The sequence below is a fragment of the Bradyrhizobium sp. STM 3843 genome (assembly GCF_000239815.1).
Lineage (GTDB): Bacteria > Pseudomonadota > Alphaproteobacteria > Rhizobiales > Xanthobacteraceae > Bradyrhizobium.
Genome location: NZ_CAFK01000345.1, coordinates 1 through 43,453, shown reverse-complemented (window position 1 = coordinate 43,453; position 43,453 = coordinate 1). Strand labels below are relative to the sequence as shown.

The 43,453-nt window shown below is 61.6% G+C and carries 34 protein-coding genes, 1 tRNA gene and 2 pseudogenes; 21 read left to right on the top strand and 16 right to left on the bottom strand.

Annotation, left to right across the window (positions count from 1 at the left end; translation table 11 throughout):
- Nucleotides 1-43: 43 nt before the first annotated feature.
- Nucleotides 44-538, bottom strand: coding sequence for a DUF892 family protein (locus BRAS3843_RS38100; protein WP_008974647.1), 495 nt, complete (start codon nucleotides 536-538; stop codon nucleotides 44-46).
- Nucleotides 539-749: 211 nt separating this feature from the next.
- On the opposite strand from BRAS3843_RS38100, the gene BRAS3843_RS38095 reads away from it, so the two are divergent.
- On the top strand, nucleotides 750-2,600 hold the full coding sequence (locus BRAS3843_RS38095) for a nucleotide pyrophosphatase/phosphodiesterase family protein (RefSeq protein ID WP_008974646.1): 1,851 nt from the start codon (nucleotides 750-752) through the stop codon (nucleotides 2,598-2,600).
- A gap of 175 nt (nucleotides 2,601-2,775) precedes the next feature.
- Here BRAS3843_RS38095 and BRAS3843_RS38090 read toward each other — a convergent pair whose 3' ends face one another.
- Complete coding sequence (locus tag BRAS3843_RS38090; protein WP_008974645.1) at nucleotides 2,776-3,348, bottom strand: hypothetical protein; 573 nt, start codon at nucleotides 3,346-3,348, stop codon at nucleotides 2,776-2,778.
- Between the two features lie 375 nt (nucleotides 3,349-3,723).
- Here BRAS3843_RS38090 and BRAS3843_RS38085 point away from each other — a divergent pair, with 375 nt between their 5' ends.
- Nucleotides 3,724-4,383 (top strand): peroxiredoxin, encoded by a 660-nt coding sequence (locus BRAS3843_RS38085; protein WP_008974644.1) that lies wholly within the window; start codon nucleotides 3,724-3,726, stop codon nucleotides 4,381-4,383.
- Nucleotides 4,384-4,518: 135 nt separating this feature from the next.
- Here the strand turns inward: BRAS3843_RS38085 and BRAS3843_RS38080 are convergent, their stop codons facing one another.
- The 3 genes from BRAS3843_RS38080 to BRAS3843_RS38070 all read right to left on the bottom strand — a co-directional run bounded on the left by BRAS3843_RS38080 (nucleotide 4,519) and on the right by BRAS3843_RS38070 (nucleotide 6,795).
- A complete protein-coding gene (locus BRAS3843_RS38080; protein WP_008974643.1) occupies nucleotides 4,519-4,920 on the bottom strand; it encodes a DUF2177 family protein in 402 nt (133 codons plus the stop codon).
- A gap of 136 nt (nucleotides 4,921-5,056) precedes the next feature.
- Nucleotides 5,057-5,395, bottom strand: a complete 339-nt coding sequence (locus tag BRAS3843_RS38075) for a hypothetical protein (RefSeq protein ID WP_008974642.1) — start codon at nucleotides 5,393-5,395, stop codon at nucleotides 5,057-5,059.
- Nucleotides 5,396-5,571: 176 nt separating this feature from the next.
- Nucleotides 5,572-6,795, bottom strand: a complete 1,224-nt coding sequence (locus BRAS3843_RS38070; protein ID WP_008974641.1) for an MFS transporter — start codon at nucleotides 6,793-6,795, stop codon at nucleotides 5,572-5,574.
- Between the two features lie 86 nt (nucleotides 6,796-6,881).
- On the opposite strand from BRAS3843_RS38070, the gene BRAS3843_RS38065 reads away from it, so the two are divergent.
- The 3 genes from BRAS3843_RS38065 (at nucleotide 6,882) to BRAS3843_RS38055 (ending at nucleotide 9,026) form a co-directional block, all read left to right on the top strand.
- Nucleotides 6,882-7,481, top strand: coding sequence for a CGNR zinc finger domain-containing protein (locus BRAS3843_RS38065; RefSeq protein WP_008974640.1), 600 nt, complete (start codon nucleotides 6,882-6,884; stop codon nucleotides 7,479-7,481).
- 389 nt (nucleotides 7,482-7,870) lie between these two features.
- Nucleotides 7,871-8,158 carry a DUF308 domain-containing protein gene (locus tag BRAS3843_RS38060; RefSeq protein WP_008974639.1) on the top strand — a complete coding sequence of 96 codons (288 nt, stop codon included), beginning with the start codon at nucleotides 7,871-7,873 and terminating at the stop codon, nucleotides 8,156-8,158.
- A gap of 67 nt (nucleotides 8,159-8,225) precedes the next feature.
- On the top strand, nucleotides 8,226-9,026 hold the full coding sequence (locus tag BRAS3843_RS38055) for a DUF1269 domain-containing protein (protein ID WP_008974638.1): 801 nt from the start codon (nucleotides 8,226-8,228) through the stop codon (nucleotides 9,024-9,026).
- Nucleotides 9,027-9,124: 98 nt separating this feature from the next.
- Here BRAS3843_RS38055 and BRAS3843_RS38050 read toward each other — a convergent pair whose 3' ends face one another.
- Nucleotides 9,125-10,177 carry a Cj0069 family protein gene (locus tag BRAS3843_RS38050; protein WP_008974637.1) on the bottom strand — a complete coding sequence of 351 codons (1,053 nt, stop codon included), beginning with the start codon at nucleotides 10,175-10,177 and terminating at the stop codon, nucleotides 9,125-9,127.
- 1,114 nt (nucleotides 10,178-11,291) lie between these two features.
- Between BRAS3843_RS38050 and BRAS3843_RS38045 the strand changes: the two genes are divergently transcribed.
- Entirely contained in the window at nucleotides 11,292-13,376 is a 2,085-nt protein-coding gene (locus tag BRAS3843_RS38045) for a hydantoinase/oxoprolinase family protein (RefSeq protein WP_008974635.1), read from the top strand.
- Nucleotides 13,377-13,378: 2 nt separating this feature from the next.
- Nucleotides 13,379-15,037 carry a hydantoinase B/oxoprolinase family protein gene (locus BRAS3843_RS38040; RefSeq protein ID WP_035984159.1) on the top strand — a complete coding sequence of 553 codons (1,659 nt, stop codon included), beginning with the start codon at nucleotides 13,379-13,381 and terminating at the stop codon, nucleotides 15,035-15,037.
- Nucleotides 15,038-15,054: 17 nt separating this feature from the next.
- Here BRAS3843_RS38040 and BRAS3843_RS38035 read toward each other — a convergent pair whose 3' ends face one another.
- A complete protein-coding gene (locus BRAS3843_RS38035; RefSeq protein WP_008974633.1) occupies nucleotides 15,055-16,821 on the bottom strand; it encodes a Cache 3/Cache 2 fusion domain-containing protein in 1,767 nt (588 codons plus the stop codon).
- A 67-nt stretch (nucleotides 16,822-16,888) separates the two neighbouring features.
- Here BRAS3843_RS38035 and BRAS3843_RS38030 point away from each other — a divergent pair, with 67 nt between their 5' ends.
- From BRAS3843_RS38030 to BRAS3843_RS38020, 3 genes are all read left to right on the top strand, one after another.
- Nucleotides 16,889-18,331 (top strand): deoxyribodipyrimidine photo-lyase, encoded by a 1,443-nt coding sequence (locus BRAS3843_RS38030; protein WP_008974632.1) that lies wholly within the window; start codon nucleotides 16,889-16,891, stop codon nucleotides 18,329-18,331.
- Nucleotides 18,332-18,405: 74 nt separating this feature from the next.
- Entirely contained in the window at nucleotides 18,406-18,702 is a 297-nt protein-coding gene (locus BRAS3843_RS38025) for a hypothetical protein (protein ID WP_008974631.1), read from the top strand.
- A 237-nt stretch (nucleotides 18,703-18,939) separates the two neighbouring features.
- Complete coding sequence (locus BRAS3843_RS38020) at nucleotides 18,940-21,219, top strand: cation:proton antiporter (RefSeq protein WP_008974630.1); 2,280 nt, start codon at nucleotides 18,940-18,942, stop codon at nucleotides 21,217-21,219.
- 20 nt (nucleotides 21,220-21,239) lie between these two features.
- On the opposite strand, the gene BRAS3843_RS38015 is transcribed toward BRAS3843_RS38020, so the two are convergent.
- Nucleotides 21,240-21,683 carry a hypothetical protein gene (locus BRAS3843_RS38015; protein WP_035984158.1) on the bottom strand — a complete coding sequence of 148 codons (444 nt, stop codon included), beginning with the start codon at nucleotides 21,681-21,683 and terminating at the stop codon, nucleotides 21,240-21,242.
- Between the two features lie 208 nt (nucleotides 21,684-21,891).
- Between BRAS3843_RS38015 and BRAS3843_RS38010 the strand changes: the two genes are divergently transcribed.
- The 3 genes from BRAS3843_RS38010 to BRAS3843_RS38000 all read left to right on the top strand — a co-directional run bounded on the left by BRAS3843_RS38010 (nucleotide 21,892) and on the right by BRAS3843_RS38000 (nucleotide 23,746).
- Complete coding sequence (locus BRAS3843_RS38010; protein ID WP_008974628.1) at nucleotides 21,892-22,167, top strand: hypothetical protein; 276 nt, start codon at nucleotides 21,892-21,894, stop codon at nucleotides 22,165-22,167.
- Between the two features lie 151 nt (nucleotides 22,168-22,318).
- Nucleotides 22,319-22,395: transfer RNA gene (locus BRAS3843_RS38005), tRNA-Arg, on the top strand.
- A gap of 226 nt (nucleotides 22,396-22,621) precedes the next feature.
- A complete protein-coding gene (locus BRAS3843_RS38000) occupies nucleotides 22,622-23,746 on the top strand; it encodes an integrase arm-type DNA-binding domain-containing protein (protein WP_008974626.1) in 1,125 nt (374 codons plus the stop codon).
- A gap of 143 nt (nucleotides 23,747-23,889) precedes the next feature.
- Here BRAS3843_RS38000 and BRAS3843_RS37995 read toward each other — a convergent pair whose 3' ends face one another.
- Complete coding sequence (locus BRAS3843_RS37995) at nucleotides 23,890-24,135, bottom strand: helix-turn-helix domain-containing protein (RefSeq protein ID WP_244425568.1); 246 nt, start codon at nucleotides 24,133-24,135, stop codon at nucleotides 23,890-23,892.
- 1,792 nt (nucleotides 24,136-25,927) lie between these two features.
- Here BRAS3843_RS37995 and BRAS3843_RS37990 point away from each other — a divergent pair.
- Genes BRAS3843_RS37990 through BRAS3843_RS37975 form a run of 4 tightly spaced genes read left to right on the top strand, consistent with a single transcriptional unit; the run spans nucleotide 25,928 to nucleotide 33,405 of the window.
- Nucleotides 25,928-27,334: a radical SAM protein gene (locus BRAS3843_RS37990; RefSeq protein WP_008974620.1), complete on the top strand. Its 1,407-nt coding sequence runs from the start codon at nucleotides 25,928-25,930 to the stop codon at nucleotides 27,332-27,334.
- A gap of 11 nt (nucleotides 27,335-27,345) precedes the next feature.
- On the top strand, nucleotides 27,346-28,479 hold the full coding sequence (locus tag BRAS3843_RS40200) for a S41 family peptidase (protein ID WP_083841525.1): 1,134 nt from the start codon (nucleotides 27,346-27,348) through the stop codon (nucleotides 28,477-28,479).
- 25 nt (nucleotides 28,480-28,504) lie between these two features.
- Nucleotides 28,505-32,869, top strand: coding sequence for a hypothetical protein (locus tag BRAS3843_RS37980; RefSeq protein WP_139025097.1), 4,365 nt, complete (start codon nucleotides 28,505-28,507; stop codon nucleotides 32,867-32,869).
- 8 nt (nucleotides 32,870-32,877) lie between these two features.
- Complete coding sequence (locus BRAS3843_RS37975) at nucleotides 32,878-33,405, top strand: hypothetical protein (protein ID WP_008974615.1); 528 nt, start codon at nucleotides 32,878-32,880, stop codon at nucleotides 33,403-33,405.
- A gap of 482 nt (nucleotides 33,406-33,887) precedes the next feature.
- Here BRAS3843_RS37975 and BRAS3843_RS41175 read toward each other — a convergent pair whose 3' ends face one another.
- The 3 genes and pseudogenes from BRAS3843_RS41175 to BRAS3843_RS37965 all read right to left on the bottom strand — a co-directional run bounded on the left by BRAS3843_RS41175 (nucleotide 33,888) and on the right by BRAS3843_RS37965 (nucleotide 36,126).
- Nucleotides 33,888-34,433 carry a hypothetical protein gene (locus BRAS3843_RS41175; RefSeq protein ID WP_008974614.1) on the bottom strand — a complete coding sequence of 182 codons (546 nt, stop codon included), beginning with the start codon at nucleotides 34,431-34,433 and terminating at the stop codon, nucleotides 33,888-33,890.
- 1,152 nt (nucleotides 34,434-35,585) lie between these two features.
- Nucleotides 35,586-35,804 (bottom strand): conjugal transfer protein TraD, encoded by a 219-nt coding sequence (locus BRAS3843_RS37970; protein ID WP_035984152.1) that lies wholly within the window; start codon nucleotides 35,802-35,804, stop codon nucleotides 35,586-35,588.
- A gap of 1 nt (nucleotide 35,805) precedes the next feature.
- Nucleotides 35,806-36,126 (bottom strand): annotated as a pseudogene (locus BRAS3843_RS37965) (conjugal transfer protein TraD).
- A 170-nt stretch (nucleotides 36,127-36,296) separates the two neighbouring features.
- Between BRAS3843_RS37965 and traA the strand changes: the two are divergent.
- Both traA and BRAS3843_RS37955 read left to right on the top strand, forming a co-directional pair.
- Nucleotides 36,297-39,308: a Ti-type conjugative transfer relaxase TraA gene (traA, locus tag BRAS3843_RS37960; RefSeq protein WP_008974610.1), complete on the top strand. Its 3,012-nt coding sequence runs from the start codon at nucleotides 36,297-36,299 to the stop codon at nucleotides 39,306-39,308.
- 129 nt (nucleotides 39,309-39,437) lie between these two features.
- Nucleotides 39,438-39,653: an AlpA family transcriptional regulator gene (locus tag BRAS3843_RS37955; protein ID WP_008974609.1), complete on the top strand. Its 216-nt coding sequence runs from the start codon at nucleotides 39,438-39,440 to the stop codon at nucleotides 39,651-39,653.
- Nucleotides 39,654-40,043: 390 nt separating this feature from the next.
- On the opposite strand, the gene BRAS3843_RS40195 is transcribed toward BRAS3843_RS37955, so the two are convergent.
- Nucleotides 40,044-40,262: a helix-turn-helix transcriptional regulator gene (locus BRAS3843_RS40195; protein WP_035984151.1), complete on the bottom strand. Its 219-nt coding sequence runs from the start codon at nucleotides 40,260-40,262 to the stop codon at nucleotides 40,044-40,046.
- 121 nt (nucleotides 40,263-40,383) lie between these two features.
- Between BRAS3843_RS40195 and BRAS3843_RS37945 the strand changes: the two genes are divergently transcribed.
- Entirely contained in the window at nucleotides 40,384-40,821 is a 438-nt protein-coding gene (locus BRAS3843_RS37945; protein ID WP_008974608.1) for a hypothetical protein, read from the top strand.
- A 427-nt stretch (nucleotides 40,822-41,248) separates the two neighbouring features.
- Here BRAS3843_RS37945 and BRAS3843_RS37940 read toward each other — a convergent pair whose 3' ends face one another.
- The gene (locus BRAS3843_RS37940) at nucleotides 41,249-42,250 is read right to left on the bottom strand and encodes a DUF4407 domain-containing protein (protein WP_244425567.1); all 1,002 of its coding nucleotides are present in this window, start codon (nucleotides 42,248-42,250) and stop codon (nucleotides 41,249-41,251) included.
- 2 nt (nucleotides 42,251-42,252) lie between these two features.
- Between BRAS3843_RS37940 and BRAS3843_RS41170 the strand changes: the two are divergent.
- A pseudogene (locus BRAS3843_RS41170) lies at nucleotides 42,253-42,396 on the top strand (IS3 family transposase); the annotation flags it as partial.
- A gap of 270 nt (nucleotides 42,397-42,666) precedes the next feature.
- Here the strand turns inward: BRAS3843_RS41170 and BRAS3843_RS37935 are convergent.
- Together BRAS3843_RS37935 and BRAS3843_RS41790 are read right to left on the bottom strand one after the other, a co-directional pair.
- Nucleotides 42,667-42,957: a hypothetical protein gene (locus BRAS3843_RS37935; RefSeq protein ID WP_139025096.1), complete on the bottom strand. Its 291-nt coding sequence runs from the start codon at nucleotides 42,955-42,957 to the stop codon at nucleotides 42,667-42,669.
- Nucleotides 42,935-43,453 (bottom strand): hypothetical protein (locus BRAS3843_RS41790; protein ID WP_175361193.1); only part of this gene is annotated, 519 nt, incomplete at its 5' end. The genes BRAS3843_RS41790 and BRAS3843_RS37935, both read right to left, overlap by 23 nt.

Here is a 43,453-nt window from a genome sequence, read left to right as displayed (position 1 = left end):
AAGTGTTGGTAAAGCTCAAGCAGCTTGAGCAACACAATCCCAGCTAAGCCGCCGCTTCGTAGTTGACCTCGCTCTCGGCGACCTTGGTCAGCAGCTCGTCGGTCTTCTTCTCCTCGGCCAGGGTCTGGTCGAGCAGCTTGATCGCCTGCTTCAGATCCATCTTGGTCGCCCATGATTTCAAGGTGCCGTAGCGGGAGATCTCGTAGTGCTCGACGGCCTGGGCTGCGGCGAGCAGGCCGGCATCCAGCGCGCTGGTGCCCTTGTACTCGTCCATGATCTCCTTGCCCTCGTCGATGATGCCCTCGATCGCGTCGCACTTCTTGCCGCGGGCGGGCTTGCCGAGCAGCTCGAAGATCTGCTCCAGGCGCTCGATCTGGCCTTCGGTCTCGTCGTGGTGTTTCTGGAAGGCCTGCTGCAGCTTCTCCGACTGGGCCGCCTTGGCCATCTTCGGCAGCGTTTTCAAAATCTGCTTCTCGGCGTAGTAAATGTCTTTGAGGGTATCGAGGAAGAGTTCGTTAAGGTCCTTATCAGCAGCCATGGCGTGCTCCTTGTTGTTGTGAGCCGACAACCGCGAATTCAAATCCTGGTTCCTGGTCCGAGCCGCTGCCGAGCTGCAAAATCCGCTGGCGGTTTTCAACCCCTCTCAGGGGCGTACCGACGCCTTGAAACAATTCTGTCATGCAGCAAAACTAAACCCCTCCTGTGCGGCCGAAGGTCGCGATTCCGTTTTCGTCTTTGAGGAGTTTTTGATGCGCCGCTCGCTCGTGCTGCTATGCGCCGGACTGACCCTGCTGTCGGCCGGTGCGGCGTCCGCGGAGAATGCCACCCCGCATAACCTGATCCTGTTCATTCCCGACGGCCTGCGCGCCCTGAAGGTGACGCCGGAGACCGCGCCGACCATGGCCGCGGTCCGCGACAAGGGCGTCAACTTCAAGAACCCGCATTCGATGTTCCCGACCTTCACCATGGCCAACAGCTCGGCGATGGCGACCGGCCATTATCTCGGCGACACCGGCACCTTCTCCAATACCATCTGGACCGGCTACGTCTCCAAGCCGGCAGGCGACACCGTGACCCCCTTCCTCGAAAACGATGCCGTGCTGGGCGACGTCGACGAGCACTTCCAGGACGACTATCTCGACGAGCAGACGTTGCTGAAGCTCGCCCGCAAGGCCGGCTATTCCACCGCCGCTATCGGCAAGGTCGGCCCGACCTATCTGTTCGACCACACCGACTGCGCCTGCAAGGGGGCTGTGCATTCGATCGTCGTCGACGATGCCACCGGCAGCAAGACCGGTGTGTCCCTTTCAGACGAGGTGAAAGACGCGCTGAACAAGGTCAACCTGCCGCTCTCAGCACCCTCGCGCGGCGACAATGGCAAGGCGGGCGATGCCAAGACCCCCGGCACGACCACGGCCAACACCGCCCAGCAGGCCTATTTCGCCGACGTCGCCACCAAGGTGGTGCTGCCGATGTTCAAGGCCCGCAACAAGCCGTTCGTGCTGGTGTTCTGGTCGCGCGACCCGGACGGCAGCCAGCACAATCAGGGCGACAGCCTGAACAAGGTCACCCCCGGCATCAACGGCCCGACCACGATGGCCAGCATCAAGAATGCCGATGACAACCTGGCCCAGCTGCGCAAGGCGCTCGACGATCTCGGCCTTGCCGCCTCAACCAACATCATCGTGTCGGCCGACCACGGCTTCTCGACGATCTCCAAGGAAAGCAAGACCAGCCCCGCGGCTAAGCTGTCCTATGACGACACGCCGAAGGACTTCCTGCCGATGGGCTTTTTGGCGCTCGACCTGGCCAAGGCGCTCGACCTGCCGCTGTTCGACCCCAACGACAAGAACGCGGCCGTGAAGGAAGGCGCCCATCCGAAGGCCGGCAACGGCGTGCTCGGCAAGGATCCGGAAAAGCCGGAGCTGGTGGTCGCCAGCAATGGCGGCTCCGACCTGGTCTACCTGCCGACCAAGGACAAGAAGCTCGCGAGCCGCGTGGTCAAGGCCCTTCTGGCCCAGGACTATGTCTCCGGCCTGTTCGTCGACGACTCGCTCGGCGAGATCCCGGGCACCCTGCCGCTGTCGCAGATCAACCTGAAGGGCAAGGCGGTGACCCCGACGCCGGCGATCGTCGTCAATTTCCGCTCCTATGTGGAGGGCTGCAACGAGCCGACCAACTGCTCGGTCGAGGTCGCCGACACCGTGCTGCGCCAGGGCCAGGGCATGCACGGCTCGTTCGGCCGCGGCGACACCATGAACTTCATGGCCGCCATCGGACCGGACTTCAAGGCGGCCTTCGCAGACCCGCTGCCCGTCAGCAACGCCGATGTCGGCGCCACCGCCGCCAAGCTGATGGATCTGAAAGGGAAGCCGAACGGCAAGCTGCTGGGACGGGTGATGACGGAAGCGATGCCGAACGGTGCGACGCCGAAGGCGGTCTCGGACACCATCCGCTCGGACCGTGCCGAGGGCGGCCTGCGCACCGTGCTGAAGCTGCAGCGCGTCGGCCAGCAGCGCTATTTCGATGTCGCCGGCTTCCCCGGCCGCACCGTCGGCCTCGACGCCGAGAGCGCCAAACAGAAAACGGCGGGGAAATAACCCCGCCGCTCCAGTAGCTGTGACGAATTTCCGGGGCCTTCATGGTTCGAGACGGCGCCTTCAGCGCCTCCTCACCATGAGGGTCTTGGATCCCTTCCTGGCTCTCTCCATGAATGAAGCCCTCATCCTGAGGAGCATCGCGCAGCGATGCGTCTCGAAGGATGGCAGCAAACGCTCACATCCCGATGTCGATCATCGACGGCAGCTTGGCAAGCGGCAGCACGGTGACGCCGACAAAGGTCGCCACCATCGCCATCAGCGCCTTGTTGTCTGGGCGCGCGCCGCGCAGCTGGCGCGCCACCCACTCCAGGACATCGGTCCTCACGCCACGCGCATTGGCCGGCGCCCAGCTCTCGATCTGGGTCTCCGCGGACAGCGCCACATGGCGCGGCGGCACCGGCAGGCCGGATGCGGAGGCGGCGTGATGGGCGATCGCCTTGGCCAGGAGATCCTCGAACCGGCCGTCGTCCTTGCGCTCGGTCGCGGCCTCGTTGATCGCAAACAGCACCTCGGCCTCGGCCCGGCTCACCGGCTGGGCGTCGACAGCGGCTGAGGTCAGGATGCGTGCGCACCAGGCCGCGTCATCGGCATCGAGCACGCGGGAGAAATGCACCCGGCCGCTGGTGGTCGGGCCTTCGCCGGTGATGACGCCGTCGCGCACGATCTCGAGCGCCGAGGCCGCGCTTTGACAACAGGAGGGCTCAAGGGCGTCGGCACTCCCGACGACCTTCATTGCAGAGGCAGACATGTTCGCTTCTCAGTTGCTGGTTTGACCCACCATGTCGGTCTTCATCTGAACGAGTCGTTAACGGTTCGAAACTGCGCGGTGGGTATCTCTACTGGTTGCCGATATGTCGCAGTGACCGCGGTCATGGTTCGCGGCTCGACCGCGGGGCCGGCGTGGTCGTCCCCAGATGTGGCGAAATCGGGGCAACCGGTAGTCCTACGGGCGTTTCGTCGCGGCCGCCGAACTCAAAAGAAGTTGTTGTGCTTTTGGGATCACGGGAGAATGACCTTCTCTTTTCGGTGCAACAGTTCCTTTGCTGCGGACTTTTTCCTATAGTGTTTGGAAGAATTTATCCCGAATTCTTCATTCCAACCTGCAATGACGTGAGGTTATCCAATGGCTCTGCAAATTGGCGCCGTGGCCCCGGATTTCGAGGCCGAAACCACCGAAGGCAAGATCAAGTTCCATGACTGGATCGGCGACAGCTGGGCGCTTCTGTTCTCGCACCCGAAGGACTTCACCCCGGTCTGCACCACCGAGCTCGGCGCGCTGGCCCGGCTCAAACCGGAATTCGACAAGCGCAACGTCAAGCTGATCGGCCTCTCGGTCGACCCCGTCGACAACCATAAGAGATGGTCGGAGGACATCCGCGAGACCCAGGGTGCCGCGCCGAATTATCCGATGATCGGCGACACCGATTACAACGTCTCCAAGCTGTACAACATGCTGCCGGCGGCAGTGTCGGGCGATCCGGCCAAGCGCACGGCGGCTGACAACCAGACCGTCCGCAACGTCTTCATCATCGGCCCGGATAAGAAGATCAAGCTGATCCTGGTCTACCCGATGACCACGGGCCGCAATTTCCAGGAAATTCTCCGCGTCATCGACTCGCTGCAGCTCACCGCCAAGCACCGCGTCGCCACCCCCTCCGACTGGAAGCAGGGCGAGGACGTGATCATCGCCGGCTCGGTGTCGGACGACGAGGCCAAGACGATCTATCCCCAGGGGTGGAAGGCGCCGAAGCCCTATCTGCGGATCGTGCCGCAGCCCAAGTGAGGTTTCGACCGACGGTCGAAACCTCATCCCCGGGCGATGGGCCGCGCAAATGGCAGAGCCATTTTGCGCGGAGCATCGAACCGGGGATCTCAAGATTCCAGGCTCGCCCTCCGCGCGCCCCGGAACGACTTCGAACTATCCCCGCGGCGTCGCCCAATCCGCGATCAGGAGCCCCGCGGTCGCCGCGACCGCGGTCAGCGCCACCCCCCAGGTCATGTCGACCAGCACCACCGGCCAGGTCCAATGCCTGAGCATCGCGAGCGACGTCAGCTCGAAGGTCGCGTAGCAGAACAGCCCGAACAGCCCGCCATACAGCAAGGTCGATCGCCAGCTCGCATCGCCCTGCCCGCTGACGAAGATCACGACGCCCGCGACATAAAGCGCATAGAATAGGATGGCAGGCGCCAGTCTGATCTCGCCCAGCATGTCGCCGACCTGCGACTGGAAGAAGCCCTTGGCCACGAGGCCTAGGAACGGCAGATCGAGCCCGAGCAGCACGGCGAGCGTCGAGACATAGAGGACGGCGTATCGGCTCAAACAAGGCTCCTGCGGCGTGTCACGGCCGCACCGATCGCGGACCTTGCAGCCAGCTACGCATCGCCACCGGAAAGTTTCACCTCGAGGGAAGCTTCAGGCCGACCTGGTGGCCCATCGCGATGCAACCTGCGTGCCCTCAGAGCCCGCGCGAATTGACCCTCTGCCGCATGTGGTGACAGAACTGCTCCATCAATTTGTGGATGGCCTCAACGTTCGCCAGCACCCTGTCCGCCTGCGCGCGATCGGGCGAGCCCTCCTCAAAGGCGTCCCGCAGCTTCCTCAGGCGGTTCACGCGATCACGGCTCTCCGCAGCCCGGCTCTCGGCAAATTCGAGATGCTCCAGATCGCGGCTGAGCTTGTCCTCTTCGCCCAGCAGCAGCTGCGTGATGGTGCTGCGGTTGTCAGCCGTGAGGTCACCGCCGTGCAACAGGCTCAGATAATGGTCGATGTTGGCCTGGGCGACATATCGGTGCATGGCGCTGCTCCCCTGCTAGGTGGACAAGATCAACAATGCAGCCGAGCACTTGAAAAATAGAACAACGCCGCTTTGGAGGCCAGCCCCATCCGCCGTCACGTCCGCGCGAAGCGGTGGTCGGACCCGTCATCGATGTCCGGCCGGCCCGTCGTCCCGCGCTGCGCCTGGAGGTCGCGTTAGCGCCGAACGCAGGCCGCACCGACGATTGCGGCCGCGACCAGGCTCGCCGCGGCGCTGAGCAGAATGGCAAGCACGTAGCTGTGGCTCGCGTCATAGGCGAAGCCGGTCGCCGTCGGCCCGATCAGCGTGCCGAAGGCGACGCTGGTGTAGAGCACGCCGATGATGCCACTGACGTTGCGGCCGCCGAAATAGTCCATCACGACCGACGGCAGCACGGCCACCCACCCGCCATAGAACACGCCATAGATGAAGGCGAAGACGGCAAGCGACCGTGCCGTGGTGGAGACCACCCAGATCAGCGTCGCCAGTGCCATGCCGATCAGCACCATGAGCAAGGCGCGCTCGCGGCCCAGCCGGTCCGCCAGTCCGCCCAGAAAGAACCGGCCCGCGGTGCTGCCGACGCCGATCAGCCCGAGCAGCAGCACCGCCGTTCCGGCCTCAACGCCGTGGTCCTTGGCGTAAGGCACCAGATGCACGAAGGGGACGAAAGCGCCGAACGAGCAGATCAGGCATGAGACGTAGAGCCCGATGAACCGTCTCGACCGGATCGCATCGCCCACGGCCACGCCGCCGCTGATGCGCGACCCGCGGCCTCCGGCAGGCGCATCGCCGTCCGGCGCGAGCCCTCGATCGCCAGGATCATTCTCGATCAGCAGCGCAAGTCCACCGCCGAGCGTCAGCGCGATCGCCGCGAGCACGACATAGGCACTGCGCCAGCCGAATGCGCCGATCAACCACGACGCCAACAGCGGCATGACCAGGTTGCCGAGGCCGATCCCGGCCACCGCGAGACCCGAAGCGAAGCCGCGCTGGCGGACGAACCAGCGCTGCACAGCGCCGATCGCAGGTACATAGGCCGCGCCGACACCGAGACCGATGCCGAGCCCGTAGGCCAGATCAACCTGGACCAGGCTTTGCGCGCGACTGGCAGCCGCAAGCCCGACCGCCGTCAGCAGCATGCCGATCACCGCGAGCGGCCGCGAACCGAAGCGGTCCGCCAATGGGCCGCTGACCACGCCGAGCGCGAAATAGAGAAAACCTGCGAGCGAGAACACCAGCGAGGTCGAACCGCGCGAGGCGCCGAACTCGCGCTGCAGCGGCTCCAGGAAAGCGCTGAACGTGTACGCGCAGCCGAAGCCGACAAATGTCACGGCAAACGCCGCGGCGACAACGAACCAGCCATAGAAGATGCGGGGGTGCAGCATGGTTTGGGTCTGCATGGGAACCTCTCGCGCTGTCAACACCAGTAAAGATATTATACTCGTTTCGCTTGTCGTCAACCGCCAAAACTGATTTACTGGTGTCGATGTCCCGGCAATCACGCAAGTTCAAGGTTCCGGACGAGCTGGCGAACCTTTACGACTTCGCCAATTCGCTCGACCTGCGGCAGTTCACGCGCTTCGGCGTGCAGCATTCGCAAAGCGACGAGTGGGCCGGTCCGAGCGACCTGGCCGGCTGGATGGCGGAGCGCGCGCTGGCGCCCGCTCACGCCAAGATCACGGCGGCCCTGTTTGACGAGGCGCTGCAATTGCGCCGGGCGCTACGGAACTATCTGCAATGCGATCCGGCGGAACGGCGCAGCAACAGGCCTGTCCTCCAGGCGCTGACCGCGGCGCTTGCGGCGTTTCCGTTGCGCGTCGAGCTGCGCGCGGAGCACGGCACGGTGCTGACGGGCACGCGCAAGGATGCGCTGGCCGGCCTGTCCGCGCTCGCGGTCGAGCTTCATGAAGGCAATATCAGTGGCACGCTCGACCGGCTGAAAACCTGCGCCTCGGATGAATGCCTGCGCGTGTTCTACGACCGATCGAAGCCTGCGACGCGCCGCTGGTGCATGTCGGAGCTGTGCGGCAACCGCATCAAGACGCGCGCCTATCGCGAACGCCAGCGGCAAGCGGGCTCCTTATAACGAAGCTCTGCAACCGATTTCACCTATCCGTGCAGATGGTCTGAAGATCATTCCCGAAGGGCGGTTCGCATCGCCCTGCCCCCTACTGACAACCGCGTCCGCAACATCATCAATCGATCAGAATTGCTGGCGCGAGCTGTCATCGCGCGGCTCGTTGATGTTGTTGTTCGAGGCACGTCACGCGAGCTTGAACGGGAACCGGAACCCGTTTGACTTAAATCAAGGGCGGCATCCTCGGCCGTGACGATGATCATCTCCGTAGTCCGGAATTACCCTCAGAGCCAGACGTTCATGAGGTCGCTCCAATTTGGTCCGTCGGCCTCGATGGCATCTGCGATCAAATGGAGGAGGTCGATGAGCTCCTCGAACCCGACGCTTAGCGACACCGAATGGACGATAGAGCACGCGATGCGCAGCTATTGGGCCAAGGCGTGTTTCAGATCGCGGCTGCGGTCAGCTATCGCGATGCATTCCCCGACTCCTGGGGATGGATGGTGATGAGTGGTCTCGCCGACCTGGTTCTTGCCGCCCTCATCATCAGCGGCTGGCCGGGGTCGGCGGTGTGGGCGCTCGGCCTCATCGTCGGCGTCAACCTCATCACGTCTGGCCTCGCAATCACGATGGTCGCGGTCGCAGGCCGCAAGCTCGTCAACGCAATCGAGAACCGATCGCGCTGAACAGGCCGGTCGAGATGCCGCTCGACCGACGCAATCCTCTCAAAATCCAACGACAGGAGAACTGACAATGGACAAGATGCTGGTTGCCGTTTTCGAAACCGAGGCCTCGGCCTTCGAAGGCCTGAGCGCCGTGCGACATCTTCACAAGGAAGGCGACATCACGCTGTATGCGTCGGCCGTCGTCGTCAAGGACAAGGCAGGGAAGATCGCGGTCAAGCAGGCCGCCGATGAGGGCCCGGTCGGCACAGCCGTCGGCCTGCTGACGGGCAGCCTGATCGGGCTTTTGGGCGGACCGGCCGGAGTCGCGGTCGGCGCATCGCTGGGCAGCCTCGGCGGGCTGATCTTCGACCTCGATGCCAGCGGAATCGGCGCGCAATTCCTCGATGAGGTTTCGACCGCCCTGTCCCCCGGCAAATCAGCCGTGCTGGCGGAGATCCAGGAGAACTGGACGACACCTCTCGATACCAGGTTGCACCAGCTCGGCGCGACGGTGTTCCGGCGCCTGCGCTCCGAGGTCATAGAAGATCAGCTGGTGCGGGAATCCGCAGCCTTCGAGGCTGACCTGAAGACGCTGCAAGAGGATCTGAAGCACGCGGACGCCGAGACCCGTGCGGCGATCCAGAAGGACATCCAGCAGGTCAAGATGCAGATCCAGACCTTGCAGGATCAGGCCAAGAAGCGGCTCGATCAGACGAAGGCCGAAACAGACGCCAGGCTGCAGTCCCTGAAGGACCAGACCAAGCAGGCCAGCGATCGCGCAAAGCGTCGCATCGACAAGCGCATGACCGAAGTGAAGGCGGACTTCGAGACGCGCTCGAAGAAACTGAACCAGGCCTGGTCGCTGACCAAGGAGGCACTTGCTGCCTAACGACGCCCCTCTCCGTCTCAAGCAGCGACGCGGCGCTCGGCACAAATCGCCGGGCGCCGCGCTCCCGTTTTGGTGAATTGGACTCCTCCGCGTTACGATTATCGCAGGCGTTCGGCCACCGTCCGCGCGATCGCCGCAGGCGCTTGGTCGGGGATCGCGAAACATGAGCTCGCGTTGATTTCGCAGAGCACGTAGGTGTCGGCGCCGCCGGCGTCGCGCGGGCCGTACAGAAAATCCGCGTCCCAGATCACCGGCATCGACCTTTCCTCGATCTCCAGCATCGCCATCATCTGCGGCGTCCACTCGTCCTCCATCCGCCGCCGCAACGCCTGGAAGGGCGACGCGTCAGGTCCGTGCATGATGCGAGGGCCGGGTTGCGCCTCGGGAGAGTCCGGACCTTCCGGCGGCGGCGGGACCAAGGCCTTGATCAGCTGGTGTCCAAAACCGGCGACCTTGGATCCGCTCATATAGCAGCGGATCATCCCCTCCGGGAGGCGCGGCTGAAAGGCCTGGTCGATGATGCAGCCGCCCCATCCGAAATAGGGTTCGCAGCGGTCGAGGAAGGCTTCGAGCGGCATGTCCTCGAACCTGCTGCCACGCTGCGCGTGCAGAACCCGGACCATCGTTCTCGCACCCGGCAAGCTCTCCACTTTCCAGACGCCCTGCCCGCCATTGCCGCGGTTCTGCTTGAGAACACGTGGACCATCCGCGCGGAGGCGGCGTGGAAATTCAGCACGGAACGTGGCGGCACTGTCGTAGCGGTGCGTATCGCAGCCCCAGCCCAGATGGCGGGTTCGGTACAGCACCTCCTTGACGCCCATTTTCAAAATGATGTCGGGATGTGCGCTCACCCATGGCCCGCGCGCGGCGACCTCGCGAAGCAGCGGGTCGAGCGCCGCCCGCGTCTTGCTCTGATGGATCGGATCGACCCAGACCAGCACGCCCTCGACCGCGAGCAATTGGTCGCGGACCGCATCCGCGAAGGCTTCATCGTAGATCGCTGGCTGCGCCTCGATTCCAGCCGCGGCAAGGGCTTCGAAGACGCGGACGAAGCGGCTGTTTTGCGCGGTCGCGTCCCGCCGTGCGGACGCATCGCCGCGTGAAAGGATAGCTACGGAGTGACGAAAAGGAGGATGCCGTTCGGTGTCCATGCGCAAGCTCCACGACATCGCGTGTTGCGCAGAGCTTGGACGAAGGCGTCTGACGGGGAGTCTGCCTGGTCCCCGTAGCAGGAAGTTTATGCGATGTCGCACATGCGTTTCAAGGCGGCAATTGCTTGGCGTGACCGGAAGCCGTCTCGATGCACCTGACGCCGCCGAGCCTCCATCGTCGCGCCGAAAAGCTCATTTCGCTCGTCATTTCAGGCCGGTCAGGCCGCCCAGCTTCCGCTGCAAATTTTCTATTTCGCTTTTTCAGAAATCATGTATACTCCGCCGCATCCTGCCTCATGCGGAGGGGCGTACGCGTCGTCACGAACGTCGGGGTGGGATGCGGTGGGCATGTCGGTGTTGTCGCGTGAGCTTCACGCGGACGAACAACATTGGTGTGCACGGTCAAGTCGCGCGGTCCTGATCCTCCGACGCTAGGATTACGCTTGCGACGACGCTCACGCGTCGCGCAGGCAACGGTGGCCAACAAGCCCGGCGCACCGGGGAGAACGCGAAGCAGCCGTTAAAGCCATCGCGCAGGGAATGCCGGTTGATCCGGCTGCACCTGTGGTACCTGCCGCCTGCATTTCTTTCGCAGGCGGGCCATGGGTGAGGCCTTCACCCGGCATTCCCTGCACCCTCTCGTTTTCGGAGGGACAATGAGTTCACGCACAACTCGGGCGTAACGAGCCGCGGGATTACGGGGTCATGTCTGGTAGACCGTTCCAACACACGCGATGTCATTCCGGGACGTGCCGCGAAGCGGCGCGGGCCCGGAATCCATAACCACCATCGTGAGTATGGATTCCGGGCTCGCCCTCCGGGCGCCCCGGAATGACGACGGGGAAATATCCGTCGCTCTCGATGTCCGTGATTGCGAGCGAAGCGAAGCAGTGACCCTGGATTGCTTCGGCGCTGAAGCGCCTCCCAATAACGACGCACCGCGCATGTCGCGTCCAGCCAAGTCGCGCAATCCGGTTGCACCTTGCCCGCATCGCGACCTCAGATGCAAGCTACGCTGCTGGCTCATGGACCGTGGCCGAATGCGCGGCTGGCGCGGAGGCACGGAACTTGCTCAAACTTGGGCTTCGATTGCGGTCTGTGTGGAGACATTGGAATGCGAGCAAAGGCCGAGATGCGGCTTGCCGTCGATATCGGAGGCACGTTCACCGACATCGTGTTGGACGTGGGCGAAGAGCGCAGGACACGGAAGGTGCTGACCACGCCGACGCGTCCCGAGCAGGCGGTCCTGGACGGCACGCGGCTGATCCTCGCCGATTCGCACGCCCATATCTCTGACATCGACGTCTTCATCCACGGCACCACGCTGGCGACCAATGCCATCATCGAGCGCCGCGGCGCCAGGACGGCCCTGATCGCGACGCAAGGCTTTCGCGACGTTCTGGATATCGGAACCGAGAGCCGCTACGACCAGTATGATCTTTCGATTGACAAGCCCAAGCCGCTGGTGCCGCGACAGCTTCGCTTCACCGTGCCGGAGCGCATCGATGCGCATGGCGAGGTCAGGCTGCCGCTCGATGAGGCCGCGGTGCGCGCGCTGGTACCTCACTTGCGTGAGCAGAAGGTCGAAAGCGTCGCCTTCGCATTCCTGCATGCCTATGCCAATCCCGCGCATGAGCAGCGGGCAGCGCGCATCCTGCAGGAGGAGATGCCGGGCATCTCGGTGACGCTGTCCTCCGAGGTCTGTCCCGAAATCCGGGAATATGAACGCACCTCGACGGCGGTCGCCAACGCCTATGTGCAGCCGCTGATGGACAGCTATCTCGCGCGGATGGAAGAAGCGCTCAGGATCGAGCAGTTCCGCGGCGCGATCTACCTCGTCACCTCGGGCGGCGGCGTCACCTCGATCGCGACCGCGCGGCGCTTTCCGGTGCGGCTGGTCGAGTCCGGCCCCGCTGGCGGCGCGATCTTCGCGAGCCAGATCGCGGCCCGCATCGGCGAGCGCAAGGTGCTCTCCTTCGACATGGGCGGCACCACCGCCAAGATCTGCCTGATCGAGAACTACGAGCCGGAGACCTCGCGCGTGTTCGAGGTCGACCGCGCCGCGCGTTTCCTCAAAGGCTCCGGCCTTCCCGTGCGCATCCCCGTGATCGAGATGGTCGAGATCGGCGCCGGCGGCGGTTCGATCGCGCGGATCGACGCGCTGAAGCGCGTCACGGTCGGCCCCGAGAGCGCATCCTCCGAGCCGGGTCCGGCCTGCTATGGCCGTGGCGGCCAACGCCCGGCCGTCACGGACGCGGACGTTGCGCTCGGCATGATCGACCCCGACGCTTTCGCCGGCGGCACCATCAGGCTCGCGCCTGATCTGTCAAAGCAGGCCCTGCTCCGCGACATCGGCGAGCCGCTGGGGCTGTCGGCCGAAACCGCGGCCTATGCCGTGCATGAGGTCGTGTGCGAGAACATGGCCAGCGCCGCCCGCGTGCATGCGGTCGAACGCGGCGCTGTCGTCGGCCAGCACACGCTGATCGCGTTCGGCGGCGCGGCGCCCCTGCATGCAGCCCGCGTGGCCGAGAAGATCGGCGTCAGCAAGGTCATCGTGCCCTCGCATGCCGGCGTCGGCTCGGCGGTCGGCTTTCTAGCCGCGCCCATCGCCTACGAGCTGGTGCGCAGCCGGCACGTCAGGCTCGATGATTTCGATCCGGCGCTCGTCTCCGGTCTGCTGGCCGAGATGGCGAGCGAGGCGCGCGCGCTGGTCGCATCAGGCGCTGCCGGCGCACCGGTCCGGGAGCGCCGCGCCGCCTTCATGCGCTATGTCGGCCAGGGCCACGAGATCACGGTCGAGCTGCCGAACCGGCCGCTGACAGCAGCCGACCTCCCTGCGATCAGGCGATCGTTCGAGACCGACTACGCGGCGCTGTTCGAGCGGGCGATCCCGGGCGCTGCGATCGAGGTGCTGAGCTGGTCGGTGCTGGCAACGACGGACGCGCGTCAGCCTGCAATCGTTGCCGAGGTCGCGCGCAAGCCGGCGGCCAAGGCCGCGGGCAGCCGGCATTTCTTCGACGGTCGCGCCGGCGAGGTGGTCGACATCCCCCTCTTCCGCCGCGAGGACATGGCGCCGGGCGCGACCATTTCGGGCCCCGCGGTAATCGCGGAGGACGAGACCTCGACATTCATCTCCAACAGCTTCGATGCCTATATCGACGGTGCCGGCAGCATCGTCATGGAACGGAAGGCGGCGTGATCATGAGCCAAGCAAACGGCGCGAGCCTGATCGACCTGCAGATCATGTGGCACCGCCTGATCGCGGTGGTCGAGGAGCAGGCCCAGGTGCTGCTGCGCACCGCCTTCAGCCCGATCGTGCGCGAATGCGGCGACCTCTCTGCCGGTGTATTCGACCTACAGGGCCGCATGCTGGCGCAGGCCGTCACCGGCACGCCAGGCCACGTCAACTCGATGGCGGAGTCGGTGAAACACTTCATCGCGCATTTCCCGCTTCACAGCATGAAGCCGGGCGATGCCTACATCACCAACGACCCCTGGATGGGCACCGGCCATCTCAACGATTTCGTCGTCACCACGCCCTGCTTCAAGGACGGCAAGGTCGTCGCGCTGTTCTCCTGCACCAGCCATCTCATGGATATCGGCGGCATCGGCTTCGGGCCCGATGGCACCGACGTCTTCATGGAAGGTCTCTACATTCCGATGCTGAAGCTGATCGACCGGGGCGTCGTCAACGAGACGCTGATGGCTGTCATCCGCGCCAATACGCGGCTGCCCATCGACACCGAGGGCGACACCTATTCGCTGGCCGGCTGCAACGATGTCGGCTGCCAGCGCCTGGTCGAGATGATGGACGAGTTCGGCATCGAGACGCTCGATCAGCTCGGGGACTACATCTGCGACCGCTCGCGCGAGGCGGTGCTGGCCGAGATCGCCAGGCTACCCAAGGGCACCTGGCGCAACGAGATGATTGTCGACGGCTACGACGCGCCGGTCAGGCTGGCGGCGGCGCTGACCATCTCGGAGGACGGCATCCACGTCGATTTCGACGGCACCTCGCAGGCCTCGAAGTTCGGCATCAACGTGCCGCTCTCCTACACCACCGCGTACACCGTATTCGGGCTGGGCTGCGTAGTGGCTTCGCAGATCCCGAACAATGCCGGCTCTTTGGCGCCGCTCACGGTCTCCGCTCCTTCCGGCGCGATCCTCAACGCGCCCAAGCCGGCGCCGGTGGCCTCGCGCCATGTGATCGGCCAGATGCTGCCCGACGTCGTGTTCGGCTGCCTGCGCCAGATCATCCCCGAGCGGGTGCCCGCCGAAGGCACCTCGTGCCTGTGGAATCTCAATGTGCGCGGCCAGACCCGTTCCGGCGCCGGCGGCAATTACGGGTTCTCGATGGCGGTGACGTCGAATGGCGGTACCGGCGCCCGCTTCGCCAAGGACGGGCTGTCGGCGACGGCTTACCCGAGCGGCGTGCGCGGCACCCCGGTCGAGATCGCGGAAACGCAGACGCCGCTGATCTTCTGGCGCAAGGAGCTGCGGCCTGATTCCGGCGGCGCCGGCCGCACCCGCGGCGGGCTCGGCCAAATCATCGAGGTCGGCAGCGGCGTCGGCGCGTCGTTCGAGATCCTGGCCGCCTTCGACCGTATCGACCATCCGGCGCGCGGCCGCGACGGCGGACGTGACGGTCAAGCGGGCTATGTCGGCCTCGCATCCGGCCAGAAGCTGCGCGGCAAGGGGTTCCAGACCATTCCGCCCGATGACCGGCTGGTGGTGATGACCCCTGGCGGTGCCGGGATCGGCAATCCCCAGGCGCGCGCGCCGGAGCGCGTACGCGAAGACGTCGAGAGCGGACTCGTCTCGGCCGAGCAGGCCGCTGAAGTTTACGGGTCCGTGCGGTGAGCGAGCATGCGCCGGCCTTACGCCGCGCGCATGCCGTTCAGGAAGTTCTGCACTTCTTCCTTCAGCCGCAGGCTCTCGCCCGACAGCGCCTGCGCGGACGCGAACATGCGGTTGGAGCTTTCGCCGGTCTCATCCGCCCCGCGCGCGGCGCTGCGGATGTTGCTGACGACCTCCGCCGTGCCGCTGGCGGCGAAACGGACGCTCTGGGTGATGTTTTCGGTTGCCGCGCGCTGCTGCTCGACGGCCGACGAGATCGATGCTGCGATCTCGCTGATCCGCTCGATGGTCCGGCCGATCGCCTTGATCGCCTCGACCGATTCCTGCGTCACCTGCTGCATATTGGCGATCTGGCTGGAAATCTCCTCGGTCGCCTTCGCCGTCTGGCCGGCCAGGGTCTTCACCTCCTGGGCCACCACGGCAAAGCCGCGGCCGGCATCACCCGCCCGCGCCGCCTCGATGGTCGCATTGAGCGCGAGCAAATTGGTCTGCTCGGCGATGGTCGTGATCAGCTTGACCACGTCGCCGATCCGGCTGGCGGCGTCCGACAGCTCCTTGATGCGCTGGTCGGTGGCGGACGCCTGCTTGACGGCCTCGGTTGCGATCGCGGTCGACTCGGTCACGCGCCGGGTGATCTCGCCGATCGCGCCCGACAGCTCTTCCGATGCTGTCGCAGCCGTGCGGACATGCTCGGAGGCCGACTCCGAGGCACCGGCGGATTTGCCGGACAGTTCGGCGGTGGTCTTGGCCGTCTGGGTCAGGCTCCGCGCCACCTGTTCGAACTCGCCGGATGCGCTCATGACGTGCTCGATGATGCCGCCGACACTGGCCTGGAACCCATCCACAAAGCGCGTCAGCTCGGCCCGGCGGTGCTGGGCCGAAGCGGCTGCCGCAGCCGCCTGTTCTTCCCGCAGCCGCTGGCGCTCGCTCGATGCGCTGCGGAAGACCTCCAAGGTCCGTGCGATCTCGCCGATCTCGTCGCCGCGATCGTCGCAGTCGATGGCGATGTCGTTGCGGCCCTCGGCAATGCCGGTGAGCGCGGCGGTGACCGATGCAAGCGGCTTGGTAACGCGGCGCACGACCAGCACCGTCAGCCCAAGCACGAGCAGCGCCGCAATGGCAGCGGCGATCACCATGGTCTGCATTGCCTGGGCCAGCATGGCGTCGAGCTCGGCCATGGGCACGCCGACATAGAGGATGCCGATCACCTTCCCGGCTGGATTCACCAGCGGGAAATAGGCGGTCATGAACGACTTGCCGAACAGCGTCGCAGGACCCTTATAGGCTTCACCACGCCGCAGGCTCGCCTGCCCCGGATGGTCAGCCGCCAGCTGGGTACCGACCGCGCGCTCGCCGTTCTCCTTTTTCACATTGGTCGAGCGGCGCACGAACTGCCCGCTCGCATCGTCGTAGATGAACAAGGTCGCGTTGCCGCCGACATAGGAGACCGCGCGGTCGACGATGGCGTGATCCTTCAATTCAGGGAACGCCGGAATCTCGATTCGGACCACCGCGCCGTTCTGCAAGCTGACCTTGGCGTCCTTGAAGGACTCGGCGAAGGTCAGCGCCAGCGTGCGCAGGTTGCCCTCGATGTCCTTCTTGGCGCGCTCGGTAAAATCCGAGGTCAGCGACCAATACGCCGCGCCGATGACGAGCGCGGTGTTGAGCGCGATGACGAGGGCGGCGCCGACAAGCGCCTTCGTGCCCAGCTTGAACTTGAGGGACAACTGCTTCGACCTTTTTTGGGACTGCAACCGGGTCTCATACTGCCCGTATTTGGTTTCCATGCCCGTTAATTCCGGCACAGAAAATTACGAGAGTCCGCGCAATCGGCGGTAGAGAGGCACCAAAGCAATGCCCGTGCGGCCCTATATCGCATGGTTCCGCGAGAGCCTGCGCCTCTCGGACCACCCTGCCGTGCATGCAGCCGCAAGCGCCGGCGCGCCGGTGATCTGCGTCTTTGTATTCGACGACAGAAGCCCGGACGTCCGGCCGCTGGGCGGCGCGTCGCGCTGGTGGCTGGCGCAGTCGCTGCGGTCGTTGCAGGCAAGCCTCCGCGCCGTCGGCGGCGAGCTTGTGCTGCGCCGTGGCGCGCCTGCAGACGTGCTGCGTGCGCTCGCGTCCGAGACCAACGCGGCAGCCGTGTTCTGGAACGATGTGGCCCAGGCGCCGCAACGCGCGGTCGCGGCCGAGGTCGAAGAGGCGCTGGCTGCGCTGGGAATCGAGAGCCGGAGCTTTCCCGACGATCTTCTGGTCGATCCCGCCATGCTGCGGGCCAAGGATGGCCGCGGCCTTCGGGTGTTCACGCCGTTCTGGAAGCGCGTGCTCGCGATGGGCGATCCGCCAGCCCCGCTGCCGGCGCCCCGATCGTTGCCGCCGGTTGCGGGCATTGCGAGTCTTGCGGTCGAGGATCTCCAACTCGAGCCGACCAGGCCGGACTGGGCTGGTGGTTTGCGCGCGAGATGGCAGCCCGGCGAGGCTGCCGCGCAGCAGCGGCTCGCCACGTTCCTCGGGCAGACCGCCAAAACCTATGCCGCCGATCGCGACCGCCCCGACCTCGATGCGACCTCGCATCTCGCCCCCCATCTGCGTTTCGGCGAGATCGGTCCGCGACAGGTCTGGCACGCCGCCCGCTTTGCCGCGAGCGAGCATCCGGCACAGGCGGCGGGCATCGACAAATTCCTCAGCGAACTTGGCTGGCGCGAGTTCAGCCGGCAATTGCTATACGACCGCCCCGATCTCGCGACCTGCAACCTGCAGACGTCCTTCGACGACTTCCCCTGGCGCGACGACGCCCCGGCGCTTGCGTCCTGGCAGCGCGGCGAGACCGGCTACCCGATCGTGGATGCCGGGATGCGCCAGCTCTGGCACAGCGGAACCATGCATAACCGCGTGCGCATGGTGGTCGCGTCGTTCCTGGTCAAGCACCTGCTGATCGATTGGCGGGCCGGCGAACAATGGTTCTGGGACACGCTGGTCGACGCGGATCCCGCCAATAATCCGGCGGGCTGGCAGTGGGTTGCGGGCTGCGGCGCCGATGCCGCGCCCTACTTCCGCGTCTTCAATCCCGTGCTGCAAGGCGAGAAATTCGATCCCGACGGCGCCTACGTCCGGCGGTGGGTGCCCGGGCTGGCGAAGCTGCCGGCGCCACTTATCCACCAGCCTTGGCGTGCCGCCCCGCTCGAGCTTGCCAGCGCCGGCATCGCTCTCGGCCGGACCTATCCGGCCCCGATCGTCGACCATAAGCGGGCGCGCGAACGCGCGCTCGCGGCCTACGCAACGGTTCGCAGGAGCTGATTAGTTGCGCTACGCTTTGACAGCTTCAGGAATCCAGCTATCGTTGTTGCGTTTCAACACATCGGGGGACCGATATGGACGACACGCCTCTCATCGAACAAGCGACCAACGCCATCAGCACTGTGGCCGACACCGCCAAGGAAGCGGTGACGACCGTGGTCGCCAAGGTCAAACCCGCGCCCAAGAAGAAGGCTGCAAAACCAGCCGCGCCGAAGCAGGCCGCACCGAAGCGCGCTGCCAAGGCCAAGAAGGTCGCGACCAAGAAGTCGGCCAAGAAGACGGTGAAGAAAGCCGCCAAGAAGAGCGCAAAGAGCTCCGCCAAGACGGCCAAGAAGACCACGAAGAAGAAGGCCAAGAAAGCCAAACGCTGAGGTCGAGACCGATTCGAGAGCGGATTACGCGCTTCAAGATCGGCTGTCGCGAACCAATCCAGTGCCCGATGAGGGACTGTCTGGTGCTGGATTGTTTCGTTCTAAGCGGCACGACCGCAAGATTTCGACCAGCACCGTCCAGCTCGCGCCGACTGTCGGCCGTGAGCTGGAACTTCTCTGTGCGCCCATGCTTAGCTCGCTGCCCCCCTGCCTGGGGCCGTGAACGCGGAGGATGCGATGGGGCGCAGGCTCCGACCTATCGTCTGGGGTGGGATCGCCGTCGTTCTGATCGCCCCCGACCTGATGGCACCGATGGCGCATGCTGCGGCCGCCGGCGCCGAAGGCCGCGGCTCGGAATTCCTGCTGCTCGTCCAGGTCGCGCTGCTGATCGGGGTCGGCCGCGGGCTCGGCGAAGTGATGCAGCGCATCGGCCAGCCTTCGGTGATCGGCGAACTGCTCGCCGGTCTTTTGCTGGGCCCCTCGCTGTTCGGCTGGATCTGGCCTTCCGCGCAGGCCGCGATCTTCCCGCCCACGCCGACGCAGAAGGCGATGATCGAGGGCATTGCCCAGTTCGGCATTCTCCTCCTGCTGCTGCTCACGGGCATGGAGATCGACCTCAAGCTGGTGCGCAAGGTCGGCCGGCCCGCGGTGACTATCTCCCTGTTCGGCATTGCCGTTCCGTTCGCCTGCGGCTTTCTGCTCGGCGAGGTGATGCCGGCAAGCCTGCTGCCCCAGCCGGAAGCGCGGCTCGTGGCCTCCCTGTTCCTCGGCACGGCGCTTTCGATCTCCTCGGTCAAGATCGTCGCGGTGGTCGTCCGCGAGATGAACTTCATGCGCCGCAACGTCGGCCAGATCATCGTGGCCTCCGCGATCATCGACGACACCATCGGCTGGATCATCATCGCCATGATCTTCAGCGTGGCTGCGCATGGCACGCTGGACCTGGCCTCGGTCGGTCAGGCCGTGCTGGGCACGCTGCTGTTCCTGGCCCTGAGCTTCACGGTGGGACGGCGACTGGTGGTCCTCCTGATCCGGCTCGCCAACGACCATCTGGTGAGTTCGTCAGCGGTGGTCACCGTGATCCTGCTCGTGATGAGCGCGATGGCGCTCACGACGCATCTGATCGGCGTGCATACGGTGCTCGGCGCCTTCGTCGCCGGCGTGCTGGTCGGCGAGTCCCCGATCCTGACGCGACAGATCGACGAACGGCTGCGCGGCCTGATCACGAGCCTGTTCACACCGGTGTTTTTTGGCTTGGCCGGTCTCGACACCGATCTGACGCAATTGCGCACACCCGAATTGCTGCTGTTCACCGCCGGGCTGATCGTCGTCGCAAGCTTCGGCAAGTTCGCCGGCGCACTGGCCGGCGGCGCCGTCGGTGGGCTCAATCATAAGGAGTCGCTCGCCTTGGCCAGCGGCATGAATGCACGCGGCTCGACCGAGGTGATCATCGCCTCGATCGGGCTGTCGATCGGCGTTCTGAGCCAGAACTTGTTTTCCATGATCGTGATCATGGCGATCCTGACCACCCTTGCCATGCCGCCGATGTTGCGCACCGCGCTGGCCCGCCTGCCGCCGCAGCAAGATGAGAAGGAGCGGTTGGAGCGCGAGGAGTTCGAGGACAAGAGCTTCGTCAGCAACGTCGAACGGCTGTTGCTGGCCGTTGACAATGGTGCGAGTGCGCGCCTGGCGGCGCATATTGCGGGTCTCCTGGCTGGCCCTGGCGCACGGCCGATCACCCTGCTCCAGGTCGACGACCACGCGCCCGACGCTGCCGCATCCCCCGATGCACCGTCGAGTTCGGAAGCCGCCGTCAGGGATGCGGCCAAGCAGGTCGCGAGCGAGAGCGGCACGCAGGGCGAGGTCGACGTGACGACGCGCGCCCGTGAAACGACCTGGCGCGAAGCCGTTGAGGATGAGGCGCGCAAGGGATTCGACCTGATGCTGATCGGCGTCGACCACGCGATCACGTCGGAGGGGGACCTCAGCGCGACGGTCCGGGAGCTTGCCGCCGGCTTCGAGGGCCCGTTGGCGCTCGTGGTCGCGAAGGGGCCGAGCAGCGCGCCTCCGCCGCCCAACGGTCGGATCCTGGTGCCGGTCTCCGGCCGGGGCGTCTCGCGCCGTGGCGCCGAAGTCGCTATTGCGGTCGCGCGTGCGAGCCGCGCGCGGCTGCATCTCCTGTATATTTCGACAACGGGCGGCGAAGGCGCGAATCGCGCAGGCGCCGACGGCGAGCAGGATCGAGCCAAGCAGGTCCTCGCTGACGCAACGGAGGCTGCGGACCGCTATCGGTTGGGCGTGACAACAGCCGCCCGTGGCAAGGTCAACCCCGACATAGCGATCCTGGAGGAAGCGGCGGCTGTCAAAGCAGACCTCGTTATACTGGGCGCCGACCGACTGCAGGGCGAGGTGCTCGATTTCGGCGCGATCGTGTCCACCGTGCTTACCCGCTCAGAGGCGCCGGTGCTGCTGGTCTCGGCCGATGCCGATCAGACTGCGCGGCGCAGTACGGCATGAGAACAGCCTTGCTGCGGAGACTACCAGTCCGGACAGGGATCGACGATCTTCCAGAGCTCGACCCCGTTCTTGATCTTCTTCATCTCGGTGGTGAGCCCGCCGTTGCGGCGAATCCAGTCCTTCACCGTATCGGGGTAATACGACATCAGCTCGGACGTCCCCTCGAGACTGGTGACCTTGATGCCGAAGGTAAAGGCTTTGTCGTAATAGGCTTGGTGGAAACCGAGGCTTGCGCGCGGGGTGACGCAGATCTTGTTCATCGGCACGATGCCGAACACCAGGGTGCAGGCCGAATTGCAGATGCCGTCGATGATGACGCGCTGGTGGGTATCGCGGATGTGCTGGTACTTGGCCTTGTATTCCTCGATGTAGCCGCCGTGGTCGCGCGTGATGTGCAGGTCCGCGCGCGCCGGGCTGGCGGCGAGGAGCGGCAGCAACCACAAAAGCGAGAGACGGCGCTTCAAAGAATGGGCCCCCGGAACGATCTCAATGGGCGTTCACCGCCCGCCTGCATCGCAGGACTTTTGCCGGACTGTGTTATGAATCCGTTAAGCATCCGGAAAAAGCCAAAATTTTGGCAATCTCGATCCGTTTTTCCGCAGCTTTTTCGGCTCGTTCGCGCTAGATTATCGCTCAGACAATAGGCCTTAGCGTTGTTTCCGGAGAAACGAGATGAGCATGTCGAAGTTGTTCGCCGCCGCCATGATTGTGTCAGCGGCAAGCCTTGTCCCCACGCTGTCGGAAGCGCGCAGCCACCATCACCACCGCCATCATTACGGTTATCAGAGCTATCTCGGCCTGCCCTACCCGATCAGCTATCTGCACAATTACGGGCCCGGGCCGGTGCCGGAGAGCTTCGCCTATTATGACGGCCCCTCGACCAACCGCTGCTACCAGAGTTCCGCGGCCTATATCGGCCAGGACGGTCGCCGCCATCCATGTTTTTGATCCTGCGGCCATGACTGGCCGGCCTCCGGCATCCGCTCAATAGCAGCCTCATAAGGGCCAGCAGAGGCTAGCCCTCTTCCATCAAGTCTGGTATCGGGAGGCCGATCGTCGTGGGTTTGGTGACCACGGCGACCGCGGCCGCCACCACAACGCGCTCGTAGCTCAGCTGGATAGAGCATCGGATTTCGATTCCGAGGGTCGGGAGTTCGAATCTCTCCGAGCGCGCCAAGCCCATCTTCGTCACCCTTCACCAGCCATCGTCCCTCATCACCGAAACGATCGAGAAAGCCTTGTAAAATAGGGATTTTTCGCGCTTTCGGCGGTCGCGGCGTACGACCGGCTATCGTCGGCGAACTCCGCCAGACCGTCCATTTGACCGTCCCTCGATCTGAGTTAGAATCACCCTAGCTGAACCGGCGAGTTCTTCAGTGAGGGACAGGAGTTCGAATCTCCCATGCAGCTTCTAACTCAAAAGCCCGAGATCACGACAAAGAACTATCTCTCCATAGGGCCTGGCGAATACCCGTGCGGCAATAATCTCTACCTGATCGTTTCGCCGGCCGGTGGCCGGCGCTGGGCTTTCCGCTATCAGCGCAATGGTCTTGTGAAGAAGATGGGCTTTGGCTCGGCCAAGGAAACCGGGCTCAAGCTGTCCGAGGCCAAGGACAAGGCGATCGACGCCTTGCGACTACTCGCCAAGGGGATTGATCCGAGGGAGCATCGGGACGAAGAGAGGCGCCGCACTCAGGGATCCCGCCAGTTCGGCGAGTTCGCCGAGGAATGGCGGCAAACCTACGAGACCGGCATGAGGCACAAGGCCGCGCGGGCAAAGCTCAAGCGCATCGTGCAGATCATTTGCAAGCCGCTTCATAGGCATGGGCTCGACCAGATCGAGACCGCGCACGTCGTTGACGTGCTTATGACGGTCTGGCACCAACGCGAGACCTCACGCAGCACGCGTCAGATCATCAAGAAGATTCTGGACGCTGCGATCGCCCATAACCTGCGTCCGAAGGATAACCCCGCTGATTGGGCGAGCCGGCTCCAACCGATCATGCCCAAGCAGCGGCGCCGCGGCACTACGCGGGGCGGCCACAAGGCGATGGACTACAAAGACCTACCGGCGTTCATGCACAAGCTTGCCGCCATCTCCACGCAAAGCGCGCAGGCGCTCGTGGTCACAATCCTCACCCTGGCGCGAACCGCCGAAGTGCAGAACATGCGCTGGGCGCAGCTCGATCTCGACAACGGACTTTGGGATCTTGGCTCTGTCGGCACCAAGAGCGAGCGGCCGAAGCGCACGCCATTGCCCCGGCAGGTGCTGGCCTATTTGCGCGAAGCCTACGAGAGCCGCGTGAGCGACGAATTCGTGTTCCCCGGTCGCAGCTTAAAGAGACCGATTAGCAACATGACGATGCTTAAGTATCTAAAGGAGCTCACCGGAGACGAATCCCTGACTGTACACGGTTTCCGCACTACGTTCCGAACCTGGGCGCAGGAGGAAACCCACTTTGAGGAAGAAATCGTCGAGCATTGCCTGCACCACATCACAGGCGATGATGCCGAAAAGGCTTATTAGCGCGGCGAGGCGCTGAAAAAGCGGCTGCATGTGATGCAGACATTCGCGGATTTCGCGACGCAACGACCAAAGAGCAACGTGACTCCGATGAAGGCTGCCTGAGATTTCAGGCTGTCCACCGCCCCCGACGAGGGTGTCACCCGCTACCGCTCGGCCTGCGTGGTCCCATCGGGCAGGCTTTCCAAGAAGGCCGCCAAATCGGCGCGCGTGATAATCGTCCGCGTGCCATACTTTCGGATCCGCAGCCGCCCTTCTTTGATCGCCTTGTAAAGGGACGTCTGGCCCAGTGAAGAAAGAGCTGCGGCCTCAGGAACAGTGAGGCCCAGCTTTTCCACAGCAGTTCGGAGCATAGTTTCGCGCTTTGCCATCTCGGGTTGCTCGCGCTTCATTTGCCGTCCGCGATGCCCCTCCTCTGGGGATCCGCCGCGAATTGATTGCCAGCGGCGCAGCGAAGGCGCACGGCCGTGTGCTACAGGCGAAGCGAATGCTCGGCAACGTCCGAAGTCCACTAGGCGCGGTTTCGGACGCGATTTCGTGCGATTGGCACGGTTGAACAGCGGACTGACCTGCTTGGCAGCGAAGCAAGCCGCGGGAAGCCGGTCGAAAAGGTGGCTGCAGGGTGTGAGTGGAGCCACGACGCAACCTGCACGCGGGACCGAGTCGCCCTGGCGAGGCCCTCCATATCTGCGAGGGATCGTCACCCGCCAGTCGAAGACGTCCGGCAGGATGAAGCGTTGCGCATGCTGATTTCCTTCAGCATGCGGTTAAGCTGTCCGATATCCTTGTTGGCGACCTTCAGGTGACGCAGCTTGGAAGGGTTTCGGCGGCTGAATACTTTCAAGGCGTATTCGGGCAAAAGCTACCTCAAAGCGCCATTGAACCATAATCGCTTTTGCGGTTTGTCCGAACTGGCACATGGCCTCGGATCGCCGCCCTCCCGGCCCATCCATGGGCTGAAGACTCTCAGTTTGCCAGAACACAATGCTGCGATACAGCGTCCTACGACCCAACTCGGGCCAGCCACCACCCTGAGACATCGGGGGGTTCGAGTCGGGGGGGGCGATTCACGCGTTTCCCCCTCACCCCTCAGAACTCTTCATCATCATCCGGAGGGAAAGAAAAGCGGCCTGAGGCCGTTCTCTCCGGCGCCCATTTCTGAGCCAAATGCGCGAAAAAGGGTCTCGAACCCGTGACCTCCGGCGTGAGAGGCCTGAACAAAGGCCAGCAATCGAGCTCACCAGGAAGATGAGCCGCATCTGCGCTCCACACCTTTGAAGGGCGCTTCGGCGCCGACGCATCGGAGACTTTGCTCTGTGCGGCGATGCGTCGAAAGTCGTCGCTTAGATGGCATATCAACCGGACCAACTTTAGTTTACTGCATGGGGCCTGAAACACTTATGCTTCGGTAGAGGTCCGATTTGCCATCGACCAGAGAGGTAGAGTATTTACACCAGTGACCGCCATCTCCGACCACGAAGCACCACGTTCCCATATCATCGCGCCTTTAGGCGTGAACGTGGGTTGGTTGCGGGAGATTTGAACTTGCAAAATAAGCACTGATTTAACTAGGCCGTGCACGCCCAAAACAAAGCCCAGCAATCCATTGACATTGCTGGGTTTTTTTTGGTTGTTTTTTTGGTTCGGGGGCTCGGTTTGCGATTGATAGAGCAGGAAATTCCCTGGCCGGTAACGCGCTCGGCTTTTGGGATCGCCGTCTCAGACCTCGCAAGGATTGCTGGAGCCCATTACCGTAGGCTCGACGGGTAGTTTCCTTGCATTTTAATACTTTTGGTTGATAATGCGCCGACCGCAAATTTCAGAATTCAACTTTCCCGAAGACGCAAACCGAAAGACTTGCACCGTGTGAATATTTCCCTTGAACTACTGAGAAAGGCCAAACGATGACCAAGGCTAGCGGAACAAAGGCCTACCTTATCGTATCCGATGACAAGGAGCCGGAGGTGGCACTCAAATCAGGCAAGCGATTTGAGGTTCGCACACTTGAGGTGGTAGACCCGAAACTGAATCCGTCTCAGAAAATTGCGGCTCGACTTTGCGGCGAGACGAGTTCGTGTCAGGCTTTGATTGAGATCGAATAAGGTTCGCCTACCCGGTCAACGCGCATTTTGCTTTGGCAATGCGACCCGCGCCGTGCTGGCCTAACAGCAAGGATGTCGACCAATGTGGAGGCCTTCTCGCTACAACTTTGCCGTCCGTGGGATTGACGACGAGGTTGTGCTGTTCAATGCGTCTACGGGTTCGGTCCTGAAAATCGATGGCGTCGACGCGAAAGAGCTCGCACGCGTCTTAATGGAACCTCGTCTTGAGCTATCCAGCGTCGATTTCGATGCCCAATTTTCAGTACAACTTAAGCGCGGCGGGTTCGTCGTGGATGGCGGATCTGACGAACTACTCTTAATCCGAGAGCGCTATTGGCGAGCCCGAGGCGAGACGCCCGTTGTCTTGACCCTCACCACGACCATGGATTGCAATCTTGGGTGCTACTATTGTTATGAAGAGCGATCGCCCAGTAAGCTCAAGTTCGGCGACATCGAGTCGATTGTTGATTTGGCAAAGCGTCTGGTCTCAGCGAGCAAGCGGCATGCATTACACGTCGATTGGTATGGTGGAGAGCCCCTGTTAAATTTGGACTTCCTTGAACTCGCATCGAAGGCGCTTCAAGCCTACTGCTCAGGCGCGGGCATTAATTACGTAGCATCTCTCATTAGCAATGGTACTCAGTGGCCGAGCGACATCGAAGATTTCGTTTCACGAAATCGCATTTACCAAGCTCAGATTTCGTTCGATGGCCTGCAGGAGAACCACGACAAACGGAGACATTTCAGGAAGGGGCACAAGCAACTTGGAGATTCGTCTTTCTGCCAGGCAGTAAAACTAGTCGATCGTCTTGTGAATTGCGCGAAGGTGCATGTGCGATTCAATATCGATCGGGACAATCAAGGTGACCTGATTCCGTTTATTCGGCTTGCAAGAGCTCGGGGCTGGTTCGGCGCGGCTTTTCCGATCATTTTTCAACCCGCGCGTCTCGCCACATATTCTTCGAAAGTCAAGTTCATGCGCAACTATGAGCTTTCAGTCGATGAGTATGAAGCGTTGTGCGGCCAGGCTCGAAATGAAGTAGGATCAGAAGGTCGAGTCGAGGACTCTCAAGCACCAAACGGCTTTCCACTGCCGAGGACGTCCGTGTGTGCTGCGCTAGCTACAAACTCCATTGTTGTAGGGGCTGACGGCTTAAAGTACCGATGTGGCCTTCAGGTAGGTGAAAACCATCGCGCGGTCGGCGTCATCGAGAGCCGCCAAATTGAGAAGACCGGAGTTGAGCTACCCGCAACCGATGCGAGTTGGTGGGACGCTTTTGATCCTACCAGGGCGCCAAATTGTTCACGCTGTTCGTTTCTTCCGATTTGCTGGGGAGGTTGTCCGAAAAAACATCTCGAGGGTGATCAGCACGCGCTGAGTGAGCAGGGGCAATATTGGCGCCAAAATCTGCTTCGCTTTATCGGGCGCGCGGCCAACATCGAAGTGCCGGCCGAAACTATCATTCCAGAGTCTCTACAATTCCGATAACGGGATTGTTTATGGTCGCCGGTGGCCGCACTCTTGGAAGAGAAATTGTTGAGCTACTGCAGGCCGAGTTTTGCGACCCGCAAAAGCTGAACGAATGGTCAGAAAATGGACACGCCGCTGCTTTGCTTTTGGCGGCTAAAGAAAACAACAATAGACTTGTCAATCAGCTCCTATCGCATCTTGGTGTGTCTCACACTAAGCGATTTTCGGCCGACGAAATCGACTATTATCATCTGCTGGATACGTATGCCTCTGCAGGCCTTCGGTCGCCGTTAAAGGAGCTCTTTCCAGCTGGTGTCGTTCAATATGTGGGCATTGGCGTGCTTGTCTTCGAGCAAGGAAATCGCTTTTTTGCCTCCTTCGTCGTCCCAAACGAAGCGGCTGCCGAATGCGAGATTTTGCCAGGCGACGAATTGGTCTCCGCCAATGGCCTGCCATACAAGCCTATTGCTTCGTTTCGTGGGCTTGGCGGACGAACAGTTTCCCTTCAGTTTAGAAGAGAAGCAAACGGCTCGATCACAGAGTGTCAGGTCAGACCAACTATCCTAAGACCGGCGAAGATGCTTGCCGCGGCCTCGTCGGCGAGCGCACGCGTTGTCCCTGTCCGCTCCAAGGCGATTGGATACTATAAGCCTTGGAGCCTTGCTGGCGATCGTTACTGGAAATTGCTGGTAACTACCCTCTTAGGCCCATTGCAGAGTTGCGAAGCTCTCGTCCTGGATCTACGTGGATCGATTGGAGGAGCCTCGCCAGATTTCGCGGAATTTTTCATCGGTCGTTCGCCAGAACTCAATCTTTCTGGCGCCTCAAAATTGAAACGGACAATCAATCCGCATTGGCGGAAGCGGACAATCGTGCTTGTGGACGGCACGACACGCAGTGGAAACGAGATACTCGCCTTTGCATTGCAGCGTGCCGGTGTCCTAACTGTGGGGAGCAAGACCTCAGGTGAGGTCGCTGCCGCCAAGCCATTCCTCCTGTGCGACAGATCGCTTTTGCTCATAGCCACACACCGGGTTACAGTCGACGGCAACATACTTGAGGGAATTGGAGTAAAACCGGATGTGGAGATCCATCGTCAGACCGCGTACTCTGCCGGAAAGGACGAGCAATTGAGTGTCGCTTTAGGGCTTGCGGCAGAATAGGCGTTGGCTTGCTGGGGAGCGAGCGATGATATTTAAGAGGCGCTATCAGTGCTTGCCTAGCCTGCGGGCAGCCGTCGTGGCGGGTGCATTGGCGATTGCGGGTTCACCATCGATTGCACAGGAATTGCCGCGCCACGCCGACCAACTGCGAGCCGTTCCTCCTACTACCCACCTGACCAAGGGCCAGACCGATATTCTAATCGGTCGGTGGCTGAAACTACTCGATCCCGACGACGTCGCGAGCTCGATTGCCGCCATCGATCTGCTCGACGGCGCTCCGCCAGAGTTTGTGGACGAAGTGTGGTCTAGGCTGCGAGGTAGCGACCTCATCGATCGCATTTTCGAAGCTGCGACACAGCCAGAGCGAGACCGGCTTTGGAACTCGATGGCGATCAACCGCACCAAGCTTCGCGATCTACTTTCGCGAACATATCTAGGTCGTTTGAAGTCCGGCCTCGAGAAATCTGACCGCATTATGCTCGCCGATTTGGCTGCCGTTGGGGCCGGTATGCGAGCCAAACCTCAACCAGTTACCGATGCTTTGCTAAAGACCATTGCCGACCCTCGAGTGGACGCTCAGGTCAGAGGAGAGTTTGAGGCACTTCTCCTTCAAAACCCATCCGATCTGAAATCGTTTCTGAGTGTCCTTCAGGATTGGCGACGGCAGAAAGTCCCTGACGGAATGCCGCCAAGTGAACTTCAAAACTTCGCGCGTGTTGCACTGGCCCGGATTGGGGAACCGCTCGATGACGAAGATATCACATTCATTCTGCGAACGGGCAGCCCCGATGAACAAATTCCAGTCCTAATGTTCCTAAAGCAACACGTAGATCGCGCGAGAACGCAGACGGCTGCAATCGAGCAACTGATCCGAAGCACTCGAAATCTGACAGTCTGGTCCAACGCCTCAGATGTTCTGACGACTGTAGATTCCAAGCTGATTGATCAGATTTATGCGTCGACTGACCAGACTACAGCACTGGCATCGTGGACTGGCGACATCGTCGAATCGTTCATCCTTCGCGCAACCGCGGCTCAATTTGAAGCGTTGAAGCAATGGCAGGTAGAGCCCAACGCAAAGCAACCGCCAGTTCCCGTCGATTGCCTAGAACTGCGCTGGAAAATCGCCTTTCTCCAGCGAATGAGCCTGTCCGACGAGCAGCGAATGCCGCTCCTTTGGGATTTGGTTTCAAAACGATCCACATGCCCAAGCGATATCTCCGCGGCGGTCGACACGGCGTTTTCGACGATAGGCAAAGCTCGACTGGCCGAGCTGGTAGTTCCGCTTTTGGACCGCGACGGACCCGGACGTTTGGCAGATATGAGCCTCCGCCTTCGTTCAGTCTCCGCGGCGCTTGCTGAAACTCTTTATTCGCGGCTCGACCGTCACGACGTTGCCGGAGCCGAGCGGCTTCTTGCTATTGGAGTTATTCCCTCCTCGAGCGAACTTCAAAGGCGGGGTTTTTGGCAACAAGCGCTGGGCCCGCAGCCCAATCGCGCAATAGGTGAGCTCGATCTGCAAGTGATGCAAGCGGCAGGTCAGGTCCCGGACGCGATACGTTCGAAAGTGGCCGATTTCGGCAAGGAACCCTCCGCGGATGTTCCTACAAAGAATGCAGCTCTGTTAGCCCTCGCGGGTACGGGCGACATCGCCCCGTATGTAACAACATTCCTTAATGCGCTCAGCGATGGAAACCCTGCCGTAAGTCGCCCAGCGCTGATCCTGCTAACAAATGCTTATGATCACGGAAGGCCGCCGGACAAGCCAAAACCTCCCGAAACGGACGTAATTGAGAACCTGATACTCCAGGCAGATTTAGCGGACGACGCGGATCGCCTTCTTCAGTCTTTGGTTCGGTACGACAAGGACTTTGCTCGGTTATACGCGGACAGACGACAGTGGACTCATGGCATCGCGCCGCCGTGCTTTTCACTTGCGCAAGCTCCAAAGATTGAGATGGCGGTCGCCGTATCAGTTCTCAACGCCGCGGCCACGGCGGCCACTGAAGCGGACAGGGCCAAGTTACTGGCCTGTGTCACATTGCTGGTCGAGCCGGATAGCGCGGTTGCTGGTTTCGCCAACGCCTGGAGCCGAGTTCGGGCGAGCAAACTCAAGGATGTTTTCGCGGCAATGAAGACGTTGTGGGAGGATGAATCGTTCTCTGCCAACGCAAATAACGAATTGACCGGTCGCGTCCGGATGATCGTGAGCGCTTACGACCGAGAGCTCCCGTTCGATCTCTCATCAATGGAAACGTTGCGCTATTGGAAGAACGCCCTCGCCGCCAGCGCTCCGCGCGAGGCCGATCAAGTCGGCGCGGAACTTACTCGCCGAACGTTGCTGGCCGCGATTGCGGGCATCCCAGGTGTGATTGTTCTTCACCTCCTGTTGTGGGCGATATTGCTGACGGCCTACCCTCGTTGGCCTTGGGTTCAGGCTATCGTCTTTTGGAATCCAATCGTACGCAAGATCATCGGATTCGGTTACATCGACCTGATTCTCATTCATCTTCGCCCAGCACGTCGGCGGCTGTTCTCTCCATTCAAAGCTGCATTTCTTGGAGATGTAATTGCGGAGAACGTCAACCAACTCGATAGGATCTCATATTTTAAAGAGAGCCGCGTCAGGCATCGAGCGGCGACGGAAGGAGGCACCGTATCTGAACCTGACGTCGAAATACCGATCTTACAGGCCCTGTCGAAGCATTCCGGGCGCGTGCTGCTTCTCGGAAAGTCTGGTCTCGGGAAGTCAAGTTTCCTTAGATACTCGCTTTCCGCTCGCGCCCAGCAAGATCGCGACGTCATTGTTTACCTGCGTGCAGATCAATGCCGGCAGGGCGTAGAAGCCGAAATTGACCAGCGAATGGGCGATATCGGACGGGATCAGAGCCTTTTAAAAGCAATGATCTGGGCCGGACGTATCTTCGTTTACATTGACGGCTATAACGAAGTCGATCTGGCGACGCAGGATCTAATTACTGGCTTTCTTTCTCGATATCCTTCAGCCAACATTTTGGTTGCCAGTCAGATTCCTCTACGGGGCCTAAGCACGATCGAAACGTTCGGCATGCTTCCTTTGTCGGATGATCAAATTCGTGCATTCCTGGCTTCTCGCGAAGCCGTTCTCGCTCAGGATGCACCGGTACGGGGACATCAATATGAGCAAACTGCGAATGGCTTTCTCGAGGAGGTCGCTTCAAGAGCCAACGATGACGCCGAGCGCAAGGCGTTCGATGAGATCCTTTCGAATCCCATGGACCTAACCTCGGTAGCAATCCTCCTGGGCGACGGCCGCATACCAGATCTGTTCGCGCTAGAGGCCCAGCAGTTTGAAACCGTATCAAGGAGACTCGCTCAAACAGGAACCTCATTTCGCACCGAAGCGTTTTCGGCGGCTGTCCTTGAGCAGCGCGTACGGGATCAGGAAAACCTCGAGAGTTTACCGTTCCGGCCAGAGGTCGTTGCGCTCATTACAGGGAAGCTCGCGATCGTACGCACAGACTCCGACGATGCAGGTCGGCTCGCTGCTCAGGAAATCCGATTTCGGCACGATCGCATTCGGGACTTCTTCACGCATTTTGCGTTTATGACTATGGACCCAGCGAAGCGAGAACAATTTGCGGAAGATGCGAGGTTTGCTGGAGTTTTCCCTTATCTTGCGCGGGCCTTGCCTTCGGACGAAGCCGAAGAACTGCGAGAACGCCTAATACAGCGGGCCGCGGAAATCGAGGATCATCGCGTCAGCGATAGCTTTGTCCGAGAATATAGCTGGCGACAAAGGCTGTCAGCGCGAGACCCAGAGTGGATGTTGACATATGACTTGGTCGAAGCTCGAAACGCCGATACGCAACTGTCTGTAGTTTCCGAGAAGCGACAGGAAATCGACCAGGACATCAACCAGCTGCGCACTGTGATCGCGCAATGCCGACAGCGAACACGAATACTTACGACTTGCGACTCGAATACATTGCGGGACCTCGCGATCGACATTTTGGTCTGTTTTGGTGCATCGCGCGACGCTACCGAGGTTGCCGAACAGGTCCAGGATTTACGTAGTCCTTTCGGACAACCAATTCGCGTCATTGGGCTTGGGCAGCCCGATAAAATCAAGGCATTTCATGTCGAGATGCTCATTTCTCGATTCAAGGGAAATCTGGATTCGATGCTTGTTGTTACCAATTCCATGGTCGCCCTCGATCCGAGGGATCGGGATCCCGATCTGGAGCCCCGATCCGAGACGGCTCTCAGAGAAGCCGGCGGGACCGTAATAAGCGCGCGCGAACTTTATGGCGAATTTCTCAAAAGCGGTAAACAGCCCCTCACATCCGACTTTTGGAACCGATTGGCTAGCGAACAAAGCGGCGCTAGTGCCAAAAAGGCGTTGCCATGATCAGACCCATGATCGTTGCGGTCCTTACTGTGCGTTTGTTCGTGTGGCCGGCTGCCGCTGCGCAATTCCAAAGTGATTATCTTAAGTTCGAACTACCCACCGGCTGGACCTGCGAACTGGAACAAACGGACTTTGTTTGCAACCCGTCGCATGCGGACGGCGAGGCAGTTGGGGCCATAATGATCCTGACGGCAAAATTTGCTGGTCCTAATGATACACTTAGCGACTTTAAGCGGCACCTCGATCAGCGGGCGGAAGAACTCGGCCCGCAGGCGATACTCAGGGCCCCGGCTTTCGTTGTTATCGAAAACACACTTTGGGTCGACGCGACCCTGATTGGGTCCGAAATGGCGAGCTACGATAGCCGGTATCTGGCAACGACCCGTGATCAAATCGCTATTTTATTTACGTTCTCGGCCCACCACTCCGTCTACGACCAGCTGTTAGGCGCGGCCGTCGAAGCGGTCCATACGCTTCAGATGGTCGACGACTGGAAGCGACAAATGCCCACCGACAAAGCGCTTCCAGCACGATAGCGACTTTACTGCGTCGCGGACAGCCAGATACCGCCATACTCACTGAAGCGACTCAAGAACTGCACCAAGAGCTACCGAAATCGAAACGTCAATCCTGAAATTCGGGATCGCAGACTACCGGAATCGACCAGCCCTTTGCAGTGACGCAACTCACCCAAATTGCGTGAGCGAACCCAACATTTTGGACCAATATTCCATGAAGGTACGCAAGAGGAACCCATCAGCAATCAACGGGTCCAGCCCACCGTATCGTAACCGCGGGGCAACAGCACGCCCATGACCACCGTTGGCAAAAGATCGTCCTGGCAAACGTCATTGCCTTGCCAGCAACCTTGCATTGCTCCGATCCAAGGAACCGGTGGAATGTCAATCGGCGTTCACAAACTTGCCCCCTCATCGGCGTCCAATATTGCGGGCCGAATAGCAGTAGAAGCATTCGCGCAGTCGTTACGATTCCTCATTCCCTTCCCACACATAGGCTCTCAGAATTTCGGGGGGGGGGCCGCGGCGGGTCGTTGTTGTGATTTCGACGTGCTCGTCGCTACAGGCTTTTGGTTTTGGAGATCGATCTTCCAGCCGCACTCGTTGAAAGTAGCTCCTTTCGGCGCGTTATCGTCTGGAAGTTGAACATCCATTTCAGCAGTATCGGTCACCAGCTTCGCAGTACCTTTACATGTAGTAGCTTGGATGGGACGCTCAAAGCCACCAGCACGACAAGGATCAACTTTGTAGTCCCCGGGACCTCCCTGAGTCATAGCCGCAATAAATAGGCCGGTATCCGCTACAAAGTCGCTGTTAGGTAATGGCTCCGTAGATATCCCTTGTGCGAACCAAATATCTAATCCGTATGGAGTGTTGTTTTGTAGCTCCATTAGCGTTGTGCGATACTTTGCATAGAAGCTGCACTTGTCTTCGTCTAAAGCTGCCTGCGGTGATTTTGCGGTGACCCTACTTCCGACCTGTTGCCCTTGAGCTGCAGCGATAGCGATTACAATTATAATGCAGAAAGCGCTAATTACGCGGAACATAGCTTTGCCTCCTCCTCGAAGCCGCGTGCGGCGGTAAATATTGAATCCTTTATCCGTTAGATACTTTCGAGAGCTGGGGAGCGACCGGATACCTCAGCAATTTCCGTTAGGGCAATTCGACCCGCAGCTATGGCAGTAATAACAGCCACATTGGGCGTTCTGTCTCATGCACCAGCCTGCATTGCCAAATTGCGACTCGCAAGACTCGCAACCGCTATTGCCAGCCCAACCGCCGCATCCGCTGTCTGCGCGTGCCTGCCATGGAAAAGCTACCGACGCGACCGCCGCTCCGGCGAGGGCCAGCGCAAAGCGCAGCGCTAAGCGCCTAGAAGGATCTGTGCGCTTTGGAGTTCGACTCATCAGTGATGCATTTCTTGTGATATGCAGCAGCCATAACACCGTAAACAAAACCGCCGCACCGAAACTCAACCACATTACTTTGAAGTTGAACGCAAAATCCCCAAGCAGGCAGCACCACGACAACATCATGGCCAAGAAAGATATACGCATGCACGTTGGGCACGTACCAATGAAGCGCATGTCGAACACACGCACGGCTTTCCGCAAACATGTCATTGCTCTGATCCCCCTGCCTTCGCGCTGGTCTCGCCAGCGACAATCGCGCTCTCGATTAATTCGATCTAGGCTGCAAAAGACGATCGCTACTACTATTAGTGATATCACCTGTGGTCGTCAATATGATCAAACACAACGACAGCTATCCGGTCGCCTCGATGCGAAAGATGGTAGTAACGGGATACGGCGCTCTCCAAATCGGTAAGCCCATTCATCGCATGCCTGGGGTGGGCGGCACCGCGGCCAATCTCGCTTAACGCTCGAACCACGGAGCGACGGTGGCGGAGATACCAGTCGTCGAAAGCGTCGCCCATCCGATGCCCAGTAGGAAGAAGCTCTACCCGCCCGTGTTGCTCGTCACGGCCGCTGCGACGGCACTTAGTTGCGCTTCACTGTATTTTGGTGACATCCCGCAACGTCTGCCGTCCGTCGGCACGGTTTAGGTTTCGTGTGGAGCCCCGTCCTTCATCTTATCGGTTGCTTGACCGCGGCCTACGCGCCTTTTGAGAAAGCAGCAAACGACACTTCGAGCGTTGTTAGCGACGGCAACGGCATCGGCCTTACTGCGGCGCGCTTTCAGTCATTCTCAAGCGCCTGCTTCCCCTTCGTGGCCCAGAGCGCCCGCGCTCGTTCGCTTTGATCGCTTTGGAGTTTGTCGGCTATCCAGAGTGGCGCGCCGAAGATGGTGGCGCGATCATCGCCGGTCAGGTCCACGACACGAGCTTTGACGACGAGGCCGCCGAGTTCGATGAGATGTCGCGTGCGCTTGCGGCGCTCGAGCTGCCATGCGCGCATATCATGCCGCGCCCTTGCGGCCTGATGCCGGTTGCGCGCCGTCCAATTGCGCCGAAGCGCCGCCAGGGTTGCGGTCAGCTGCTGACGGAGTTCGCCGGGACCGTCCCTAAAAGAACGCGACCCCGCGCCTGGCCCATGCCTCTCCGGCCTCCTTCGTCTCGGCCAGCACGATCAGCGCGCCAGCCAGTTCATCGGCGGTGAGCGTGTCAGCGCCGGTAGCGATGACCAATTCGCCGAGCTGTCGTACCTTTCGGGTTTTCAGTCTGCGCGCCTTGTCTTCGAGCGCCTTCAGGTCCGCATCAAAGTCCCGCGGTTTGCGCATCGTCACCTCCATCGTGTTGATGGAGAAATGATAGCCGGACACCGGGCGGAATGCTGTAAGGTGATCAGGACTGCTTGAGACGGCGTAATCCCTCCCGAGATTTTTTCGAGGGAGGGCGCGCTTATACGTCGTGCCGACGTGCGCTTCGCCGTGTAGATGATCCGGCCGCGATGGCGATCTATCATCTTCACGTCAAGGTCATCGGCCGGAAGGCCGGGAGCAGTGCGGTGGCATCGGCGGCCTACCGCTCGGGCTCGCGGCTGCGCGACGAGCGCTTGGACCGCAGCCACGACTTTTCTGGCAAGCGCGGCGTCGTCCATTCCGAGGTGATGCTACCGGAGAATGCGCCGCAGGCATGGAGAGACCGCGAACGGCTGTGGAACGATGTCGAGGCATTCGAGGTCCGCAAGGATGCCCAGCTTGCCCGCGAGGTCGAATTTGCCCTTCCCCGCGAGATGAGTGAGGCTCAGGGCATCGAACTGGCTCGCGACTTCGTTCGGGGTGAGTTCGTAGGTCTGGGCATGATCGCCGACCTCAATGTGCATTGGGACGTGACCGAGGACGGCATGCCCAAACCGCATGCCCGTGTCATGCTGACGATGCGCGCGGTGGACGAGAACGGCTTTGGCCAGAAGGTGCGGGACTGGAACCGCACCGAGATGGTGGAGCGCTGGCGCGAACGCTGGGCCGAGCTTGCCAATGAGCGGCTTGCCGAACTCGATATTGATGCGCGGATCGACCATCGCAGTCTGGAAGCGCAGGGTATCGCACTGGAGCCGCAAACCCAGATCGGCGCACCCGCCAAGCGCATTGAGGACCGCCGCATCGAGAGCGAAGGCAGCGAGGCCGATCGCGCCGAGATGCACCGCGAGATCGCGCGCAGCAATGGCGCGCAGATCATCGCTGATCCCTCCCTTGGGCTGGACGCGATCACCCGGCAACAATCGACCTTCACACTGCGCGACATGGCGAGGTTTGCGCACCGGCACAGCGACGGGATCGACCAGTTTAACGACGTCATGAGTGCGATGCGCAGCGCACCTGGTCTGGTCGAACTCGGCAACGACGGTCGCGGCGAGGATCGGTTCACCACCCGCGAGATGATCGAGGCCGAACAACGCCTGCACAGCGCCGCCGAACTCATGGCAGAACGGGAACGCCATGTGGTGCTGGACGCGGACCGCGAGGCCGCTTTGGCACGCGCGGAAGCGCGGGGCCTTGTGCTTTCCGGCGAACAAGCCGAGGCACTGGCGCATATCACCGATGGGCGCGATCTCGGCATTGTCGTCGGCCATGCCGGCACCGGAAAGAGCGCGATGCTGGGCGTGGCGCGGGACGCCTGGCAAGCGGCGGGCTACGAGGTCCGGGGCGTGGCGCTGTCCGGTATCGCGGCGGAAACTCTCGAAAGCGGATCGGGCATTGTGTCACGCACCATCGCCAGCGTGGAGCATGGCTGGGAACAGGGCCGCGACCTGCTCACGCCGCGCGATGTGCTGGTGATCGACGAGGCGGGTATGGTCGGGACGCGCCAGTTGGAGCGCGTGCTGTCCCATGCTGCCGAGGCCGGCGCCAAGATCGTGCTGGTCGGCGATCCGCAACAACTGCAAGCCATCGAGGCCGGCGCGGCGTTCCGCTCGATCCATGAGCGACATGGCGGGGCGGAAATCGGCGAAGTGCGCCGTCAGCGGGAGGACTGGCAGCGCGACGCCACGCGCGATCTGGCCAATCGCCGAACCCGCAACGCGCTCGAAGCCTATCGCTCCCACGGCATGGTGCATGAGGCCCGGACACGCGAGCAGGCGCGCGACAAGCTGATCGAGCGCTGGGACCGCGACCGGCAGGCGTGGCCCGACAAGAGCCGGATCATCCTCACCCACACCAATGATGAAGTCCGGAACCTGAACGAGGCAGCGCGCGAGCGGATGCGGGCCGCCGGCGATCTAGGAGATGACGTCCGCCTGACAGTCGAACGCGGCGCGAGAAATTTTGCCAGCGGTGATCGCCTCATGTTCCTGCAGAACGAGCGCGGGCTTGGCGTCAAGAACGGCACGCTCGGAACCATCGAGCAGGTCAGTGCGCAATCCATAACCGTGCAGACCGACGATGGCCGATCCGTGAAGTTCGACCTGAAAGTCTACAACAAGATCGACCACGGCTATGCGGCGACCATCCACAAGGCGCAGGGCATGACGGTGGACCGCGCCCATGTGCTGGCGACGCCCGGCATGGACGCCCACGGCAGCTATGTCGCCCTGTCGCGGCACCGCGACGGCATGGACCTGCATTATGGCCGCGATGAATTTGCGGGTCAGGACCGGCTTGTCCGCACCCTGTCGCGCGACCGGTCCAAGGACATGGCCTCGGACTACGACCGTGCCGATCCGGCACAGAGCTACGCCGAGCGGCGCGGGATCACCTTCCGCGAGCGCGTGGCCGAGATCGTGCGCAAGGTCATGCCCGAGCAGGTACGCAACATGTTTGACGGCCTTCGCTCTCCGTCAGATATGCCCGACCCGGATGGTGGACGAAGGCCGGTGCGGGAAACGCCGGAAAGGGAAAGGAGCGGTACGGGAGCCGCGGGGCGCGAGACCGAAGCGCCGGAAAGGAAGGTGGCGGACGAGGCGGAAAAGGAATTGCGTCGCGTGCGTACCCGCGCGCTCGTGCGTCATGCCCGCGCCGTCGATGCGATCTTCGAGGCGCAGGAGATGGGCGGCGAGGCCAGTCCCGAGCAGGTGAAAGAACTGCAAAAGGCCCGCCGGGCCTTCGAGGAGGTGCGGCCCTATGGCTCGCGCGATGCCGAAGCCGCCTACAAGAAGAACCCGGAGCTCGCCCGCGAGGCGGCCGGCGGCCGGGTCGACCGCGCCATCCGCGCGCTCCAGCTCGAGACCGAACTGCGCGTCGCCCCTGGCCGCCGCGCCGACCGTTTCGTGGAGGACTGGCAGAGGCTCGACCAGGCCAGCCTGCGCCAGTATCGGGCAGGCGATTTCTCCGGCTACAGAGCCACGCGCTCGGCGATGGGCGACATGGCAAGAAGCCTCGAACGCGATCCGCAACTGGAATCCCTCCTCGACAATCGCAAGCGGGAGCTCGGCATCGCCTTCGAGTCAGGCCGCCGGCTCGGCCTCGAACTCGCCTTCTCCCACGGCATCGATCTTGGCCGAGGCCGGGGCATCGGAATTTGAACATCCGATTTACCGCCGATTCTTCGCCACGGTACGGCACGTCGAAAAACCCTCTTGCGTGCCCTTGGACGCCTTCCTTGTCTGCTCTCAGCAGCCGTCAGAAACAGCCAACAGGAGGCAGCGCAGCCCATGCGCGAACCTGACCGTATCATCCGTTTGAAAACCGTCCTCGATAGGACCGGGCTGTCCCGGTCCACCATTTACCGCAAGATCGCCGACGGCACGTTCCCGGCTCAACTCAAAATCAGCACCAACGGGACCGGCTGGCATGAATCCGACATCAACCGCTGGATCGCAGATCCGGTATCGTGGCGTCCGAAAGGCGAATTCGATGAAGTCCGGTGACGAGTAGAAGCTGGCGGTCGTGATGGAGACCGCGCAGTCTCCTTGACGGAGCCACGTCATCTGTACCCGTCGCTGGAGAGCTGCAGCATGCTACACTGTGCTGGCTCGTCCCAAGGCGACGAGGCTGAACTCAGGCGCTCGGGCTCCAATGCGCTGGAACAGGGTGAGGACCGTCAGCGGAAGGCGTGGAAGGAGGCGGAAACAGGGCCGTAACGCTGAAGCGATCATGGTCACGCTGGCTGCTACACGGAACCTCACTCCGACTGTTACCGTGATCGTGGGCGTCACGGTCATGCCTAGGGTTAAGGTCACACGGCGCTCATGACACCGGTCAACTCGCCGCTAGCGTCGTAGCAATGGCGGTGAACCATACAGCGGCTTCACACTGTGTCAGCGGCTCAATCGGACACCGGGTTGGTCGCCATCGATGAATTCAACGCCCGCCGCTTCGAGTGCGCGCCGAATAGCAGCCAAATTATTGACCGAAGGGATCCTCCGGCCTTTTTCAAAGTCACGGATAGTGCTCTCGCTCAGGTTGGACCGAGCAGCCAATTCCGCTTGTGACCAGTCGAGCAAGCCCCGAGCTGCCCGAGATTGATCAGGAGTCATCACAGTACTTTTTCAAGGAAAGTCACGTTTTCCGTCTATCAATCACGAAAAGCGTTGACATCCGCGAATTTAGACGGTATCCGTTTATTTCTAACGGTTTTCGTTGGCCGGTTTGAAATAGATGACTCGTAATCACGAGGCGGGCCTTCCTTCTCAATCGGGCGCCTGGTCAGGTGATACCGTTGCAGTAGCGCTTCAGGAAAACGGTGCGCGCGAGAATGACGCTACCCTCCTAGCGCTTGAGACGCGATTCAATGCCCTGGTCGCAGAGCTCGATCATGTCGTACAGCGTCATCGCGGAGAAGCTCTCACGAAAGAGGCCGAGGCGACCCTTGCCCATCTCGACCCCGTCGAACGGGCGATCATGGAGACGCCAGCGTGCACGATCGCCGGATTGGGCGTAAAGGCGCGCCACGCCGCCTATGTCTTGTCCGAATACTGGGAAACCCCCATCGACCGGATTGATTGGGATGCACGGGCCATACGCCTCCTGATCGAAGCAATCTGCGACATCGCCCGCACGCCATTGCCCCTTGGCTCATTGAGAGACGGCGGATAGTCCGCGCGATAGACGTTAAGCTTCTGTGCAAAGCGCGCCAGGAATGAACAAAACGAATGAGCATCGTATCGATCATGGCCACGATCCTCGAACAGGAATTGCGAGAACGCGGCATTCTTGGGCTAACCCAACTTGATTGCGAGACAATCGTCCACAGCCTGATTGAACGTACGGCTAAACTTGAGGCTGACATCAAACGGAAGCGTACTTCAGCGACCGCACCTGAGAGATCCGTGTAGCTCCATTTCGGTACGATCTATTTTCCACGCCAGTTCGATCTCTGAGGCATCAGCACCGGCGGTGCATAGGGTGTGAAAACTCTCTTGCTTTCCTTCCTTGGCTTGCTGCCTGGCTTTCGTATTAAGTGCATCCTTGGCCGTGGTTTGCTTTTCGCACGGCTCAAACCGCAATCTTTCTCTGTTCGGGCTCAGCGTGAGCCTGCACGCGTCGTGTTGATGCCGGCAGCGAGCAGGAGCATCACCGCCATCGGATCGAGAACAGCGACAAGCGCCAGAGTGAGCAGCCGTACCGGTCGCTCAAGGTCGGTTGCCGGCATACCCATCAGTTCGGCAAGATATCGCACCGGGCCGACATCGGCCTCAGCGCGCCGGCGCTGGGCCTCAATCTTGGCTTTCTCGATCTGCAGGCTCGCAAGCGCCTGCCCTTCTCGCTGCCGCTCCGCAACGATGTCCGCGCGCTCGCGGCGCTTCTGGTCAGCGATCGTCATCGCGCCAAGGGGGCGGCCCAGCCGTGTCGCTTCCTCGATGGCCGCATCGATCTGGGCGACGCGCCGATCAAGGTCTGCCACGGTCCTGATTTGGATCGCGAGCCGAACCTCGATATCTGCGGTTCTGTCCGCAAGCGCCTGATCGACGACCGCCATATGCTCGAGATGAGCGCGCGTGAGGAAGCCGAACACGCCGACCGCATTCAGGCTCATCAACACGCCGATCATCACGACGAGGACCAGGCGCAGGAGGAATGGCGCAGAGTTCCAATGCTCGGCCAGCCACGCCGCAGCGACGAGCTTGCCGGCTTCCAGCGTAGCGCCCATGGTGATGATGGGCCAGAACGCGCCGGCAAAGATTGCGGTGAGGCCATCAATGGAGAAGGCGGCCGATACGGATGCGAGCGCCAGCGCCACGATGAGGGCCGCCAGCTTGACCGGTGTCACGGCACGCCGTGCCACCGTGGTCGGTGTCACAGTGACACCGACCGCCTCGGTAACGGTTGGAGTAACATCGGTAACAGCCGGCGTAACAGACATGGTGACGACGATCGCTCCCGCGTTACGACGGATCAGGCCGGCTTCCTCCCACGCCTTCAACCGGCGACTGGCCCGCATCCTGTTCCAGCCCCACTGGCGCGCGAGCTCCGCAGCGCTGGCAATCACATGTCCATTCGGCTGAGCGCGCAGGGTCTCGTTCAAAATACCAGACGCCGGCGGCCTATGCCGCCAATCTCACCGAAACGGGCGATCGGCTGCGCAACCCCGACCAGCTCCGCCGATCGCCCGTTGCTCCACCCGCGCCAATCGGCGTACAACCCAACAGGACTCTAACTGCTGCTGGATGAAACTTCGGGGGCAGGTCATCACGGCCAACGCAGAGGTTGACGCTGTTGTTCACTCAAAAGCTTTCTCAAGCTGCCCTGAGTACGTTGGATAATTGGTTCGGAGCAGCGGCGGTTCAGGCAGCGTCATTCTAGCCGTCATGGCGAAAAGGTTTCATGCGTCTGCCCAGCCGGGCAATAGAAGGTCGTCGCGGGGTGCAAAGAGACAAACAGGCCCGGCACATTCCAAAAAGATAACATTGGGGCCGCCCCTCGGAGCAAAGAACTCAGATGCTAAAGCGACATCGCCTGCATTTCTAACTTCTGGAAGGCCTTCGTCGTCACCAGTTCAGGCGCCTCGTCCTTCAGCTTTTCCAGGGCCTTATTCAGCCCATACAGGCTCCGATTTGGTGCGTCACCCGCGACCGCCGTCAGAAGGTTGAGCATTTGACGAGGGGCGACAGCGTAGATATCCGGCTTGACCTCCGAGATGGAAAATACGCTCGAATGGCCACGCGGGTCTTCGGGCCGGATGAATGGGATGATGACCGGCGCGGCGTCTTCAAAGGCTTGACCGGTCGCCAACAATAGCTGAACGAGCTTGAAGGTTGGCCTGCGATGTTTGCAGCTCTGCATCAAGCGGCCACGCTCCTTTAAAGACCGGCCCAACGATGTTCTGCCATGTTGCCTTTTCTTTGTCTGGCTTAGCTGCCTCCATTTCGAAGGCCAACCGATGCGCAAAAGACCATAAGGCCTCACTGCCGCTTGTTCGCAGCACGGAACGCACCTCAATTGGTGTTAATGGATATTCAGTACTCCCCGCTTGCTTCGCCAACAGAAGAACCGCAAGCCACTCCGAGAATGCCCGGATATCTTCCAACGGCACCTCTTGGCGCGAAAACAGCTCCAGAAACGGCCTCTTTGTTAACGCAAACAACCGTGCTGACCCGATATAGCTCGAATACTTACGGGCTGACCACATTGCGAGCGCATCCGGCGAACTCCAATCGTAGGAAGGAAGAATATGGGCTTCGGTCCAGGTTGGCGCGCGCTCGAATAGAAATGAAACGGCGGCCGAAAT

Coding starts and splice junctions, on each gene's coding strand:
- BRAS3843_RS38100 (WP_008974647.1), bottom strand. CDS start 538: ATGGCTGCTGATAAGGACCTTAACGAACTCTTCCTCGATACCCTCAAA.
- BRAS3843_RS38095 (WP_008974646.1), top strand. CDS start 750: ATGCGCCGCTCGCTCGTGCTGCTATGCGCCGGACTGACCCTGCTGTCG.
- BRAS3843_RS38090 (WP_008974645.1), bottom strand. CDS start 3,348: ATGTCTGCCTCTGCAATGAAGGTCGTCGGGAGTGCCGACGCCCTTGAG.
- BRAS3843_RS38085 (WP_008974644.1), top strand. CDS start 3,724: ATGGCTCTGCAAATTGGCGCCGTGGCCCCGGATTTCGAGGCCGAAACC.
- BRAS3843_RS38075 (WP_008974642.1), bottom strand. CDS start 5,395: ATGCACCGATATGTCGCCCAGGCCAACATCGACCATTATCTGAGCCTG.
- BRAS3843_RS38070 (WP_008974641.1), bottom strand. CDS start 6,795: ATGCAGACCCAAACCATGCTGCACCCCCGCATCTTCTATGGCTGGTTC.
- BRAS3843_RS38065 (WP_008974640.1), top strand. CDS start 6,882: ATGTCCCGGCAATCACGCAAGTTCAAGGTTCCGGACGAGCTGGCGAAC.
- BRAS3843_RS38060 (WP_008974639.1), top strand. CDS start 7,871: ATGGACGATAGAGCACGCGATGCGCAGCTATTGGGCCAAGGCGTGTTT.
- BRAS3843_RS38055 (WP_008974638.1), top strand. CDS start 8,226: ATGGACAAGATGCTGGTTGCCGTTTTCGAAACCGAGGCCTCGGCCTTC.
- BRAS3843_RS38050 (WP_008974637.1), bottom strand. CDS start 10,177: ATGGACACCGAACGGCATCCTCCTTTTCGTCACTCCGTAGCTATCCTT.
- BRAS3843_RS38045 (WP_008974635.1), top strand. CDS start 11,292: ATGCGAGCAAAGGCCGAGATGCGGCTTGCCGTCGATATCGGAGGCACG.
- BRAS3843_RS38040 (WP_035984159.1), top strand. CDS start 13,379: ATGAGCCAAGCAAACGGCGCGAGCCTGATCGACCTGCAGATCATGTGG.
- BRAS3843_RS38035 (WP_008974633.1), bottom strand. CDS start 16,821: ATGGAAACCAAATACGGGCAGTATGAGACCCGGTTGCAGTCCCAAAAA.
- BRAS3843_RS38030 (WP_008974632.1), top strand. CDS start 16,889: ATGCCCGTGCGGCCCTATATCGCATGGTTCCGCGAGAGCCTGCGCCTC.
- BRAS3843_RS38025 (WP_008974631.1), top strand. CDS start 18,406: ATGGACGACACGCCTCTCATCGAACAAGCGACCAACGCCATCAGCACT.
- BRAS3843_RS38020 (WP_008974630.1), top strand. CDS start 18,940: ATGGGGCGCAGGCTCCGACCTATCGTCTGGGGTGGGATCGCCGTCGTT.
- BRAS3843_RS38010 (WP_008974628.1), top strand. CDS start 21,892: ATGAGCATGTCGAAGTTGTTCGCCGCCGCCATGATTGTGTCAGCGGCA.
- BRAS3843_RS38000 (WP_008974626.1), top strand. CDS start 22,622: ATGCAGCTTCTAACTCAAAAGCCCGAGATCACGACAAAGAACTATCTC.
- BRAS3843_RS37995 (WP_244425568.1), bottom strand. CDS start 24,135: ATGAAGCGCGAGCAACCCGAGATGGCAAAGCGCGAAACTATGCTCCGA.
- BRAS3843_RS37990 (WP_008974620.1), top strand. CDS start 25,928: ATGTGGAGGCCTTCTCGCTACAACTTTGCCGTCCGTGGGATTGACGAC.
- BRAS3843_RS40200 (WP_083841525.1), top strand. CDS start 27,346: ATGGTCGCCGGTGGCCGCACTCTTGGAAGAGAAATTGTTGAGCTACTG.
- BRAS3843_RS37980 (WP_139025097.1), top strand. CDS start 28,505: ATGATATTTAAGAGGCGCTATCAGTGCTTGCCTAGCCTGCGGGCAGCC.
- BRAS3843_RS37975 (WP_008974615.1), top strand. CDS start 32,878: ATGATCGTTGCGGTCCTTACTGTGCGTTTGTTCGTGTGGCCGGCTGCC.
- BRAS3843_RS41175 (WP_008974614.1), bottom strand. CDS start 34,433: ATGTTCCGCGTAATTAGCGCTTTCTGCATTATAATTGTAATCGCTATC.
- BRAS3843_RS37970 (WP_035984152.1), bottom strand. CDS start 35,804: ATGCGCGCATGGCAGCTCGAGCGCCGCAAGCGCACGCGACATCTCATC.
- traA (WP_008974610.1), top strand. CDS start 36,297: ATGGCGATCTATCATCTTCACGTCAAGGTCATCGGCCGGAAGGCCGGG.
- BRAS3843_RS37955 (WP_008974609.1), top strand. CDS start 39,438: ATGCGCGAACCTGACCGTATCATCCGTTTGAAAACCGTCCTCGATAGG.
- BRAS3843_RS40195 (WP_035984151.1), bottom strand. CDS start 40,262: ATGACTCCTGATCAATCTCGGGCAGCTCGGGGCTTGCTCGACTGGTCA.
- BRAS3843_RS37945 (WP_008974608.1), top strand. CDS start 40,384: ATGACTCGTAATCACGAGGCGGGCCTTCCTTCTCAATCGGGCGCCTGG.